Annotated in this window: 51 protein-coding genes, 5 tRNA genes and 1 other RNA gene (1 of these 57 only partly in view); 30 read left to right on the forward strand and 27 right to left on the reverse strand. The window is 42.6% G+C overall.

Annotated features, from left to right (window positions below; genetic code table 11):
* From rnt to BS636_RS00360, 12 genes are all read left to right on the forward strand, one after another.
* A protein-coding gene (gene rnt, locus BS636_RS00310; protein ID WP_099337003.1) for a ribonuclease T crosses the window boundary here: on the forward strand, positions 1-371 show its 3' portion. The gene continues 289 nt to the left of window position 1, outside the view; 371 of the gene's 660 nt are visible here — the last part of the coding sequence; the start codon falls outside the window, past its left edge; it ends in the stop codon at positions 369-371.
* 20 nt (positions 372-391) lie between these two features.
* Positions 392-467: transfer RNA gene (locus tag BS636_RS00315), tRNA-Glu, on the forward strand.
* Between the two features lie 174 nt (positions 468-641).
* Positions 642-800 carry a hypothetical protein gene (locus BS636_RS16235; RefSeq protein ID WP_171265971.1) on the forward strand — a complete coding sequence of 53 codons (159 nt, stop codon included), beginning with the start codon at positions 642-644 and terminating at the stop codon, positions 798-800.
* Between the two features lie 132 nt (positions 801-932).
* A complete protein-coding gene (locus tag BS636_RS00320) occupies positions 933-2363 on the forward strand; it encodes an amino acid permease (RefSeq protein WP_099337004.1) in 1431 nt (476 codons plus the stop codon).
* Between the two features lie 205 nt (positions 2364-2568).
* A tRNA-Glu gene (locus BS636_RS00325) sits at positions 2569-2644 on the forward strand.
* A 115-nt stretch (positions 2645-2759) separates the two neighbouring features.
* A complete protein-coding gene (locus BS636_RS00330; protein ID WP_099337005.1) occupies positions 2760-4172 on the forward strand; it encodes an amino acid permease in 1413 nt (470 codons plus the stop codon).
* 85 nt (positions 4173-4257) lie between these two features.
* Complete coding sequence (locus BS636_RS00335; RefSeq protein WP_099337006.1) at positions 4258-5151, forward strand: alpha/beta fold hydrolase; 894 nt, start codon at positions 4258-4260, stop codon at positions 5149-5151.
* 246 nt (positions 5152-5397) lie between these two features.
* A complete protein-coding gene (locus tag BS636_RS00340; protein ID WP_099337007.1) occupies positions 5398-6312 on the forward strand; it encodes an alpha/beta fold hydrolase in 915 nt (304 codons plus the stop codon).
* Positions 6313-6443: 131 nt separating this feature from the next.
* Positions 6444-6519, forward strand: a tRNA-Glu gene (locus BS636_RS00345).
* 24 nt (positions 6520-6543) lie between these two features.
* Positions 6544-6619, forward strand: a tRNA-Glu gene (locus BS636_RS00350).
* Positions 6620-6665: 46 nt separating this feature from the next.
* A tRNA-Glu gene (locus tag BS636_RS00355) sits at positions 6666-6741 on the forward strand.
* Between the two features lie 244 nt (positions 6742-6985).
* Entirely contained in the window at positions 6986-8398 is a 1413-nt protein-coding gene (locus tag BS636_RS00360) for an iron-containing redox enzyme family protein (protein ID WP_099337008.1), read from the forward strand.
* A gap of 50 nt (positions 8399-8448) precedes the next feature.
* Here the strand turns inward: BS636_RS00360 and BS636_RS00365 are convergent, their stop codons facing one another.
* From BS636_RS00365 to BS636_RS00390, 6 genes are all read right to left on the reverse strand, one after another.
* Positions 8449-9693, reverse strand: a complete 1245-nt coding sequence (locus BS636_RS00365; protein WP_099337009.1) for an NADH:flavin oxidoreductase/NADH oxidase family protein — start codon at positions 9691-9693, stop codon at positions 8449-8451.
* A 102-nt stretch (positions 9694-9795) separates the two neighbouring features.
* Complete coding sequence (locus tag BS636_RS00370) at positions 9796-11382, reverse strand: ABC transporter ATP-binding protein (protein WP_099337010.1); 1587 nt, start codon at positions 11380-11382, stop codon at positions 9796-9798.
* The gene (locus BS636_RS00375; RefSeq protein ID WP_099337011.1) at positions 11357-12370 is read right to left on the reverse strand and encodes an ABC transporter permease; all 1014 of its coding nucleotides are present in this window, start codon (positions 12368-12370) and stop codon (positions 11357-11359) included. The genes BS636_RS00370 and BS636_RS00375 overlap by 26 nt, the downstream gene beginning before the upstream one ends.
* On the reverse strand, positions 12370-13437 hold the full coding sequence (locus BS636_RS00380; RefSeq protein ID WP_099337012.1) for a microcin C ABC transporter permease YejB: 1068 nt from the start codon (positions 13435-13437) through the stop codon (positions 12370-12372). The genes BS636_RS00375 and BS636_RS00380 overlap by 1 nt, the downstream gene beginning before the upstream one ends.
* Before the next feature lie 18 nt (positions 13438-13455).
* A complete protein-coding gene (locus BS636_RS00385; protein ID WP_099337013.1) occupies positions 13456-15297 on the reverse strand; it encodes an extracellular solute-binding protein in 1842 nt (613 codons plus the stop codon).
* Between the two features lie 27 nt (positions 15298-15324).
* Positions 15325-18651, reverse strand: coding sequence for a LysM peptidoglycan-binding domain-containing protein (locus BS636_RS00390; protein ID WP_099337014.1), 3327 nt, complete (start codon positions 18649-18651; stop codon positions 15325-15327).
* Positions 18652-18857: 206 nt separating this feature from the next.
* Between BS636_RS00390 and dnaQ the strand changes: the two genes are divergently transcribed.
* The 3 genes from dnaQ to nudC all read left to right on the forward strand — a co-directional run bounded on the left by dnaQ (position 18858) and on the right by nudC (position 22808).
* A complete protein-coding gene (gene dnaQ / locus BS636_RS00395) occupies positions 18858-20261 on the forward strand; it encodes a DNA polymerase III subunit epsilon (RefSeq protein ID WP_099337015.1) in 1404 nt (467 codons plus the stop codon).
* 127 nt (positions 20262-20388) lie between these two features.
* On the forward strand, positions 20389-22032 hold the full coding sequence (locus BS636_RS00400) for a chemotaxis protein (RefSeq protein WP_099337016.1): 1644 nt from the start codon (positions 20389-20391) through the stop codon (positions 22030-22032).
* Positions 22032-22808, forward strand: coding sequence for an NAD(+) diphosphatase (gene nudC / locus BS636_RS00405; RefSeq protein WP_099337017.1), 777 nt, complete (start codon positions 22032-22034; stop codon positions 22806-22808). Before BS636_RS00400 ends, nudC begins: the two co-directional genes overlap by 1 nt.
* Positions 22809-22870: 62 nt before the next feature.
* Here nudC and BS636_RS00410 read toward each other — a convergent pair whose 3' ends face one another.
* The 4 genes from BS636_RS00410 to BS636_RS00425 form a co-directional block, all read right to left on the reverse strand.
* Entirely contained in the window at positions 22871-23752 is an 882-nt protein-coding gene (locus BS636_RS00410; protein ID WP_099337018.1) for an alpha/beta hydrolase, read from the reverse strand.
* A complete protein-coding gene (locus BS636_RS00415) occupies positions 23742-24425 on the reverse strand; it encodes a BON domain-containing protein (protein ID WP_099337019.1) in 684 nt (227 codons plus the stop codon). The genes BS636_RS00410 and BS636_RS00415 overlap by 11 nt, the downstream gene beginning before the upstream one ends.
* 136 nt (positions 24426-24561) lie before the next feature.
* On the reverse strand, positions 24562-24981 hold the full coding sequence (locus tag BS636_RS00420; protein WP_099337020.1) for a YraN family protein: 420 nt from the start codon (positions 24979-24981) through the stop codon (positions 24562-24564).
* 5 nt (positions 24982-24986) lie between these two features.
* Positions 24987-25946 (reverse strand): penicillin-binding protein activator, encoded by a 960-nt coding sequence (locus BS636_RS00425; RefSeq protein WP_099337021.1) that lies wholly within the window; start codon positions 25944-25946, stop codon positions 24987-24989.
* 10 nt (positions 25947-25956) lie between these two features.
* Between BS636_RS00425 and rsmI the strand changes: the two genes are divergently transcribed.
* On the forward strand, positions 25957-26799 hold the full coding sequence (rsmI, locus tag BS636_RS00430; protein WP_099337022.1) for a 16S rRNA (cytidine(1402)-2'-O)-methyltransferase: 843 nt from the start codon (positions 25957-25959) through the stop codon (positions 26797-26799).
* A 78-nt stretch (positions 26800-26877) separates the two neighbouring features.
* Here the strand turns inward: rsmI and BS636_RS00435 are convergent, their stop codons facing one another.
* The 3 genes from BS636_RS00435 to ubiH all read right to left on the reverse strand — a co-directional run bounded on the left by BS636_RS00435 (position 26878) and on the right by ubiH (position 29747).
* Positions 26878-27126: a hypothetical protein gene (locus tag BS636_RS00435; protein WP_099339558.1), complete on the reverse strand. Its 249-nt coding sequence runs from the start codon at positions 27124-27126 to the stop codon at positions 26878-26880.
* A gap of 174 nt (positions 27127-27300) precedes the next feature.
* On the reverse strand, positions 27301-28542 hold the full coding sequence (locus BS636_RS00440; protein ID WP_099337023.1) for an FAD-dependent monooxygenase: 1242 nt from the start codon (positions 28540-28542) through the stop codon (positions 27301-27303).
* Positions 28539-29747 carry a 2-octaprenyl-6-methoxyphenyl hydroxylase gene (gene ubiH, locus BS636_RS00445; RefSeq protein WP_099337024.1) on the reverse strand — a complete coding sequence of 403 codons (1209 nt, stop codon included), beginning with the start codon at positions 29745-29747 and terminating at the stop codon, positions 28539-28541. The genes BS636_RS00440 and ubiH overlap by 4 nt, the downstream gene beginning before the upstream one ends.
* A gap of 459 nt (positions 29748-30206) precedes the next feature.
* Here ubiH and BS636_RS00450 point away from each other — a divergent pair, with 459 nt between their 5' ends.
* The gene (locus tag BS636_RS00450; RefSeq protein WP_099337025.1) at positions 30207-31709 is read left to right on the forward strand and encodes a phosphoethanolamine transferase; all 1503 of its coding nucleotides are present in this window, start codon (positions 30207-30209) and stop codon (positions 31707-31709) included.
* A gap of 474 nt (positions 31710-32183) precedes the next feature.
* Positions 32184-33227, forward strand: coding sequence for an acyltransferase family protein (locus BS636_RS00455; RefSeq protein WP_099337026.1), 1044 nt, complete (start codon positions 32184-32186; stop codon positions 33225-33227).
* Positions 33228-33287: 60 nt separating this feature from the next.
* Here BS636_RS00455 and BS636_RS00460 read toward each other — a convergent pair whose 3' ends face one another.
* The 5 genes from BS636_RS00460 to BS636_RS00480 all read right to left on the reverse strand — a co-directional run bounded on the left by BS636_RS00460 (position 33288) and on the right by BS636_RS00480 (position 38314).
* The gene (locus BS636_RS00460) at positions 33288-33878 is read right to left on the reverse strand and encodes a DUF4142 domain-containing protein (RefSeq protein WP_099337027.1); all 591 of its coding nucleotides are present in this window, start codon (positions 33876-33878) and stop codon (positions 33288-33290) included.
* Between the two features lie 376 nt (positions 33879-34254).
* Positions 34255-34497 (reverse strand): DUF378 domain-containing protein, encoded by a 243-nt coding sequence (locus tag BS636_RS00465; RefSeq protein WP_099337028.1) that lies wholly within the window; start codon positions 34495-34497, stop codon positions 34255-34257.
* 571 nt (positions 34498-35068) lie between these two features.
* Positions 35069-36025: a sensor domain-containing diguanylate cyclase gene (locus tag BS636_RS00470; RefSeq protein WP_099337029.1), complete on the reverse strand. Its 957-nt coding sequence runs from the start codon at positions 36023-36025 to the stop codon at positions 35069-35071.
* A 208-nt stretch (positions 36026-36233) separates the two neighbouring features.
* Positions 36234-37568 (reverse strand): Xaa-Pro aminopeptidase, encoded by a 1335-nt coding sequence (pepP, locus tag BS636_RS00475; protein ID WP_099337030.1) that lies wholly within the window; start codon positions 37566-37568, stop codon positions 36234-36236.
* 110 nt (positions 37569-37678) lie between these two features.
* Positions 37679-38314, reverse strand: coding sequence for a UPF0149 family protein (locus tag BS636_RS00480; RefSeq protein WP_099337031.1), 636 nt, complete (start codon positions 38312-38314; stop codon positions 37679-37681).
* 64 nt (positions 38315-38378) lie between these two features.
* Here BS636_RS00480 and BS636_RS00485 point away from each other — a divergent pair, with 64 nt between their 5' ends.
* From BS636_RS00485 to ssrS, 3 genes are all read left to right on the forward strand, one after another.
* Entirely contained in the window at positions 38379-38936 is a 558-nt protein-coding gene (locus BS636_RS00485) for a hypothetical protein (RefSeq protein WP_099337032.1), read from the forward strand.
* A complete protein-coding gene (locus BS636_RS00490; protein ID WP_099337033.1) occupies positions 38933-39220 on the forward strand; it encodes a cell division protein ZapA in 288 nt (95 codons plus the stop codon). Before BS636_RS00485 ends, BS636_RS00490 begins: the two co-directional genes overlap by 4 nt.
* A gap of 97 nt (positions 39221-39317) precedes the next feature.
* A non-coding RNA gene (gene ssrS / locus BS636_RS00495) (6S RNA) lies at positions 39318-39501 on the forward strand.
* Between the two features lie 76 nt (positions 39502-39577).
* Here the strand turns inward: ssrS and BS636_RS00500 are convergent.
* The gene (locus BS636_RS00500) at positions 39578-39961 is read right to left on the reverse strand and encodes a hypothetical protein (RefSeq protein WP_228206915.1); all 384 of its coding nucleotides are present in this window, start codon (positions 39959-39961) and stop codon (positions 39578-39580) included.
* A gap of 147 nt (positions 39962-40108) precedes the next feature.
* Positions 40109-41359: a YncE family protein gene (locus tag BS636_RS00505; protein ID WP_099337035.1), complete on the reverse strand. Its 1251-nt coding sequence runs from the start codon at positions 41357-41359 to the stop codon at positions 40109-40111.
* 267 nt (positions 41360-41626) lie between these two features.
* On the opposite strand from BS636_RS00505, the gene BS636_RS00510 reads away from it, so the two are divergent.
* Both BS636_RS00510 and lon read left to right on the forward strand, forming a co-directional pair.
* Positions 41627-42217, forward strand: a complete 591-nt coding sequence (locus tag BS636_RS00510) for a 5-formyltetrahydrofolate cyclo-ligase (protein WP_099337036.1) — start codon at positions 41627-41629, stop codon at positions 42215-42217.
* A 142-nt stretch (positions 42218-42359) separates the two neighbouring features.
* Entirely contained in the window at positions 42360-44786 is a 2427-nt protein-coding gene (gene lon, locus BS636_RS00515) for an endopeptidase La (RefSeq protein ID WP_099337037.1), read from the forward strand.
* A 60-nt stretch (positions 44787-44846) separates the two neighbouring features.
* Here the strand turns inward: lon and BS636_RS00520 are convergent, their stop codons facing one another.
* A complete protein-coding gene (locus BS636_RS00520) occupies positions 44847-45794 on the reverse strand; it encodes a M28 family peptidase (RefSeq protein WP_099337038.1) in 948 nt (315 codons plus the stop codon).
* A gap of 155 nt (positions 45795-45949) precedes the next feature.
* Here BS636_RS00520 and rlmH point away from each other — a divergent pair, with 155 nt between their 5' ends.
* From rlmH to BS636_RS00535, 3 genes are all read left to right on the forward strand, one after another.
* The gene (gene rlmH / locus BS636_RS00525) at positions 45950-46432 is read left to right on the forward strand and encodes a 23S rRNA (pseudouridine(1915)-N(3))-methyltransferase RlmH (RefSeq protein WP_017401572.1); all 483 of its coding nucleotides are present in this window, start codon (positions 45950-45952) and stop codon (positions 46430-46432) included.
* Between the two features lie 113 nt (positions 46433-46545).
* Complete coding sequence (locus BS636_RS00530) at positions 46546-47322, forward strand: dioxygenase (RefSeq protein WP_099337039.1); 777 nt, start codon at positions 46546-46548, stop codon at positions 47320-47322.
* A 183-nt stretch (positions 47323-47505) separates the two neighbouring features.
* Positions 47506-48276 carry an META and DUF4377 domain-containing protein gene (locus tag BS636_RS00535; protein ID WP_213064229.1) on the forward strand — a complete coding sequence of 257 codons (771 nt, stop codon included), beginning with the start codon at positions 47506-47508 and terminating at the stop codon, positions 48274-48276.
* 72 nt (positions 48277-48348) lie between these two features.
* Here the strand turns inward: BS636_RS00535 and gdhA are convergent, their stop codons facing one another.
* The gene (gene gdhA, locus BS636_RS00540) at positions 48349-49692 is read right to left on the reverse strand and encodes an NADP-specific glutamate dehydrogenase (protein WP_099337041.1); all 1344 of its coding nucleotides are present in this window, start codon (positions 49690-49692) and stop codon (positions 48349-48351) included.
* Positions 49693-50039: 347 nt separating this feature from the next.
* Here gdhA and BS636_RS00545 point away from each other — a divergent pair, with 347 nt between their 5' ends.
* Positions 50040-50825 carry an RnfABCDGE type electron transport complex subunit B gene (locus BS636_RS00545; RefSeq protein WP_099337042.1) on the forward strand — a complete coding sequence of 262 codons (786 nt, stop codon included), beginning with the start codon at positions 50040-50042 and terminating at the stop codon, positions 50823-50825.
* Between the two features lie 10 nt (positions 50826-50835).
* A complete protein-coding gene (nth, locus tag BS636_RS00550; RefSeq protein WP_099337043.1) occupies positions 50836-51540 on the forward strand; it encodes an endonuclease III in 705 nt (234 codons plus the stop codon).
* Positions 51541-51603: 63 nt separating this feature from the next.
* Here nth and BS636_RS00555 read toward each other — a convergent pair whose 3' ends face one another.
* From BS636_RS00555 to BS636_RS00570, 4 genes are all read right to left on the reverse strand, one after another.
* Complete coding sequence (locus tag BS636_RS00555) at positions 51604-51813, reverse strand: hypothetical protein (protein ID WP_099337044.1); 210 nt, start codon at positions 51811-51813, stop codon at positions 51604-51606.
* Positions 51814-51899: 86 nt separating this feature from the next.
* Positions 51900-52559, reverse strand: coding sequence for an adenylate kinase (adk, locus tag BS636_RS00560; RefSeq protein WP_099337045.1), 660 nt, complete (start codon positions 52557-52559; stop codon positions 51900-51902).
* 85 nt (positions 52560-52644) lie between these two features.
* Complete coding sequence (locus BS636_RS00565) at positions 52645-53961, reverse strand: hypothetical protein (protein WP_099337046.1); 1317 nt, start codon at positions 53959-53961, stop codon at positions 52645-52647.
* A 65-nt stretch (positions 53962-54026) separates the two neighbouring features.
* Positions 54027-54548, reverse strand: a complete 522-nt coding sequence (locus BS636_RS00570) for a hypothetical protein (RefSeq protein WP_099337047.1) — start codon at positions 54546-54548, stop codon at positions 54027-54029.
* Positions 54549-54788: 240 nt separating this feature from the next.
* Between BS636_RS00570 and mrdA the strand changes: the two genes are divergently transcribed.
* Both mrdA and rsmD read left to right on the forward strand, forming a co-directional pair.
* On the forward strand, positions 54789-56822 hold the full coding sequence (gene mrdA, locus BS636_RS00575; protein WP_099337048.1) for a penicillin-binding protein 2: 2034 nt from the start codon (positions 54789-54791) through the stop codon (positions 56820-56822).
* A 2-nt stretch (positions 56823-56824) separates the two neighbouring features.
* Positions 56825-57376, forward strand: coding sequence for a 16S rRNA (guanine(966)-N(2))-methyltransferase RsmD (gene rsmD / locus BS636_RS00580; protein WP_099337049.1), 552 nt, complete (start codon positions 56825-56827; stop codon positions 57374-57376).
* 86 nt (positions 57377-57462) lie between these two features.
* On the opposite strand, the gene BS636_RS00585 is transcribed toward rsmD, so the two are convergent.
* Positions 57463-57669, reverse strand: coding sequence for a hypothetical protein (locus BS636_RS00585; protein ID WP_099339559.1), 207 nt, complete (start codon positions 57667-57669; stop codon positions 57463-57465).
* Between the last annotated feature and the right edge of the window lie 2 nt (positions 57670-57671).

Raw genomic sequence — 57671 nt, forward strand, 5'->3', positions numbered from 1 at the left:
AGAAAACTGCGCTGAAACGCATTTTCAAATCTGTGAATGAAGTACGTCGCCAGCAAAACTGTACTCATGCAGTTTTAGTCGGTCACAATGCTCATTTTGACCTAGGCTTTGTACAGGCAGCTATTGCACGTACCGGGACTAAAAACCAGAATCCGTTTCATAGTTTTTCTGTATTCGATACAGTGACTTTGAGCGCGGTGATGTTTGGTCAAACCGTACTGGCAAAATCCTGTATTCAGGCCGGAATTGAGTTTGATGGCAAAGAAGCCCACTCAGCGTTATATGACACACAAAAGACGGCTGAACTGTTTTGCTATATTTTAAACAAACTCACCCCACACCTGCTTGACACTTTGGTGGCGGATCAATAAGATACCGCCATCTTCTAAACGTCCCTATCGTCTAGAGGCCTAGGACATCGCCCTTTCACGGCGGTAACCGGGGTTCGAATCCCCGTAGGGACGCCATCTATTCTGCATTTCTCTTAGTTTTCTTCTCTTTATTCATCAAGAATATCTAGTCTCTAATTTCTAATTATTCATACTATTGCTCATTCCAGATTTGTGAATAAGTGACTTGAGTGCCCTTTATCATTTGCTTAGGCTATAATCAGATCAAGTTCCAAATTTGTCATTTTTCTTATGTTAAAGAAACTTCTGATTGTTTTACTCATTCTGACGCCTTCAGCCCTGTACCTTTATATTGTTAATCGTAGTGACAATAAGGCTGCTGAAACTGAGACAGTGACTACACCTGTAGAAAAAACCCAAACTGAGCAGTCTCGAACTCCAGATCACTAAGTGTAGTGATCTGTACTTGCATTTACTTTCCAAATAAAAAGTTATTTTTCATTTGAAAATTCCTATTAATTATAAATATTGATACAAATCAAACTTAAAATAGTTCCTTTATTTCTCTCCTGAAATCTTGTTATGCAATCTCCCTCCCCACCTTCACAGCAAAAGGCTGTTGAGGGTCATACTCCGTCGTTAAAACGTGCCATGGGCACACGTCACCTGATTATGCTCTCCCTTGGTGGCGCTATTGGTACCGGCCTGTTTATGGGTTCTGGTGAAGTGATTTCCCAAGCTGGCCCACTCGGTGCTGTACTGGCTTATATCATTGGCGGTCTGATCGCTTATATGGTGATGCTCTGCCTGGGTGAGCTTGCGGTACACCTGCCTGTATCCGGCTCATTTGGTGCTTTTGCTTCAAATTATATTGGTCCAGGCACAGGCTATATGGTGTCCTGGATGTACTGGCTTGGCTGGTCAGCAACCCTAGGGACTGAATTTACGGCTGCCGCGATTTTGATGCAGGAATGGTTCCCGCAAACTTCCATCTGGCTCTGGACGCTGATCTTTGCAGCAGGTGTACTGCTTTCTAACCTCAGTTCAACCCGAACTTTTGCTGAGTCAGAATTCTGGCTATCTTTGGTCAAAGTCGCCACTGTACTGATTTTCATCATTCTGGGCTTTGGCTGTATCTTTGGCTTTATTCCATTCACAGGCTATGAATCTGCACCGCTGTTTAGTAATTTGACTGAACATGGCTGGTTGCCAAATGGTTTGATCCCATTGTTCACTACCCTACTGATTGTAAACTTTGCCTTTAACGGTACTGAGATGATCGGGATCGCAGCCGGTGAAACCGAGAATCCTGAAAAGAATATACCAAAAGCAATTCATGCTGCGGTATGGCGTCTGATTATTTTCTTTGTCGGTACCATCATTGTCATCAGTTCATTGCTGACATATACCGATGCAGGTTTACAGGTCGGTGGTCATGGTGGCTTGAGCAGTAGTCCATTCGTATCAGTCTTTACCCAGATGGGTATTCCCTATGCGGAAGACTTTATCCGTTTCGTGATTATCACGGCGTTACTATCGACTGCTAACTCTGGTCTTTATGCCGCTTCACGGATGATGTGGGCATTGTCATCACAAAATCAGCTCCCACGACTATTTGCTAAAGTGAGCAAATCTGGTGTGCCTTATATTGCGGTTTGGGTGACCATGATTGGTGGCTTACCAGGCTTGCTGTCAGAGCAATTTGGTGCTGATGTGATCTTCAAGAACCTAATGGGTGTGGCTGCATTCACCATGGTCATTGTCTGGATGAGCATTTGCTGGAGTCAGTTTAATTTCCGTCGCCAATGGCTAAAACAAGGCCATAGTGTTTTGGAACTGAAATTCCGCACACCTTGGTTCCCACTGGTGCCAATTCTAGGCTTCGTGACTTGTACCGCAACCGGTTTGAGCATGGCAGCCGATCCAGAAATGCTATCTGGCTTTATTGGCTGTCTGCTATTTATGGCAGCTTGTTATGCCAGTTACTACTGGTTGTATCATAATAAATCTTAAGATTTGAATTAATCATCGAAAGTGAACCTACTGATAAGTTGGGTTCACTTTTTTTTATTTTTAATTCAATACTTTGCTGTAATAATAATCACCTAATAAAATAAAGTTTTTGTTTTGTTTAATGTTTAATCTGTTAATACATTTTTAGCAAAAAGCCTTTTGACAAAGCTCCGCTTAGTCCTTAATATAGCCATCACCTCAAAACGTCCCTATCGTCTAGAGGCCTAGGACATCGCCCTTTCACGGCGGTAACCGGGGTTCGAATCCCCGTAGGGACGCCATCTTATGATCATCTCCGATCAGCACTGATTGAAAATTACTATTATTCCATTGCAGATTTGTAGTTTTTCACTACAATAGCTCGCTTCATTCCTTTTGAAGTTTTTCTAATTTCCTATGCACTCATCTCCGAATGATGCTTCGCATCAGGGCAATTCTGCGCCTTTAAAACGCGCTATGAGTACTCGACATCTGGTCATGATTTCGCTTGGTGGCGCAATCGGGACTGGCCTATTTTTAGGGTCGGGTGAAGTCATTGCACAAACGGGGCCTGTAGGTGCCATTCTTGCTTATCTCCTTGGCGGTATCATCGCTTACATGGTTATGCTATGTCTGGGTGAACTTGCCGTACATATGCCTGAATCTGGTTCATTTGGTGCTTATGCCAAACGCTACATTGGACCAGGCACGGGTTATACCATTACCTGGTTATATTGGCTGACCTGGTCAGTGACATTGGGAACCGAATTTACCGCTGCCGCTTTGTTGATGCAGGAATGGTTCCCAGACAGTTCCATGTGGATGTGGACACTGGTCTTTGGTGCACTGGTCTTTACCCTAAATATGATTTCAACCCGCTGGTTTGCAGAATCCGAATTCTGGCTGGCGCTGGTTAAAGTCATCACAGTGGTTGCCTTTATTCTGCTGGGCTTATTGGCAATCTTTGGGGTACTGGGTTATGCAGGTCAGGAAACGGCTCCGCTGTTTACCAATCTGACTGCTCAGGGCTGGTTCCCTGAAGGCCTATTCCCGATCTTCACTACCATGCTGATCGTGAACTTTGCTTTCTCAGGCACGGAACTGATTGGTGTTGCTGCGGGTGAAACTAAAGATCCTGCCAAAAATGTACCGAAAGCAATTAATACTGCAATTTTCCGTCTATTGATTTTCTTTGTAGGTACGATTGTAGTAGTAACCTGTCTTTTACCACATCAAGAAGCAGGTCTTGCTGCTGAAGGGGTAAGTAGCAGTCCATTCGTGACTGTATTCCAGCACATTGGTATTCCATATGCTGAAGATGTCATTCGCTTTGTGATTATCACTGCGCTGCTATCTGCTGCCAACTCAGGTTTATTCGCTGCTTCTCGTATGATGTGGTCATTGTCTTATAGCAAACAATTGCCAGCCATGTTCTCAAGAGTGAATGCACGCGGTATTCCGTATATTGCAGTGATCGTGACCATGATCGGCGGTATGCCAGGCCTGTTATCTGAACAGTTTGCACCAGAAACCATTTTCACCAATCTGCTCGGTATTGCTGCCTTTACCATGGTAGTGGTGTGGATGAGTATCTGTCTGAGTATGTTCAACTTCCGCCGTGACTGGTACAAACAGGGCAAAACTGCGAAAGATCTTGAATTTGCTGCACCATTGTTCCCGATCGTGCCGATTCTGGGCTTCCTGTTCTGTCTGATCACTTGTATCAGCATGGTGTTTGATCCAACGATGCGTATCAGCTTCTTTGGCTGTCTGCTGTTTATTGCACTGTGCTATGTCAGCTACTACAAGTTCTATCACAATAAAGCTTAAATCTTAAAGGCAACAAAAGAGCAGCTCCGGCTGCTCTTTTTTTATCTATACTAAAAATGTTTCAGGCAACCAGCGTGGTGTGTCGATGAAAATTATTTATATTCATGGCATGAACAAGCAGAAATTCAGTTCTGCCTCACTGCGTCAACGTTGGCTAAGTCTGTTGAAACATGGCTTGCAAAAGTCACATCAACAGGCTCATTTTGCTTATATCAAACGACATATTCGTATCCCCTTTTATGGTGATTTACTGTCACGCCATCATTTACATAATGTCTTAAATGCTAGTACCTTGATGCCGCAAGACTGGCCACGTTTTCCCTTCCATCATCCACTCAAATCCGAGCCACCACCGCCACATCTCCAGCATTATTCACCTGAAACTTGCGAGATTCCCGAGTTGAAGGCTGAGGATGTGATGACCTTTAATCAAAAACTGAAGTTCATTAGCACTTTAAGCCGCAATACCGCCTTACGGGATTTCGTGATTCTCCTGAATCATTTTCCGCATCTGCACGATACGTTGATCAAAAAATTCCTGATTGAAACCTATTCCTATCTCGCCAATTCCACATTCATGCAGCAAGTTCATCAGCGTATTGGTCAACAACTGCATGATGATAAACCTTGTATCCTGATCGCACATTCCTTAGGGAGCGTGATTGCCTATCATTATTTGCTGTTACATGCGGAACTGAATGTGCAGCGTTTTATTAGTATGGGATCGCCGTTAGCCTTCCGGGTGATTCAGGAACACTTACCACAGCCCATTTGCCGTCCCAAAGCAATTACCGGTGACTGGATTAATTTCTATTGCAGCGACGACTTTCTGACGGCTTTTCCACTCTCAGAACCACCGTTCCAGTTCCAGCCAGCGATTATCAATCACCAGATTCGCACCTCTATCTACCATCCGCATGATATTGATGGCTATATCCAGCATCCAGAAGTCATCAAAGCACTGCTAGAATTACTCTAAAATTCACTCCAAATTCTTGATTTAACTTTTACCGTTCCATTCATATTATTTTTCTATTCAATAAAGTTTTAAATCTAGACCTATTAATCCTCTGTCTTTTCTACCACTTTTATAAAAATATACACCTGTCTGTTAATTATTGTTTTATCAAAGAAATTTACACATTAACACCACAAAAAGTGCAGCTCGATTTGTAGTAATTTTCTCTATACTGAAAATATATTAATCGACCTCCGTGAGGTATCGATGAAAGTTATTTTTATTCATGGAATGAACCAGCAACATCATAGCGCTGCATCAATCCGCCAGCGCTGGTTGCATATACTTCAAAAAAGCATTCGACAACATCAGCATGATGTCAGATTTAGTTATTTAAAACGTCACATTCGCATTCCATTTTATGGGGACCTGCTTTCACGTTATAACGTCCGTAATCTTCTAGAGGCTGGCACACTCATGCCAAAGCAATGGCCGAGTTTTCCTTTTCGTAAGCCTATTCAACCTCAGCTTCCTGCCCCTGTTCCACGTCCGGGCTGGCGCAAGCCCACAATTTCTTCTGATCTTTCCAAACCTAGCTCGAGTGAAAGCATGGATTTCAGACAGAAATTCAATTATTTCACTGCCATCAGCAAGAATGTTGCGCTGCGGGATTTTGCATTATTGCTCAATTATTTTCCCAACCTGCATCGTAATTTATTGCAGAAATTTTTGATTGAAACTTATCTTTATCTGGATAATCCTGATTTCATGAAGCAAGTGCATGAGCGGATTGCCCGGCAATTGAATGGTCGTCAACCCTGTATTGTGGTTGCCCATTCTCTGGGTAGTGTGATTGCTTATAATTACCTTATCCAGCATCCTGAACTGAATGTACAGCGTTTTATTACTTTAGGCGCGCCTTTAGCCTTCCAGGTGATTCAGTCACATTTACCGCAGCCGATTGTGCGACCTGAGGCGATTAAAGGTGATTGGATCAATTTCTATTCAACCGATGACTATCTCACCGCCATTCCTCTGACAGAACCGCCATTTAAGTTTGAACCAGAAATTATTAACCATGGTATTCGCACACATATTCACCGTCCGCATGATATTACTGGCTATTTACTGCATCCACAGGTGGTAGAAGCCATTTTGGAATTGCTTAAAAATCCGGCTTAAACCATGTATTTTTCAAGTATTTTCCTAAGATTGTTGTAATTTTACGCACTCAATTCAAAAAACCAGAAAAAGTGCAGAAATGCGTTTGACACCCCCCTATTTTCACCCTATTATACGCCCACCTCTGAAACGTCCCTATCGTCTAGAGGCCTAGGACATCGCCCTTTCACGGCGGTAACCGGGGTTCGAATCCCCGTAGGGACGCCAATTTTCAGAAAGTATTTTTATTAAGTCCCTATCGTCTAGAGGCCTAGGACATCGCCCTTTCACGGCGGTAACCGGGGTTCGAATCCCCGTAGGGACGCCATTACTTAAAGCTAAAAGTAACGGTTTTAAAATTATTTTTCTGTACTGTCCCTATCGTCTAGAGGCCTAGGACATCGCCCTTTCACGGCGGTAACCGGGGTTCGAATCCCCGTAGGGACGCCATATTCGAGTGTGATTATTTTAAAATAGTCCTCTCATAAAAAAGCTCAGGCATTGTGACCTGAGCTTTTTTATTGCCTGCGATTTAAGTTATTTTTACCATGTATTCAAAATAATAAACCTCTAAAAATTTACGCACTTTTGCAAAGTCCTTGTATTTCCCGCCATAAAATCGAACAAAAACCAAACATCTGATCTTTCACATAAGGCTAAGGTAAGTTAGGAGCCAATATGCAAGGATAAGATTATGTTCACGAGTACGGAGTTTTGTTTAGCTGCACCCCCATTTGAAAATCTTGTTCAACAATCAACAAAAAGCTTCAAAGATTGGGTGGATTTTTTTCTGGATGAGCAGATCTCTAAAACAACAAAAACAGATTCGGCAGAACAATACCTCAGTCAGTTAATTCAGCACATCGATCTCAGTTCCATGAGCTGGCTCGACCAACCTGAAGATGCCGCTACGCACTTTTTAGAAGAACATCATAAGATTTGTGGCGTATTTCAGGACTATCTCAGCCGTCGTAAACAGGGCGGGCAACGTGAATACTTTGCTACTGTATCGCATGCATTTGAATTTCTATACCGTGTTGCACCGACCAAAATGGTCGATGGCTCATGGTTATACTCTACCCTTGAGCATGCTGATCAACCTGCACTTAAAGATCTGATCCATATTTATTTGGAAGAGCTGGGCTTGGGTCATCCGCAAGCCAATCATGTCACCATGTATCAGGACTTGCTAAACACCTATGAGCTAACAGCCTATAGTGAACAACTTGATGATCGTTATTATGAACAGGCAGCCGTCCAGCTGGCCCTGGCTTATGCGCCAGCTGAATATTTACCGCTGGTGATTGGCTTTAATCTAGGTTATGAGCAGCTTCCGCTGCATTTGCTGATTACCAATTATGAACTGGCAGAACTGGGCATCAATCCACATTATTTCAATGTACATATTACCATTGATAATGCGCATAATGGGCATGCACAGAAATCCCTGCAGGCTTTCCTAGATTTATATCAATCCGCAGAACATCCAGAAGGTTATCTGAAAATGGTGAAACAGGGTTACTTGCTCAATGATATTGGCAAAAGCTCAACTCAAATCGTGCGTGAACTGGATCTCGATGCTCAGGTATTGAAACTGTTCCAGCAAAAAGCGTTAATTGGTCAGTATATTCATAACCAAAAATGCCAGTTTAGTGGCAAGACCATTAATGAATGGCTATCCCAGCCTGAACAGATTCAGGAATTCTTGCAAGTAATGATGGATAAGGGCTGGATTCAACGCGGACAACCTGTAGAGCAGAGCCGTTTCTGGAAACTGATTGATGATCCAGATGGCAAGATGTTTGGTGTTTTTAATGCCACAGAGAAACAGATGATTCGTGACTGGATTCAAGGTCCGGAACTGGCTCGACGGCTTTCATCCCATCAGCTACGGACGCAAACGCCTGTGATCAGCCGGCAACAGCAACATAAGCTAGAAGAACTGCGCTTGCATCTGAAACGCTGTGACAATAACGAAGATAAACTGGAAATCCTTACACCTTATGTAGCCCCACATTGTCATTACCAGCAACCGGGATTATGGGCAACTCAACAGGTCTCTAAAATCCTGTTCCCTTTCCAGACCCAAGCCGTGCAGTTTAGCTAAATTATTAACAATAAAAAGGCACCTTATGGTGCCTTTTTATTTAGATGACGTTATGCCGATTTACGAGAATTGACCTGTCCCTTAATCACGGCAGTGACATTCCCTTTTAAATATTTCAGGAAAACTTTCAACGGTGACAGTTTCGGATTCGGCTGTTTACCTTGGGCAATCTGTTTAAACTGCGCCGCATACCAGATAATTTCCATGATTGCCATTTTATCAATCATCGGAATACCGGTTTTAATTTTCTCGACGGCGTAACGCACGTCCTGACCTGCAACAAGTTTATGGCCCAGATCGGTTTCTACTGCAAATGGACGTGCAATGCCGACAAAGTCACAGGCACCACTTTCAAGTGCAGCATTCATGCCAGCTGCTGTTCTAAATCCACCTGTGACCATAATATGGCAGTTGACTTGCTGACGGATTTTTTCGGCGAAGTCCAGGAAATAAGCTTCACGCGCTATGGTCGATGCTTTACGTTTATCTGCTTTAGCGCCTGCCATTGCTGGCGCTTCATAAGTACCACCTGAAACTTCAATCAGGTCAATGCCGGCAGCATCAATCGCTTTAAAAACATAGATCACATCGTCTTCAGTAATTCCGCCACGCTGGAAGTCAGCCGAATTCAATTTGACAGAAATAATGAAATTCTCAGAAGTTGCAGCACGCACCGCCTTATAAATTTCTAGCAGGAAACGGGTACGGTTTTCAATACTGCCACCCCACTGATCCTGACGTTTATTGGTCAATGGTGATAAGAATTGGCTGATCAAATAACCATGTGCTCCATGCAACTGCACCCCTTCAAAGCCTGCTTTTTCACAAATAGCAGCTGAAGTTGCAAAACGCAGAATAATATCCAGAATTTCATCTTCACGAAGTTCACGTGGTGTACCAAAGCTAACCGCCAGTGCTGGACTAAAAGGTACTGCCGATGGTGCTACAGTTTCTCGATTTAACCCCTTTGGACATTGACGCCCTGGATGGGATAACTGTACCAACTGCACCATACCATGGTGTTTGCCAACTTCTGCCCAAGCTTTGAGCTGATCCAGATCGCGCTCCGTTTCTGCGACCACCACACCCGGTTCATTCTTGGCACGGAAATCCACCATAACATTACCGGTAATCGCACAGCCTAGCCCGCCTTTGGCCCAAGCTTCATAGAGTTTTAAATGTGATTCATTGGGCTGACCTGTATCATTGGCTAACGCTTCGCTCATGGCGCCTTTGATAATGCGATTTTTAAATGTGGTATTACGAATCTGAATTGAATCTGCCAGTTGTGTCATGCTTCTTCCTAAAGATTATGCTTTTATTCTGTGGGTGTTATAACCTGTTAGCAAGAAATTGACAATGACTCATGTCAATTTCATCTGCAGAGATTTGTAGTTTTAATATTGGCTGGCTGCAATCAATTGGCGCGTATATTCAGTTTGCGGATTCAGGAACAATTGTTCGGTTCCCTGAAATTCCATGACTTGCGCATGATGCAGCACCAGTACCTGCTGACAGAGTGCACGTACGACCTGCAAGTCATGGCTAATAAACAGATAGCTAATGCCTTCTTCCTGCTGGATACGGCGTAACAGCTTTACAATCGCACGTTGTGTGGTTCGATCTAGCGCCGAGGTTGGCTCATCCAGAATTAACAGTTTTGGACGTAAAATCAATGCTCGCGCCAGTGATACTCGCTGACGCTGCCCACCCGAAAGTTCATGTGGATAGCGGTCTTTAAACGATACAGGCAGTTCTACCCGAGCTAAAGCTTCCTCGACACGACTACGGATTTGCTCCTTGGTCATTGCTTTTAAGCCCAGCCCTTCGCCGATGATCTGCTCAATGGTCATACGCGGATTCAGGCTGCTAAACGGATCCTGAAACACAATCTGAAAATCACTACGTAATGGTCGTAAGGCTTTTTCTGAGAGCTGATTCAGATCCTGCCCTTGCAGTAAAATTTGTCCATCACTTTCAATCAGTCGGGCAATTGCTAAAGCCAGTGAGCTTTTACCAGAACCACTTTCTCCCACTACACCAATCGACTGTCCCAGCATCATAGTCAAGTCGAGTGGTTCGACAGCCGTCACATAGTCTTTAACCCTATTCAGCAAGCCCTGTTTGATTGGGAACTTGACTTCTACCTGCTTGAGTTCAAGCAAGGTTTCGGTCTGTCCTAAAGGCAACGCCTGACCAAAATCATGATTAAGTAATTCTTGAGTATACGTTGATTGTGGTGAATTAAAGATTTGTTCGACTTCACCCTGTTCTTCAATAAGCCCCTTATTCATTACAATCACTTGGTCAGCATAACGCTTCACCAGATTCAGGTCATGGCTGATCAAGATCATTGCCATTTGACGGCTATCTTGCAAAGATTTAAGTAGATGTAAAATCTGGGCTTGTAAGGTCACATCGAGCGCGGTGGTCGGCTCATCGGCAATCAGGATATCCGGATCCTGCGCCAGTGCCATGGCAATCATCACCCGTTGGCGCTGACCACCCGACAGTTCATGTGGATAACGCTTGAGTTTGTCTTCGGGTTCAGGAATGCCAACATCCTTCAGCAATTCCAGCACCCGTTCCCGTGCCTTGGATTTGGACCAGCCTTGCAGCAGCAAGGTTTCGCCAATGATCTTTTCTACCCGATGCAGTGGATTCAGTGCGGTCATCGGCTCCTGAAAGATCATGGCAATTTTTTTGCCACGAATCTGACGTAATTGAGGTTGAGAAAGCGTCAGTAAATTCTGACCACCTAATACCGCTTGGCCTTGTACCTTTAAGTTTCTTGGCAACAAACCCAAAATTGCCAGACTACTAATCGATTTACCTGAACCGCTTTCCCCAACAATGGCTAAAGTCTGTCCAGCATGCAGTTCAAAACTCAGCTGCTGCACCAGTACCTGATCAGAACTGCGGATCTGCAGGTTCTCTACCTGTAGGAGTGGCGCTGCGTTATTGACGTCTTGGATCGAATGCATCACGCGTCGCCTCCCCAATATAAATCAGTAAAGATAGAACAATCGCCAGAGTAAAGAAGCCAGACAAAGCCAACCACGGCGCATTCAGATTATTCTTGCCTTGTAACAGCAATTCACCCAGTGAAGCCGCATCGGGTGGCAGACCATAGCCGAGGAAATCTAATGCGGTTAAAGCAGTAATATTAGCCGTCAGCATAAATGGCAACTGGGACAGGCTCGAACTCATGGCATTCGGTAAAATATGCCTGAAAATAATGGCTCGGTCAGAAACACCCAGACTTCGAGCAGCACGCACATAATCAAAATTACGCGCCCGTAAGAATTCAGCCCGTACCAGCCCGACCAGCGTGGTCCAGCCAAATAACAGCATGATCAGAAATAGCCAATACACATTCGGGGTAAACATGCTGACCAGAATCATCACCATGAACAGCATCGGTAAACCGCCCCAGACTTCCAGAATGCGCTGTCCTGCCAGATCAATCCAGCCACCATAATAACCTTGAATCGCACCGATAATAATCCCAATCACAGCCGATGCGATGGTTAGCGCAAAGCCAAACAGCAGCGATACACGTAGGCCATAGAGAATCCGTGCCAATACATCACGGCCTTGGTCATCCGTCCCCAGCCAGTTTTGTGAGGTTGGTGCTGATGGCACTGGTACTGCCAGTTCCAGATTTGGGGTCTGGTAAGAATATTCAATCAGTGGCCACAATGCCCAACCCTTGGCATTAATTAACTGCTGCACGACTGGATCTTTATAGTCCGCTTCAGTTTCAAACACGCCACCAAAAGTGGTTTCCGGATAAGTCTTGAAAGCCGGGACATACAATGAACTGTCGTATCTCACCAGTAACGGTTTATCGCTCGCAATCAGTTCTGAGCCAAGCGATAAAATAAAAATAATGATAAAGACAATAAAGCAGCTGAAACCGAGTTTATTTTCCTTAAAACGCTGCAAGCGTGCTCGCATGATCGGTGACATTATTTGGCACCTCGCGATTCAAAGTTAATCCGCGGATCAATCATCTGATACATCACATCACTGATCAAACGTAAAATCAGCCCGAGCAAAGTAAAGATAAATAAGGTACCAAAAATCACCGGATAATCACGCTGCACAATCGCTTCAAAGCCAAGCAAGCCCAGTCCATCCAGATTAAAGATAATTTCAATAAACAGGTTACCGACAAAGAAGATCCCGACCAATGCTTCCGGCAGACCTGCGATGACAATCAGCATGGCATTACGGAATACATGACCGTACAGCACACGTGATTCATTCAAGCCTTTAGCACGTGCTGCCAGCACATACTGTTTGCTCAGCTCTTCCATAAACGAGTATTTGGTCAGATAAGTCAGTCCGGCAAAACCGCCAATCACCATCGCCAGCAACGGCAAGGTCATATGCCAGAAGTAATCTTTAATTTTTCCGAGCCAGGACAGCTCAGCAAAGTTTTCCGTTACCAGCCCCTGTAATGGGAACCATTGAAAATAGGAACCACCAGCAAAGAAAACAATGAGCAAAATAGCAAAGACAAAGGCTGGAATGGCATAGCCCACAGCGAGCAGCATAGAAGTGGATTTATCAAACAGGCTGCCATGCTGGCGTGCTTTGCGAATCCCAAGTGGAATCGAGACCAGATAAATTAGCAAGGTGCTCCACAGCCCTAAAGACAATGAAACAGGTAATTTTTCCACAAGCAAGTTGGTCACCGGTTTATCTTTAAAAAAGCTAATCCCAAAATCTAGCCGTACATAACTTTTCAGCATTTCCCAAAACCGGATATGCGCAGGTTGATCGAAACCATATTGTGCCTTGATCTTTTCTACCATTTCGTCACTCAGACCTTTAGCACCCTGATAGCTACTTTTCGCCTGTGCAGTTTCAGCACCTGTAGTTCCACCCATACCCTGGAAAGTTTCCGCCTGTTGAATCGCCTGTTCTACCGGCCCACCAGGGGCAATTTGAATGACGATGAAATTAATCAGCAGGATCAAAAATAAAGTCGGAATAATCAGCAAGAGTCGCTTGAGTATGTAGGTTCCCATTGTCAGTGCTATTCCTTATTATTTTTGACGGCGTAAATATTGGGTCACTTGTGCAGCTTTTTGTGGATTACTCCACCAGAAGTCAAACCCAACCGCAAGCTTCGGTTTGATCTTGGGCTGTTCATACATATTCCAGTAAGCATACCAGTTGCTGCCTTTGCCATAAGTCGGAATCTGATAATAGCCAGCACGTAGCAAACGATCTAAAACTTTGGTACGAATTACTAACTGCTGACGATCCGGTGCCTGAATCACCTTAGTAATGACATCGTCAATCGCAGCATTTTTAATACCGGCATAGTTATAGTTCCCCGGCTGATCTGCTGAGGCACTACTCCAGAACTGTGCCTGTTCATTACCCGGATTCAGCGATTGCGGCAAGACATTGGTGGTCAGATCAAAATCTTTACTGCGCATGCGCTCAATATATTGCGGCACATCGACATGGCGTATATTGACCGTAATCCCGAGTCGTTTCAGGTTACGGATAAAAGGCATCAGGGTACGTTGCAAACCATCCTGATGAATCAAAAACTCGAGGCGAATCGGTTTACCTTTTGGATCAAGCAATTGCGAATTTTGATAGCGATAACCCGCTTTGAGCAATAATTCCCGCGCGATCAGTAAATTCTTGCGATTAAAACCTGAAGCATCAGAGACTGAATATTGCCAGTCTTTCAGCACACCAGCACGTTGAATCGGATCCAGTTTAGCCAGATAAGGTTTTAAAATCGCCAGTTCTTCGGCTGATGGTACGCCCTTCGCTTCCAGCTCACTATTGGCAAAAAAACTTTGTAGACGGCGATACTGGCCATAGAACAAAGTCTTGTTCTGCCACTCAAAGTCATAAGCATAGGTTAAGGCTTGACGGAAGCGGATATCATGCATCGGCGCACGACGGGTATTAAATACAAAGCTTTGCGTTGGAATCGGATTTTCATGGTTGAAATTGTATTTCACCACCATCTTGTCCTTGATGGCAGAAAAATTATATTCAGTCATCCATTTACGTGCAGTGTATTCCTGATGGACGGTATATTGACCAGACTTAAAGCCCTCAAAGCCCACATCCATATTTCGGTAGTAGACAAACTTGAGACGGTCGAAATTATATTTACCCCGGTTAACGGGTAAATCCTTAGCCCAGTAATTTGGATTACGTTTATAAGTAATGCTACGTCCGGCATCAATGCTTTCAATCAGATAAGGCCCTGAACCTAAAATTGGCTGTATGGTGATACGGCTAAAGTCTTTGCCCTGCCAGCTCTTTTTCGAGTAGATCGGCATCTGCGCCAGGATCAGCGGCATTTCAGAATTATTATTAGATTTAAAGCTCATCTTGACTTGATGCTTGGACAGCACCTCGGTTTTATCCAGATCCGACAGATACATCTGCAAGCCGGGATTGCCCTTAGTGGTATAAGTATCAAAACTGAATTTCACATCTTCGGCAGTGACGGGAGACCCATCACTAAAACGCGCTTTGGGATTCAGATGATAGATCACATAAGCCGTTTTTTTCGGATCATAAGTGACTTTTTCAGCCAGCAAGGGATACATCACGCCCGGCTCATCCAATGAGCTGGTCATGAGATTATCAAACAGATATTCTACCCCGTCTGCGGCTGTACCCTTGCCGTTCATGGCATTCAAATTATCAAAGGTGCCGTTGGCAGACTGGCTGAGATAACCACCCTTTGGGGCAGCGGGATTGGCATAAGGTAAATGCGCCAGCCCGGCATATTTGGGCTGACTATGAATGGCGATATAGGGCGTGGTCTGCAATGCAGCCCCCGCCCCCTGAGTGATGACCGAAATTCCACAGATATAAATCAGGCGTTTTGCAACAGCAAACGGCATTCGGATACTCCCTGTATCGTTTCGGTCTTAGAGATTTGGAACCTTGATCACATCCCCGATACGCAATTGAGTATTCGGTTTCAGGTCATTCATTTCTGCCAGTGTACTACTGTCCATGCCATAACGTGAGGCCAAACCGATCAATGTATCGCCACGTTTAATTTTATAATCTGTAATCCGTTTAGGCACTTGCAGGTTTTGACCGACACGCAGCCCTGCTTTGGCAGACAAATTATTCATGTCAGCCAATTCTGCTGTGCTTAAGCCATAACGACTAGCAATAGCAGTGAGTGATTCCCCAGATTTTACTATATAACTTTCGGTACCTTTCGTAGAAGTAGCAGATACCTTGGTGGCTACCGGTGCTGCAACTACAGGACGAATACTATTAGCACGTGCTTCAATCTCTGGCGGTAAACTAATTTTCAGCTGTTGGCCAACACGCACTTTGCTGGTAGTTGTTAAATCATTCAAATCTGCCAAATACTGCAGTTGTAGATAATGCTGACGCGCAATCGAGCTTAAAGTTTCTCCCGATTTCACCACATGTACAGTTGACTTCACACCCTTCACAGCATGTTCAATCACAGTTTCGCGAGCTGGTTCAGCCTCTCCAGTCAATTTCAAACGTTGCCCAACTCGTACACCTGCATTACGGGATAAGCCATTCAGGTTCGCGAGATGATCCATGGTCAGATTATATTTGGCTGCGATCCCAGTCAGGGTATCACCCGACTGAACCGTATAACTCTCTGGTACGGTACTGCCCGCAGGAATCTTGATGGTTTGACCAACACGTAAGCCGCTATTGGCTGCAAAACCATTTAACGCTGCCAGTTCAGTCACGCTGAGTTTGGACTGATGAGCAATGCTATACAGAGTCTCACCACGTTTTACCTGATAATTTTCAGTTGCAGTCTGATCTACTTTGACATTTTCAAACTTCTGCTCGACTTTTTTGTTTGCGCTTGCAGATTCAACTTCATGCACAGGCACATTGATTTTTTGTCCTACCATCAGGTTGCTGCCCGAAGTCAAACCTGGTGTCAACGCAGCCAGTTCAGCATTAGACAATGCATACCGGTCTGCAATCAGTTTCAGATATTCACCGCGCTGAACGGTATAAGTCTTGGTCTGAACTTTTGTGCTTTCTGCTTTTTTCGTTTCTTCAACTTTTGCTTTAGAAGCAGCAGTTTCTTTTAGAGACAGCTTTTGACCTACGAATAGACCGCTGGTGGTGCTCAAACCGTTATAGTCTGCCAATTGTTTCACCGTTAAACCAAACTGGCTGGCAACACCGGTGAGCGAATCGTTGGCTTGAACCACATAGCTTTCTGGCTTGGCAGGAGACTTCGCTGCTTCCTGAACAGGTTTGGCGTCATATAGATAGATTGTAGTCCCAACATATAAAGTCGCATTTGGATCAATCTGGTTCCATTTCGCCACATCACGCCAGTTCACGCCATTTTTAGCAGCGATCAAGGCTAAGTTGTCACCTGGTAAAACCGTATAGGTACTACGCTTGCCTTTTGGTGCAACCACCACCACTTCTGAATCGGTCTTAAGGTAATTTTTGCCCTGGTTTAGCTTGGCTTCAACCGAATCTGCTTTGGTATTTTCCGCCACGGCTTTTGGATAAGAGAAACCTCTGGTCAGCTCTTTACCCTGCTGTTCTGCGACAGACAGACTGGTCTGAATCGCAGTCAGCTTGATCTTGCCATCATACGGGTCGACAATTTCGGTACCCGCAGGTGCCAGTGCTTTCAATTCTTCAACCACTTCGGCCTGTTCTGCCGCTGTCGCCACCGGTTTCAGGATTTCATCTACAGACTTCGGAATTTCCTCTGCCACAACCGCGGCCTGAATCTGTTCACGTTCCGTTGCAGAAATTGGCGGTTCAACCTGAATCGGTTTTACTGGTGTTACCGGCGTCACTGCAACTGGAATACGAGGAGCACTTGGAATTGGTAATTCACTCTTCGCAGCAAAGTCAGCCAAGGCTGAAGAACCTTGTGGTGTAGCCACTTTCTTGGTGTTTTGTGCTGTCAGATTTGGCGTTGCTACAGGTGTTGCAACTGTAGTAGCCGTCTTACTTGCTGCCGTTGTCGCCTTAGTTGCAGTAGCGGCTACAGTGGTTGCAGGTTTAACTGTTGTGGTAGTTGAAGCAGTAATTGGTGGTGGAGTCGTTTTTACTGGCGTAATTGTTTTGGTATTCAGTTCAGGAGGCGTGGTTTTTACTGGCGTAATGGTCTGATTATTCTTCGGCAAATTGCTGCTAGAACTTGCCCATAAACCTGAAGATGAAGATTGAAGTTTCTTCAGCTTCTCATCGATTGATGGACTCAAGTCTGCTGGAATCAGAATCCGGCGCGGACTATCCGGATCAATCCGGTCACCACGATGACCTGGGTTCAGCTGATACAGTTCAGCACGGCTTAGACCGGTAATCGCAGCGATTTCATTCAGGCTGGCTGCCCCAACACTGACTTCACGGAAATGGGGACGGTTAGCGATTGGTGGCAGGCTCACGCCATATTTAGCAGGGCTTTTCACAATCTGTGCTACCGCCATGAAACGCGGAACATAGTTCATGGTTTCTTGCGGCAGTTTCAGCGACCAGTAATCGGTTGGCAGACCTGCTGCCTTATTGCGGTTAATTGCCTGCTGAATACGACCTGGACCGGCATTATAGGATGCTAATGCCAATTCCCATGAACCAAACTGATTATAAAGCGCACCTAAAAATTCATAGGCAGCACGAGTCGATTCCACTACATCACGACGACCGTCATACATCGATGTTTGTTTCAGGCCATAAATACGACCGGTACTTGGAATAAACTGCCACAGACCCGCAGCAGCAGCACTACTGGTCGCTGCCGGATCATATGAACTTTCAATCACCGGAAGTAGTGCCAACTCTGTTGGCATACCACGGCGTTCAGCTTCTTTTACAGTGTAATACAAATAACGTGAAGCACGCGCACTTAAACGCTCTAAATACGGTTGACGTGATGCAAACCAGCCACGTTGGGCGTCGATACGTGGATTCCAGACATCCAGATTCATTTTGAATCCAACAGTCATACGTTTCCACACGTCACCGTGTTTCAGTACCAGCAGTCGATCGCCTTCCACCGCACGCATATCCGTCGCGGATAACAGGTCTTCCAGACTATCCAGACTGTCAGCACTTAAGTAATTAGAACTTGATTGTTTATGTTTGGATCCTCCCGCACTTTGTGTCGTCGAACAACCCGTTAAACCTAAGGATGCAAGCGCAGTGCCGAGAACTGAGACTTTTAGAAATGAAGGTAACGATGGCTGCCACATGAATGCGGTGTGTTTATACATAAAGAAATCCAAACAACTTGTATAAAATTTATTTTTTAGATATGCCATTTTAATTAAGCATGTCGACGACACAAGCGAATAATTTACCGCGATTTGACGTTAAATGTTACAAGAAATTAAAAAATCGTAGGGATATGGATTATTCAAACGTATTTGCGTTATACAATATCCCTTTCAGCTTGTTCTTTTTTGATCGGATTTGGTTTATGTCTCAAACAATCACACTGTATGTGGATGGCGCATGCCGCGGCAATGGTAAGGAAATCGCTGTAGGTGGTTGGGGTGCCTACATTCAGAACGGTGCAGATGAGCATAAAATTTATGGCGGTGAACTTCAGACCACCAATAACCGGATGGAACTGATGGCTGCCATTGAAGGCATTTCTGTTTGCCCGAAAGATGCCAAGCTGGTGATCTGGACCGATTCCAACTATGTCAAAAAAGGCATCACCGAATGGATTGAAGGCTGGAAACGCAAAAACTGGAAAGATGTCAAAAATCCAGATCTATGGAAGCAGCTAGATGCCGTATGCCAAGGCCGCGATATTGACTGGCATTGGATCAAGGGACATGCCGGCCATACTGGCAATGAAATGGCGGATCAACTGGCGAATCTGGGTGCAGATCTGGCCCTGAAAAATGGCGAGAAATCCCGCCATGTTCCAGCAATTCATTTTGCAGCAAGCTCTGAGACACAAGCACAAGATATAAAAAAGCCTGAAAAGGACTGGTTACTGGATGACCCTTTTGGCCTAGAACTGGCTGAAGCTGAAGAAATGGATGAAGTTATGGAAGATGAATCTGAACTGGTAATGGAATCTAATTTGGATGATGAGTCTAATGCTGCTGAAGAAGCGCCGACAAATACTCAACTACACCCACAGATTGTCATTACTCCTGCTACACTGGATCTACACGGCCCTCGTCAGCTGATTCTCGATACTGAAACCACCGGTTTCTATTATCAGGACGGTGACCGGATTATCGAGGTCGGCGCGATTGAAATGGTCAATCGTAAACTGACTGGCAGTTCGATTCATATTTATATCAACCCGAAAAAACCGGTTGGTGAATCAGTCACTGTCCACGGCATTACCGATGAGTTCCTGCAAGACAAACCTTTATTTGAAGATATTTCTCAGGTTCTGTTTGACTACCTGAAAGGTGCAGAAATCATCGCGCATAACGCGACCTTCGATATGAACTTCCTGGATATGGAGTTCAAGCGTGCCGGTTTTCAGACCTTATCAGAAGTATGTGAAGTGACCGATACCCTGGCGATGGCCAAGTCACGTCACCCAGGCCAGAAAAACTCTCTGGATGCTTTGGTGCGTCGTTATGAGATTCCACAACGTGACCGTACTTTCCACGGCGCCTTGCTCGATGCGGAAATCTTATCGGATGTTTACCTGGCGATGACCGGTGGTCAGGTTTCCTTCGATATGGATGCCCTGTCGCACAGTGAAGAACAAAATTCCAGTTCAGGTAGTATAAAAATTGAAATTGACCTGCCGGTGATTTTACCGTCTGACGAAGAATTGGCTGAACACGAGAACTGGGTCAAACAATATGAAGAAAAACATGGGGCACCTTGCCTTTTCGCAAAATAAAATCCATTATTCAGTTAACAATTTATGTTAAAAAAAATAACAGTTCAGTTATAGTAAATACAAAGATGTCCCGTTAATTGCAGCGGGACTCAACTATTAGATAAAACTTCAGGAAAGGTGCAGATCAATGTCTTACCAAACCTCTATACATTTTGACCCTACGGCTTTATTGATAATAAAAAATGAGGTTGATAATTCGATCAAATTGGTTGAATCAGCAGTCAGCACACTGGTAGAAGATCAGACCTTGCCTTTTGGGATTGATGATGCGCTCAACCAGTTCGAGCAGTGCGCGCAAGTTCTTGCACTGATCGATATGCCAAGCCTGGCCAAAGTCGCTCAATACTCTGCTGAGCTGATGCGCAAGATCATGGGGAATCCTGCCAACTTGAACACAGCAGAAGTGATCGCCCTGAGTGAAGGGACGACCATGCTGAAGCGCTATATCGAATTCATTTGCTTACGTGAAGTCAAAATTCCACAATTTTTGCTGGATACTTTAAACCGTCTGGAACTTGCCTTAGGCAAGTCACTGACCACTGAAGGCCATCAGATTGAGCCCCTACTCGACCTGATCACGCCTGATTTTGATCTGCCACAAGCACCGGGTCTGGAAAAGTCTGCTTATGTGCATCGTCTGTACAAGCTGTCGCTGAATAAACTGCTTAAGCAGGAAGAAAGCGACTTGGATCTGCAAGCGATTAAACTGGTCGGTACTTATCTGGCCGGGCTTTCTGAGCAGCATCCAAGTAAACAGTACTGGAATTTAGTTTATGTGGCGTTCAACCATATTGATGAGATCCTGATTAATGAGCCACGTTTACGTACCCTGATCAGTGTTGAACGGAATATGGCACAGTATTTCAATGCACCAGAGCGTTTCAAGGCGAACATTGCGGATCTGGCAAACATCCTGAGCTTATGTATTAGTCAGGAAGATGATGTTGCCCATCATATCCGTAGCAAACTGAATATCGGTGAAGATTCCTTAACCGATACTCAGTTACAGGTATTCAGCCGTCATCTGTATGGTCCTGATTTTGAAACCATGCATACCATCAGTGATCTGGTGACTGCGGAAATGGCGCAGATCCGTAATGACATCGAATACAACTATCAGAACATGACGCCTGAAAAGACTCAGGAGCTCCAGGCTCAGTTGAATAGCATGGCGAATATCTTCAAGGTCTTGAACCTGAATGAAGCCTACAATGACTTAACCCGTCAGGCAGCTTCACTCAGCCAGGCCGAAATTCTGAAAGATGAAGGGTTTGCTCAGCAGCTGATGAATGTGATTCTTTCTGCGATGAACTCAATTGGTGTACTGGAACGTCATCATACCTCTAGCCGTTTGCAGCTACGTGTCAATAACATGAATATTTCGCTGGATCGTCTGGATGAAGCACATGCTGCTTTACTCAGTGAGACCAAAGCACTAATCGACTTGGTAAGTCAAACTCTGATAAATTACTTGCAGGATCATAACTTGCAAGCATTAGAGAGCTTGCCAAACCAGATCCGTGAAATTGCGGGTGCGATGCTGTTCTTGAATGCTGAAAATGGTCAGGTAGCGCTAAGCACTACTGCTGCCTTTGTGCAAAGCCGTATTGAATCATCTACTGCACTCAGTGCCGACGATGTCAATCGTGTACTTGATCCATTGGCGAGTGCAGATATGCTCATTGACAATTTAAAGAGCAAACAGCCTGTATTACAGTCGATGTTTAAGGTAGCATTAGACAGTAGTCAAAAACTGAAAACTGTAGCCTAATGTCCGAATTGTCACTTGCGTATATCTTTCAACAACAGCAACTTTTAGTCGATGAAAATCTCCAGCTTCCCCAAGTGGAAGCGCTAGCAAGTGACATTCAACTCGGTACGGGTGATCAGGTGATTGCCCGTGACCTCCTCCCGGAAGAACCGATTCCTCAAGGTCTGCAACTCGTTCCGATCCGTCAATTACTGCAATACTGGAATGTTCGCCAATTTGAACAGGCCAGCCGTGCTGTACAGTTGCTGGAATGGCGTCGCAACCATCGTTTCTGTAGCCACTGTGGTACGCCAACCGAAGCACATGCTGTGGAATATGCCATGGTCTGCCCGGCTTGCCACTATCGTCAATACCCTCGCGTACAACCGTGTGTAATTACCGTGATTACCCGTGGTGAAGATGAAATCTTGCTGGCTAAAAATGCCCGTAATAAAACCAGTCAGATGTATGGCCTGATTGCCGGTTTTGTTGAAGTTGGGGAAACCCTGGAAGAAGCGGTACGCCGTGAGACGGAAGAAGAAGTCGGGATTCAGGTTAAAAATATTCAGTATCTTGCCAGCCAGCCTTGGCCCTTCCCGAGCAATCTGATGATTGCCTTTAAAGCAGAATATGCTGCTGGTGAAATCAAACTCCAGGAAGAAGAAATCAGTGATGCACAGTTCTTTAAACTGGATGCACTACCAGAGATTCCATTTAAAGGCAGCATTGCCCATTCTATGATTATGCATATCACGCAAGGCACGCCTGTGGCTGATGATACTCAAGCCTGGCTTTAAGACAATTTGTAAATAAAAATCCCGGTATTCATACCGGGCTTTTTTGTCTTTAAGAGGATAGATTATTTAAACGCATCTTCCAGTGCCCAGAGCACCTTGGATTTGGTTTTAAAGAATCGGCTAAACAGGCTGGAGAGCGATCCAACAATGGTAATGTGACCCAGCTTCGGAATGCTAATCACATGGCTGTGATTGCCATGCTGTTTCAATACTCGATCCAGATCATGGCTATTGAAATGCCCAACGATATCGTCCTTTTCAGCAATAAACAGATAATGTTTTAAAGGCTGAGGCTGGACAAAGTACAACGGCATCACCTGTTGATAAGGCACAGTTTGATCAAAAGCATCAGCACAGATCGGATCATCCTTATAGTCAAAATGATAGGGTCCTGCCAGACCGATAATGGCGCGGATATTGGCCAGTCGTTCTGCTTTATGCTGTTGTGGATAGTACACCGCTGACATGACGTTAAACGCACCCGCAGAATGTCCCATCAAAACAATATTTTTTGAAGATATCTGCAGTTTTGCTGCTGCCATTTGCAGATGATCTAAAAGCAGATGTAAGTCATTCACCGACTGCGGAAAGATATGTTCTGGCGCCAGATGGTAGTTTGGAACCACCACATCATAGCCTTCGCGAGCAAACGCTTCACCAATAAACTGATATTCTTTCTTGTCACCATGCAGCCAAGCACCACCATGCACAAACATAATCAATGGACGATGCGGCAAAGGCAGAGCACTACGGTATAGGTCAAAACGCTGCCGGGCTTTTAAGCCATAAGCCAGATGGTATTCGGAGGTATACCCCACTTTTGGGGTGAAACGATTTAGCGCATAGCTGCCGAGATCATATAAACGAAAATCTTTATAGATTTGTCTTGCAACGTTTAGATGACTCGACAGCCTGGCTTTGAATGAATGCACCTTATTGGGCATAGGTTGGTTCAACTGTATCAGGATCAATCGCAACTGGAGTTTGCACCAAAGCACTGGATGAACTCGCAGCTGCATAGTTTTGACTCGTTGAATTGCTTAACGATTCAACATTATCAATCAAGGTCACAATCTTGGTGACATTACCGACCTGGGCTAGCACCTGATTGAGGTCTGCAATTTCAGCGCTGTTTAGACGTCCCATCACATATAACACACCATCTTCGGTATGCACATGCACCTTGCTGTCTGCAACTACAGGCGCCTTCATGATCAGGCCACGGGTATTTGCCGTCGCTGCAGTATCTTGCATGATGGTGCCATAACTGATCTGATTACCGATAGTAATAAAGTTATGCACGGCTTTCACATCGCTCATGGCTTTAACATTGTCTTCAGCCAACTGCTTCAGATGTGCATCCGGCACCTGACCTGTCAGCAGCACATGACCATGGAAACTTTCAATATTGACTCGTGATTGTTTGAATCGTGAATCGAGTTTATAAAGATTAATTTTTGCGGTACGAACAATCGAAGAATCGATAAAAACCTGTCCAAGGGTACGAGCCCCTGGCTCCGTACCGACAGGAGCCGTGCCTGTACCACCTGAAATGAAGCTGGCACAGCCAGATAAACTTGCGACACATAACATTGTTATTGCAATACGCTTAACCACTCAGCAAGACTCCTTATTTTAATGCGTCTTTGTTCAATCTAATAAATTCTGTCGCGCAATTTTGATCAACTTTTATTATCCTTGAACATTACCATAATCTCTGTACAGAAAACCGTACAAAGAAAGCCTGTGTTGTTCAAAGATTAATAAACTCTTGATCAAAAGTAAAAGCATTTTCAATCCATTGCGAATCATAAGGGTAATTGCAAAAGTCATGCTGTATGGTTTTTGAAAAATGTTGATTGAAATCAAAACAAATCACATCAAAACGACAGAAAAAATGCTGAAATTCTTCATGATTTTGCAGGAAATATAGGGCGGTTTTCATCATTTTTCGCTGCTTGTTAAGGGAAATAGACTCCAGTGCATTGGCATAATCTGTACTTGCCCGTGCTTTTACCTCGACAAAAACCAGCTCCTGATCGCGTTGCACGATCAGATCAATTTCACCATAACGGCTATGGTAATTGGCTTGGACCAGTTGAAAACCATGACGCTGCACCACAGCAAGCGCCTGCTGTTCTGCCCATTTTCCCAGTTGCTGACTAATACGCATGACCGTTAAATCAGCTTGACGCCCTTAGTGGTATATTCAAAACAGGCGGGCATACGCTGCAAACCTTGCGCATTGACCTGAATGTGTCCAGTACGCCCCTGAAATTCTAATTGTTCAGCTTTCTGATTATTTAAATACAACTGACTGATCTGCCATGCATCACCACCAAAGGCAATTAGCCGCTGGTAGGACATCTGCACTGGTGCCTGTTGGTAAGTATTTAATACGTCAGGCCAGGCATGGGTATACAGGGCTGGCACATCACAGAATTTAATGCCTTTAGGCAAGGTCACATGCTGATCAATCGCATTAGATACGGTATAGAGCCGTTTCTTCGGCAAATTTTGCATCCCCGCCAGCCATTCTGCATTGCCCATCAGTAATAAGCCCTGCTTTGAGGATAATGATTTCGGTGCATTGTCGATAATCTCTACGTGTAGATCCGCGACACTGAGTAAAGACATCAACATCAATTCGTGTTCGGTTTCACTCCCCGGCTGACGCAAAACTTGCAAATGCTGAATTCGGTCCTTAGCCAATACATTTTGCAGAGCTACAGCATCTTCGCGTTTTGACAGGCTAAACTGCCAGACTTGCGGTGAACTGCTAATGATGTCATTCAGGCTCAGGGTTTTCACTTTCGGTTTGGCCTGTACCAGTGCTTCAATATCCTGGCGGGCCAGTGGTCCGACGATGAGTTGGGTCTTTTTATTGACATGCTGTTTCAACAATTGCGACATTTTCTTCTGATCAGAATTCACCCATTTAATTGGCACTTTTTGCCCTGAAGCTTGATAGGCACTCATGAATCCCTGTTTGATATTCGATGCAGCTCGCGCCAGAGGACCAGATTCGGGTAGAATGACCAGAATTTCTGCTTGAACGCTGCTGATGCAGCCCAGTAAGCTCAAACCCAATATTTTTTTAATTATCTTCCGTTTTTTATAATTCTGTTTATTCCACATGGAGAAACCTATGAGTGCTCAGTTATTTGTTGTTGCGACTCCAATCGGGCACTTAGATGATATTAGTTATCGTGCAATTGAGGTGTTGAAGTCGGTGAGTCTTATTGCTGCTGAGGATACACGAACTTCTATGCAATTGCTCAAGCATTTTAATATTTCCACCCCACTGACCGCCTGCCACGACCATAATGAAAGCAACAAGATAGACCAACTTATTCAACGTTTATTAAATGGTGAAAACATGGCGCTGATCAGTGACGCGGGTACACCATTGATTAGTGATCCAGGCTTTAAATTTGTGCGTGCTGCGCAGGAACACAATATTCGTGTGATTCCTGTACCGGGTGCATGTGCTGCGATTGCGGCACTCAGTGCCGTGGGTTTACCGAGTGACCGTTTCAGCTTTGAAGGTTTCCTGCCATCGAAACAAAGTCAGCGTCTGCTGAATCTGGAAAAACTCAAAGACGAAACCCAGACTATGATTTTCTATGAAGCGCCGCACCGTATTCTGGAGTCTGTCAAGGATATGGCGAATGTATTTGGTGCTGATCGCCCAGTTGGTTTCGCCCGTGAGATTACCAAAACGTTTGAAACCATCCGCAAGATGACACTGGGTGAATTGATTGATTTTATAGCCAATGATTCAAACCAGCAAAAAGGTGAAATCGTACTGGTCATTGGTGGCGCTACTATCGAAAAAGATATGGATCAGGAAAAACTGGATAAGCTATTACTTCGTTTATTACAGGACTTGTCTGTGAAGGCAGCTTCTCAGCTGGCAGCTGACCTGACTGGTATCAAAAAGAAAGTGGCTTACCAACGTGCACTAGAGTTGACGGGTGCCAATGACTAAATAGATTTATCGAAAGATGGGCATAAAAAAACACCACAGGAAGCTGTGGTGTTTTTTTATATTCAGGAGATCGATGACTTATTCGCGTACTGAGTCGTCTGCCGGTACTTCAGTAATTCGACCACCACGAGCCAAGAACGCAGCCACTTCATCTTCAAGTGCCTGACGTTTTTTTAGTTTCGCTGTCACAGTCAGTGTTTCCGCTTCTAGAACATCTGTATCGCTAACAACTTCTTCACCTTCGGCAGCGCCTTTCTCTGCTGCTTTCGCTTCATCATCATCAACTACAGCATCTTCTGCTTCATCATATTCATTCATATCTGTCATTTTCATCTCCCCCACAAATGACCATCACATGTGCATTTAAACTAGGTTGTAAATTACCTGAAATTTAGCAATCTCTTTATGTTTCGCCTAGTACCAAATATCAAAAAATCGTATCTTTTTTAAACAAATTCGTTTCTTTTTACGAATACCTGTTTAAAAAATAACAATTCTGGGTCATACGGCGTAGCGGGTATTTTTGAGCAGGCTTAGACCATTGGCCTGCGCCATAAAGACATCTTTCAATATAGGTAGCTGTTCAACCTGTTTTAAGCCAAAATTGCGCGCCCAAACCACCGGGAAAAGCTGGGTGGTTTCCATCCAGCCAATCGCAGACATGCTATGCATCATGGCATCGTTTTGACCTTTACGCAGATGTTCATAACGCTGCAAGGTTTGCTCATGTGCCCAGACACCGCGGACTTTATCATGTAGTAATACATCACACAGTACTGCCGCATCCAGACAACCAATATTCACACCTTGTCCAGCCAGTGGATGAATCACATGGGCAGCATCACCGATCAATGCTAAACCATCCTGCACATATTGCTGAGCTGCACGTGCCTTGAGGGGGAAAGTTGCACGCGGGGTCGCTTCCAGCACTTCACCGAGCATGTGATGACTTTCTCGGGTAAGTAATTGGGTAAATTCCTGATCTGAGAGCGCTGCGTACTCTTCAGCATAATCATCCGGTAAGGTCCAGACGATGGATTGCCAGTGGCCTTGTTCTTCAGACTTCAGACTTGCCATTGGTAAATAAGCCAATGGACCAGTTTCCAAGAATATCTGACGAGCGACATGCTGATGTGGTTGTGCTGTTTTAATCGCACAGCTAATGCCTGCCTGCTTATAGTCCAGCACATCGATATCGATAAAAGCCTGCTCACGAACAAAGGAATTCGCACCATCTGCACCAATCAATAGTTTGGTTTTGAGTTGAATACCATCTGCCAAATGTACAATCCAAATACCGACGCCACGTTCGACGCGGCTAACTTTGACCTGAGTACGATAATCTTTTAGCTCTTGCAGCATTTTCTGCTGGATTGCCAAATTCAAAATGCTTGGCTCGACCATAGAACCAAGTGCCTGCTCAACTTTCGGTGTTTTCTCAGATGGCTGACCAAAATTGATTTCACCATAGCCATTTTTATTCCAGACCTGCATGCCGGTATAGGGCTGCTGACGTGCTAGTTTTTCCCAGACACCTACGGTTTTCAGCAAATGAATCGTTGCCTGACTCAGTGCCAATACACGTGGATTGGCAATACTTAAGGTCTTTTCAGCATCTAGAATTGGAGCAGCATCCAATACGGTTGCCTGAACACCGCCTTGTGCTAACAATAATGCTGTTAAACCGCCAACTAAACCACCACCGACAATGACCGCATCTAATACCTGAGTTTGTTCTGTCATGCTTTAAGCCCCATTGCATAGTTGGCAACCAATGGCTTGATGCCTGGAATATTTTCGAACGCTACCAGTCCAGTATTACGGATCAGTTTCAGGAATGGATTCTGGTTACTAAAGCCACGTACCACCGAATCACAGAATTTAATTACACGCTGCTGATCTTTCAGGCGTGATTTTTCATAATCCTGCAGCATTTGTGCATCGCCCAGATCGGCACCCTGCTCCAGCTGTTCTGTCAGATAACGATTCAGTACATAAGCATCGCGCATACACAGGTTAAAACCTTGACCTGCAACTGGGTGAATCGTGTGAGCAGCATTACCCATAAGGACTACACGACCCACTGCCTGTTTCTCTGCCAAGACTTGTGACAAAGGGAAACTGAAACGCTTACCAGTTTTCTGGAATTTTCCAGCACGGTCACCATAGGTTTGCTGCAATGCATCCAGGAAATGCTGATCATTTTCCTCACCGAGCCATTCATGTTCAGTCCCTTTAGGTACTGGCCACACCACAGAACGGCGATATTCACCTGGAAGTGGCAATAACGCTAATGGACCCAGTGGACTAAAGCGCTCAAAACCAACATGGTTATGCGGTTTAGAGGTTTGTACTGTAGTCACAATTGCAACCTGATCATAGTCATGTACTGATGCACCAATACCGAGGGCTTTACGACAGAATGAATCACGGCCATCGGCAGCAATCACAAGCTTGGATTGCAGTTTTAAAGTGGTTTCACCACGCTGTGCTTCGATATAAGCAAAGTCGACCTCTTGAGAGAGTGAAGTTACCTGTACCCCATCAATCAGTTCAATCAATGTTTCTTTTTTGACTTGAGTCAGCAATACACGCCCAAGCCAGGCATTTTCTATTACCTGACCAAAGCTTTCGACTTTTTCCTGTTCAGCGATTAGACGTGCCTTACCAAAGCTGCCCTGCTCGGTAATATTCACTTCCAGAATCGGCGTTGCATATTCCTGCAAGGCATCCCATAAGCCTAGCTCCTGATAAATCTGTACGCTACGGCGTGACAAGGCGCTGTTACGGGCATCAAAACTGGAATGATAAGGGGCAAGATTGACGTCATCATAATCTGGGTATTGAATTGCTTCTAACAGTTTGACCGCAATCCCGTTTTTCGCCAGCATCAGTGCGAGGCTTAAACCCACCATCCCACCACCGACAATGATGACTTCTTGTTGCATGCTTTGATCCTTATCTGGGGTATCTATAAAGTGTAGATACATCTAATCATATTGGATTTAATCTTACCTTAAAGCTTTTAATTTTTATAATGAATTAGTGGTTTAGCTGTAAGTGAGATTGATGTTTGAAAAAAATTAATTTTATAGATTACTAATTTTTGACATCAAAAATTGTTTCTATGAAACTTAAAAAGATTATTTAGCTAAATTATAAAAATCGAACGACTTAGACAAAATTTATTTTATATTTTGATCAACTAAAACAAAGCATAAGAATTTTTTTAGTATAAATTTAAAAATAGATAAACTTAGAATAAATACAACCAAAATTTAATGATATTTCATTTTAAAATTACAATATATTAGAAATTATAAAAAACGGTGTATAATCATTAGCAATGAAATAAAAACAACTAATAAAAATTATAATCTTCATTACTTTTGTAGGTACATACACTTATGGGTTTAAAAAAAATATTCTTAACAACATTTGCCATCCTAATACTTTATCTTGCATGTAAAATTATGATGATGGGGGTTGGTATACTTTCACCATGGAAACAAGCATTACTATTAATGATTTTAATCATTATATGTAGCTCTTCTAGAAAAGCTTTTTATTTTTTCATTATTCCATTAGTTTCTATTTATGCATTATATACTCCTGTTGGTCTAGTTTATGGGGAAATGACATATCAATATTTCGCCTCCATAGTTGCAACTGATTTAAGCGAGTCTTCTGAATTTTTAAAAAGCATTCCACTAAAAAATTATCTCTTAGCTTTAGTAATTGTACCTTGTGTAATAATTTATTATAAAATAATAAAAAATCAAAATATTCAATTATATAGAAACAAAACAGTTCTTATAATTTTTATTGTAATTGCTATGCTAAAACAATCCCCATTTCAATTCTTTATGGATACTAGAGCCTCAATAAATGAAACAAGTCAAGAAATTGCTTTATTTAATGCCTTAAAAGATAAGAACAGTTGGAATAAATCAAAACTAGTAGATTCTAACTATGATACTTATGTTCTTGTAATAGGCGAAAGTGCAAGAAAAGATTATTTAAATGCCTATCATTACCCAATAGAAAATACTCCTTTTATGAGTAAGGCCAATGGCATTCTTGTTGATGGTTTAACTTCTCCTGGTAATAATACTATTGCTTCTTTAAGATTGATGCTTACTCAACCTTATGATTATCAAACACCACAATATGATAGGAATTTTATAGATTTAGCTAATTCTGCTCAGATAGAAACATATTGGCTATCAAATCAAGGCTATTTGGGAAAGTATGATACTCCGGTAACAGCTATCGCACAAAAAAGTAAAAATAAATTTTTCCTTAGGACTGGTGATTCTTTATATAACGTAACAAATACCAATGATTATTTACTTTTACCTACCTTTAAAAAAGCTATTAAAAATAAAAATAAAAAGTTAATAGTTTTACATATTTATGGATCACATCCGAATCCATGTGATAGAGTTCAAGAATATCCAAAAATGTTTAAAAATATTGATCATAAGTATGAAGAAATTAACTGCTATATATCATCTATACAAAAAACAGATACTTTCTTAAAGGATGTGTACAATATTTTAAAAAATGAAGAAAAAGTAAGCAAATCAAAATTTTCAATGTTGTATTTTTCAGATCATGGATTATCAACAATAGTTAATAACAAAGTTATAAGTCTCAATGAAGGAATTAAAAAACCTTCATATCAAATTCCTTTATTTATGATTAATTCTGATTCATCTACTAGAAAAGAGTGTAAATCTTTTAAATCAGGACTAAATTTCACAAATGGTATTGCTAATTGGATAGGGATATCAAATCCTAAAGTCCCATCGTATTCTTTATTTGATTGTAAAGACGATATCAATCAGGATGAACATAAGATCTTTGTAGAAAATACTGAGGATGATCCAGCTATTATTATTTCTTAATTTCACCACTCACATAGATTAAGAAAATATTAAAAACGGAGTAAAACTCCATTTTTAATATATTTATAAAAAATTATATTTTAAATTACGATATTTTATAAATTTATTTAGATTATTTAAATAACAACCATTCCACTTTCAACCTTATCTTAATAATAATTATATAAAGAAAATATTAAAAAATATCAGACTTTAGACTTAACTCATGATATTTTATTCAACTTTATATTTCTTAATATTAAAAATTATTTATAAAGTGTGAAATATTTATAAAATATTAATATGAATTATTCAATCCCAGCAATACAAGTAATTGAAATACATAAAATAATTAAATATTTAGCACAAAATTACCCCCGATATCTTTAAGATAAAATATTAATAATATTCATGATATTTAATTGAGTTAATTTTTAAAAAAACATTTATTATGATACCTTATAAATAAAATACTCAAAGAAAATAATAACTACTATGATTTATTCAGTGCAATTTTTAAGGGGAATTGCTGCCTTAATGGTAGTAATAAGCCATGTAGCATTTAAAGGACAACAATATAATGTTGATACTCTACAATGGTATCACATAGGCGGTTCTGGGGTTGATTTGTTCTTTATCATATCCGGCTTTATTATGTGTCATACAACATATAATAAAGAGGTTAATTTTTTAAACTTTATGAAAAACAGATTCATCAGAATCATTCCTCTCTATTGGATACTAAGTTTTTTTGCATTAATCGTTTTCCTTATTTCCCCTAACCTTATAAATTCATCTGGTGGAAAAACAGGAATTATAGAATCATTCCTATTAATCCCAAATGGTAGTAAATTTTTAATTAATAACGGTTGGACCTTAAGTTTCGAGCTTTACTATTATTTTATATTTGCATTCTTTTTAATTCTCTTATTAAAAGACATCTATAGATATATTTTTATAATAATATATTTTTCAGCTGCAGTGCTTTTAGGCATAATTTTACAACCAGAATCTGATTTTCTGATTTTTATAATGAATGACCTCCTGCTTGAGTTCGCCTTAGGCGTACTAGCCTTTATTATTTTTAAAAATGTCAATCTTTCAAAATTTATTTCCCTATCTTTAATATTTATAGGAATTTTTCTATTAACTTATCAAAACTTTTATAAATTACCTGATTTCATCACTTTGAGATCATTAAAGATCGGAATCCCGATGTTTTTCATTTTTGTTGGATGTGTATCTTTAGAAAATCTCCTGATAGCAACAAAATCACTATTATTTAACTTTTTTAATCATCTTGGGGATTCCTCTTACTCTTTGTACTTGGTTCATCCTTTTGTTTTGAGTCCAGTAGCAATGGTTTTAAATAAACTACATTTGGTCAATCCCTATTTATTTAGCTTTATATTGATTACTTTCTCTATCCTTGCAGGCTCTGCTACCTATTTCATTTTAGAAAAGCGATTAATTAAATTAGGTAAAAAACAATATAATTTCCTTAAATATTTTCTCCCTATCAATAGGAAAAATTTATAAGAATTAGAAAAGCCTGACACATCACTGTCAGGCTTTTCTCATATCTTTTATTAAATCAGATTATTTCATCTTGGCAACGATATCTTCAGCCATTTGCAAATGTTTAGCCACGGCAGCACGCGTTTGTGTCAGCATTGTTTTCAGATCAGCATTTTTTGCATTTGGGATCAATTGCTTTTCAATCGTATCCAGCACTTTACGATGTACGTCAACCTGACTGGTCATATAGTCTTTATCCGGTGCTGAAGATTGGCTTAACTTTTTGACGACATTATCACTGTCTTTTTGCAGGGATGTACTAATGCTATTTGCTTGTGGTGTTAACTTCAGACTGCTTGCCAGTGTTTGAGCTTTTTTCTCATTTGCTGAATGTTCTGTAATCATCATCTGAGCATACTTACGCGCATCCTCTGTTTTCAGCTTGGGTAAAGCCGTTCTTGCCTGTTTAATCTCACCATTATTAGCGGTGCTTAAGACCTTTATCACTTGACTCTCAGTTAAATTCTGATGAGCACTATGGGCTGCTTTAGACTGAGTTTTGCTATCGTTAGTAGATTGCTGATCCATTGCCATAGTTTGAGATGCAGCAAAACCTAATACTCCACTTACTGCAACACATTTGATCATCTTTTTCATTGTCATCGCTTTCATATAGGCATCCTTCAGATTTTGTTATTTAGATAAGCCTTAATAAAGTAAGTGAGTTAGATTAATTACAGTGTAATATTTCATTAGATTTATGAGATGAATATATAAAGTGGCTATTAAGTTAAGTAAAATCTATTGAATATTGTTTTTCTATTTTAATTCCCTTTTAATAATGCCTAATCTAAGTATAGAAAATTAATATAATAAATTAAAATTAAATAAATTTCCTTTACTTTCAATCGTATTAAAAAATAAGCTGTAAATTCAAATACAATAATTCTTTCTACACAATAAAAACGGAGCATAGGCTCCGTTTTTATTTAGCAGCTAACTCACCTAGATAATGAATAAATCAATAGTGAGTTTTTATGTAGCAACTTTAGTGCATTGTTCGTGTATGAGCTTCCTGATGTACATCATGACGGCCTAATTTAGTTGCAGTATAAATTAGATAAATCGCCGACAGACCGACTAGAACATAAATAATTCGTGAAAGTGCGCTCTGCTCACCGAAGATTGCTGCGACTAAGTTAAAGTCAAATGCACCAACTAAGCCCCAATTCAAGCCACCAATAATGGCTAATGCGTAGGCGATCCAGTCTAAAGTTCCAAGTCTTCTCATGATTTTTCTCCAAGCTAATATTTGATTAATTCTCATCCAAAATTATGCGAGCTTTAGTGGAGCAAATATGTAGTCTTGATGCTAAAAATCCCTCTTCTGTGTTGATCTATGTTGAATAAATGTCATGTTATAAGCATTAAATTTTAACTAAGTTGGTTTTCTTTGAATTGTTCGCACTATACGTAAACTAAATCACATTTAAGCTTTGAATTTTGCTATTTATCTTATACAATCGATTAATTTCTAGAATTATTTATCTATTTAAAAATAATAACAGATTTGATGCGTTTCCCAATTTTACTATTCGGCTATAATTTTCTAATATTGCTTATTTAAAAGTATTTTCAGTAACTTTCATCAGTTTAATCTTTGCCTCGTCTCTTAAAACATTGCCATGAGCAGCGATCAGATTTTGTATATTTAACTCAATAAAAATACAGATAAAAAGAAGACCAAACTTTATTACAGCTTGGTCTTCATCTTTATCTTTCAAATGCTATAGCGACAGTAAAAATCAGAAGGATATATGATTCTTTTGATTTAAATCCTGGAGGTTAGGCTTTAACCACTTTTAGTTTATAAAATAGTCTGCTTCCAGCTTCGCTTTTTTCTTATGCTGATACATCTTCTTATCTGCCTCGATAAAGACTTCATGTAGATCAGTGGTTAGCTGGCGGGCTGCATAGCCAATGGCGACATGAATATGAGCAGCTGCAAATATATCAGTGAGACGACGATATAATACCGCCGCATCTTCAGCTTTGGTTTCAGGACATAAAATTGTAAATTCATCACCACCAATACGCGCAATCACATCATTGATACGCATATGTTCTACCAGAAAGTCTGCAGTACGCTGAATTAATTGATCCCCTGCATCATGTCCAAACTGGTCATTTACTAGCTTTAAATCATTCAGATCGATGCTAAAGATTGCAGCTGGTAGGCCGTAACGCTGGCAACGCCCTTCTTCAGCTTCTAACAGCTGATCCCATGCCCGACGGTTATACAGTCCAGTTAAACTGTCGGTGAGCGCTTCTACCTCATAACGTTCACGTAAACGTCTCTGCTTATTTTCCCGTAATTCACTTTGCAAAATTGAACTTAATAGACTGCCTAAAAGCGAAATTAGGCCTGCATCTTTTATAATGTCTTCTGAATGGGGCACATCATCAATAGCGCAAATGGTTCCAAACACCGAACCATCTTCATTAAACAGCGGCTCACCAATATAAGATTTAATCGATAATTTTTTATTGATTGGTGCTTTGGCATATAGCTCAATGTCACTAGAACATGGTGCTATTTTAGGAGTTTTGCCCTGTACCATGTGATAGCAGAATGAATCTGCCCAACGAAAAACCTCCCCTGGCTTAATATCATATTTTTCATTTTCAGCCTGAAGAATAATCCAATCCTCATTTTCTAAACGAGTGATCATCCATAGGCCAAAACCAAAGTGCTGATGAAGATATTGAAGTACTAATTTGCCCGCTTCTTCAAAATTGTGAAACTTTATCGTGTGCATGAACAACACTCAACAACATGAGTATTCTTGAATACTACTTAGGGAGATTTAATAGATAAATTATATAAGAGTTGGAACAAAAATATGCCGATTATTTTGAATTAAGCCAATCGGTAAAAAAGATTTATGAACCTTTAATTGATCTCTTTCGCACTCTTCTTAAAAATTAAAAAACTGGTCAGTTGACCAGTTTTTTAATTATCTGGATTTAAACAGCACGGGTTTTCGCCATCAGCACTTCAATATCTTCCACAGTTTTGACCACTTTGGCAGTTAATACCAATGGGCCATTTTTAGTTGCAACCACATCATCCTCAATACGGATGCCGATGCCACGCCATTTTGGCTCAACTGTTTCATCATCAGGTGCGATATACAAGCCCGGCTCTACAGTCACGACCATACCATCTTCATAAGGACGCCATTCGCTATCCGCCTTATAAGCACCGACATCATGCACATCCATACCTAACCAGTGGCCAGTGCCATGCATATAGAACTGACGGAAACTTTCGGTCTCGATAATTTCCTCAATATTGCCTTGCATGATGCCTAGGTCTAGCAGACCTTGAACCAGAATTCGCACTGCGACATTGTGGGGTTCTTTATATGAGTTGCCGATTTGCACTGCATTAATCGCAGCAATCTGCGCATCTAGAACGATGTTATAAAGCGCTTTCTGTTCAGGGCTGAATTTACCATTCACCGGGAAAGTACGAGTAATGTCAGATGCATAGAACTGATATTCACATGCAGCATCAATCAGCACCAGATCACCATCTTTCAGTTCTTTGTCATTTTCCACATAGTGCAGGATGCAGGCATTTTCACCACCACCAACAATACTGTTATAAGAAGGTACGCAGCCATTTTTGCCAAAGACATAATTCAGCTCTGCTTCCAGTGCATATTCCATCATACCCGGACGCACAGTCTGCATTGCACGTGTATGCGCTTCAGCAGAAATATCAGAAGCAATCTGCATCAGTTCAATTTCATTGGCATCTTTATGCAGACGCATTTCATCAACAATACGATCTAACTGAATAATCTGAGCGGGTGCAGATTTTCCTTTACGGCTTTCGCCACTGGCTTGTGTAATCCATTTCGCTACACGCGCATCAAACTCTGCACTATGACCGACACGGTAGAACAGCTTGTCCTTGTTTTGCAATTTTTCCAGAATTTCTTCATCCAGCAGATCAATGGCATAAGCTTCATCCGCTTCATAGTCATCCACAGCACCATCAACACCAGCACGGTAACCGTTCCAGATTTCCATCTCGCGGTCGCGCTCACGACAGAATAGACTATAAGTATAGCCTTCTTCTTCAGTGTCAAAAGTTTCAATGACTGCCACAGCTTCGGGTTCAGCAAAGCCTGTTAAATAGAAGAAACTACTATCAGCACGATATTTATAATCAGCATCACGGTTACGCAGTGCCACTGGACTGGTGGCGATAATTGCAATACTGCGTAGTCCCATTTCCCCGGCGAGGATGTCACGACGTTCCTGAAATTCTGCTTGTGTCAGTTTCTTCATTGGCCCTTACTTCTTATCTGAATGCTATTCTTGAATAGGATTTGATGGATCGGTATAAATCAGGTGATTACCCAATTTATACCGGATTTTAAAAGCTAAATGATCATGCTTCAGCTTGGACGGTTCGGTGAGAAAATCTCAACCACCGATTGTGGCTGAGTTGGATCTTTAGCTTCAGCTTTCACTTTATTTGTAAAACGTTTCAAAAGAGGTGTTTCCTCTACTTCAACTTTTTTACGACCGACTGACAAGCTCACCGGAATCAGACGTACAAATTCGTACAATTCCAGATAGCTTTCCTCACCTTCGGCATCATCATCAGAATCTTCAAATTCAACTGCTGCAACATCTTGTAAATGTTCAATCAGTTCCATTTCATCATCACGGATATGACCCGTTGCCAGACCAAAACCGAGCACTACGCCGGCACACCAGTCTGCCAGTGCTTGTACACGTTCTGCCAGACTATGTTCATCATCTGGAAGTAATGGAAGGTAGTCCAGCTCATCTTCAGAAAGTGAGTGGAACACGTCTTCCGCTTCACCCGTCAACAGTTCCAGCGCTTCAGCATCCAGTTCTGGTACATCTAAAGTTTCCAGGATCTGTAGCCATTCTTCGCTACTTGGCGCCTGAGTCACACAAACAATACCGGTGAGCAAACCATGTAGTTCGCTTGGGCTGGAAATTTCCTCAATTGAAGAAAAATTGCGGTGCCAATCTGACCAACCTGAAATATCGTCTTGCATTCGTTTATCCAATCTCTATACTGCTTATATATTACCTTTGTTTGCAATACTGTGCGACCTCGATATGTTAGAAGAATTACAGCGTCTACAAGTGCATATTGGCGTTTTGAAAACGCGCCTTGCACATCTGGAGAGCGAAAACTCCAGCCTGCGTGAAGAGCAGGACTCCTCAGTGAGTCAACATCAAGCCGAAATCAGTCAAAAAAACAGCATTATTAGCCAAAAACAACAAGAAAATGACAGCTTAACTGAACAGTTAGCTGAATCTCGTTCACAATATCAACAGCTTAATAATGATGCAGCTGCACTCGCAGACCGTTATGGCCGCCTGGAAAAAAGCTGCACTGATCTGAAAAATCGTTTTCAGGAAATTCTGGCTGAGCGTAATGAATTGCGTGCTTTGAAAGAAAAACTGCTAAATGAACAGCAACAGGCACATCAGGAAATTCAGCGTCTGCATCAGGAAACTGAGCGGCTGACTCAGAAGAATGAACATGCCAAAGCTAAAGTTGAAGCGATTATTCAGCGTCTGGCAATTCTAGGCACAGCTCAGGATCATCATGCACAGGAAATTCAACAATTGGCCCATCCGACTGAAACCACTGAGGAGGCGTCAACATGAGCGAACAGATTGCCATTGATTTAAGAGTGATTGGGCATAGTTTCCGTCTAGCCTCCACAGCGGATCAGCGTGAGGAACTTGAACGTGCAGCGCAATTACTGAATGACAAATACGAGGAATTCCGTCGTAAAGCACCACGTATGGAGCCAAGTAAGTTGATCATTATGGTGGCATTAGAGCTGATGCAGGAAGTATTGAGCATGAATAAATCTCTGCAACAGTACGCTCACTGCGAACGTTTGTTACAAACTATTTTAGAGGAAGTTGAGGAACTGACTGAATAAACAGATTTTTTGTTTAAACTTCATCCGATCAATGGTGAAGTTTACAGTTCCAACACAGCATAGAGTTGCCACGTAAACATTATCGTTTATACTAAGTCTAACTCTGGGATGTTCGCCAGCGGGTCTATTCCCCTGCCGATACTAACACCTATGGGTGTGGTCTGTATATTTAGAGTGTATGCCCATCTTCGTATGGGAAACCCAGCAAGTATACGTCGCATCCTCCTTGAACTCATCGGGTTCAGGGTAACGACACATGCAGCGGCATCTTCGGAGTGTTTTATTTTTTTAGAATATGAGCATCTCTATTCTTCGCAATATTATAAAAATAATCTCCTTTTTAAAGTTTAGCCTTATTTATTCAATTCTATCTATCAGCTTGATTTCACGTGCCAATTCCATCTCCATTTCAGGCAATACTTTTTGCAAGAATTCAATTGTCGCGCTTGCCTCTTGTACTGAAATTACTTTTACCTTTACTAGTTGTCGCAGGGTTTCTAGCATTTTACTGACTTCTCTTAGGTCTGGCTGTTTGCCTTGACTAAGATGATTCGAGATTTCTGCCAACTGCATATAGAGAGCATCACGTTTCTGTATGAACTGCTGATTTTGTTGTGCAAATTTTTGCTCATTTTCAAGAATAGAAGCTGGACTCTGCAGCTGTGATTCTGTTTGAATTAATACAGCATGATCATTCGAACTATAGTGTTCTGTTGTTGAAATATCATTTTCATCATTCATGAGCAGAAACATCAGCGCTAGCCCACTGAATAAGATCATCACAATCCCGATTATTATATTTTTATTGTGATTAAGCATTTCGCATTTGTCCTAGAATTCATCTTAAAACAGTAGAGCCCCCCCCTACTGTTTTAGACTTTTTTATTTTTATGGGGTAGACCAGTCTTTAGGTGCATAACCAATACGAACCCGTTGCGGGTGATTACCTACTGGTACACTCATCACTTTATTGCCTGTGGCAAAATCAATCACTGTCACCACATCGGTTTCGCTTTCAGATATCACGCAATTTTTTCCATCTGGACTTACGGTAGCCCAATATGGTTTACCAGCTGAGATTAGAGGGCCTTCTTTTAAAGTTTTAATATCGACAATGGTGGCATAATCGTCCATTGTGCCCGCAACACAGAGTTTTTGACCATCGCCACTCATCGAAAGTCCGTGATGACGTGAATCATTTACCCATTTAGTACGATCACTTGGAATAGTTTTGCTGCCTGGCAGCTGGCCAATACGGGTAATTTTGTCCTGATTCAAATCATATTCAATCAGGCCATTAAAGAATGAGACTTGCGCGTAGATTTTACTTTCATCCTTGCTCAAAACCATGGGACGTACTGAATTGGATAAATCCTTGCGTCCAAATTTATCCAAAGCTGGTCGGAAATCAATTTTCTTTAGAACCTTAAAGGTATTTGCATCAGCAATGGTGATCAAACGTTTACCTTTGGTGAAGTCCTGCCATTGAGCATCCATGGAGGTTTCGACATTACCGATCGCAGAATTCAGAATTTTATTGCCGCTATTGAAGAAAATATTTTCATGGGGTTTATCCCCTGTCGCGAACTGTCCCAATTCTTTGCCAGTATTAATATCCAAAACATGCACCACATTACCCGAAGATGCAGAAACAGCCAGGCGCTGCCCATCTGGTGAAACTGCCATATGATCTGCCCGGAAGCCTTCAACTGGTGTACGCCAATTGATTTTGCCGGTTTTGATATTAATCGATACCACATCGGCAAAACTTGGACGTGAAGCCACCACAGACTGCCCATCTGGGGTGGAATACATATCATCTACCAGCTGATCATTGCCCTCACCCGCTGTGGCCTGAATATAGGTATAGGCAATCAGTTTGATTGGATTCAGATGGATTTCGAGTAGGCGTTCTTTACGATCTGGAATCATATTAATTACACCTATTTTGCCAAAGTCACCAGATGGGCGAATTACTGTGACTGTACCATCCCAGTTATTACCGACGAAAAAGACTTGTTGGGTGTTTGGAGGTGCAGGTTGATTTGCTGTAGCAGCATAACCTGATGCTGAAGCCAGTACAGCACAACCACAAACGAGTTGTATAAACCGTGTCAAAGGTTTGATTTTTTTATTCATACCATTCAATCCTGAATTATTTTTTATTTATTCTTAGTTGAGAGTTTGCTCTATTCAGCTATGGGCAAACTTCAAGGTATTCCAATATACAAAGGTATTTGAGATGGTGGGAAAGTTTCCGATGAGGACCTATTAGATTCACCTCATCATAAAAATGGTCTATGAAAATTTATCTGATCTCCTCTTAAATATTTATTCGACATTTTTTACTTTTCCCTCTTCCTGCCTTAGACTTAGGTTCAGCACCATCTAACGTTTAGATAATTTATGCATACGACTGTTCAGGAACTTCGAAAACATATCCGCCAAGCCCGTCGTCGTATTTCCCGATTTGAACAAAAAAAGTCCGCTCAGCAAGTATTGAATCTTCTCAGGACGAATCCACAATTTATCCATTCACAGCATATCGGCCTCTATTTAGATGCTTTTGGTGAGATTCAAACGCAAAAAATCATTGAGTATTGCTTTTCAGTCGGTAAAAAAGTCTATTTGCCGGTGATCTGTAACATGAACCAGCAACTAGAATGGGTTCGCATTAATCAACATCAGTACCGTAACAAGCTTTTTTTTCATCATCGTTTAGGCATGCGTGAGCCAATGCAAGCTCGTGGTTTACATGTTTCAAAACTTGATTTGTTAATCATGCCCCTACTGGTTTGTGACTATCAGGGAACCCGGATTGGCATGGGCGGTGGTTACTATGACCGCACCTTAGCTACGGCGTATAAAAAACCCTATCGTCTTGGTTTGGCACATGATTTGCAACTTGTAGAAACACCATTATATCGGGAGAAATGGGATCAGCCTTTGGACGCACTTTTAACCCCTACTCGCTTGCTGCGTTTTAAACGTTTGTAAATTGAATAGCTAACTAAGTTACTTTTAAATCAAATAATTAGTCAATAATTATACAATTTCATCTGAACGGCCCTTGTAATTTTAAAAATACCCATCACTATAAAATACATGGCAACATCGTTGTCACTCATTAGGAGTGCCCATGTCTGAAATTATTATGAATGAAGAAAGCTTTGAGCCTCAGGTTCCAAGTGTATTACCACTTTTAGCGCTACGTGATGTGGTCGTATATCCACACATGCAAATCGCGTTATTTGTCGGTCGTGAAAAATCGATCAATGCAGTTGATGTGGCTCGTAACAGTGACAATCTAGTATTTGTAGTTGCGCAAAAAGATTCGCTTACAGAAGAAATTGATCACGATAACTTATATCAATACGGTACTGTCGCGAAGATTGTGCAAGTTGTGAATCATGAAAATGATGAAAACTGTATTAAGGTTCTCATCGAAGGCCTATATCGTGCCAAATTAACTAAAATCATTGATGATACTGAATATCTGACTGCTGAACATGAGCTGAGTCCGATCACAGTCAAGATGGACCAAGACACACAGGATACTCGTGTTGAAGAACTGCGTGCGCTATTTGCTCAATATGCAGAAGCAAAATTACGTAATGCGCGTGAGTTGATTGCCGCTGCCAATAAAATTGAAGACTTGCTTCAATTATTGTTCTTTGTTGCAACTCGTGTGCCGCTGAACATTGAAATCAAGCAAAAATTCCTTGAGCACGATGAGTTTGAAGCTCATCTGACTGAACTCATGACGTATTTACTGCAACAGTCTGAAGAACAACAGATTGAGCAAACCCTGCATGATTCAGTAAAACGCCAGATGGAAAAAAATCAGCGTGAATATTTCCTGAATGAAAAAATGAAGGTAATTCAACGCGAACTTTCTGACCTGAACGGTGGTGCAGAAGATGACGTGGCTGAAATTGAAAAACGTCTGGCTGAAGCAGACCTGCCTGAACATGTACGTAAGAAAGCAGAAGCAGAGTTCCGTAAGCTAAAAGCAATGCAGCCTGCTTCAAGTGAAGCTGCTGTTGTTCGCAACTATCTTGAAGTGATTCTGGATACACCTTGGAACAAGGCGAGCAAAGTCAGCATTAACCTGAACAAGGCGCAGGAAATTCTGGATGCGGATCACTACGGTCTGGACGATGTTAAAGATCGTATTGTGGAATATCTGGCAGTTCAGTCACGTGTGAAAAAACTGCGTGGCCCGATCCTGTGTCTGGTAGGTCCTCCAGGTGTAGGTAAAACCTCACTCGGTGAATCTGTTGCTAAAGCCACTGGCCGTGAGTTCGTGCGTATGGCCCTCGGGGGTGTACGTGATGAAGCTGAAATCCGTGGTCACCGTCGTACTTATATCGGTGCGATGCCAGGTAAAATCGTGCAGTCTTTGACAAAAGTTGGCGTGAAAAATCCACTGTTCTTGCTCGACGAAATCGACAAGATGGCTCAGGACTACCGTGGTGATCCTGCTTCTGCCCTGCTTGAAGTACTCGATCCATCACAGAACAGCAAGTTCAATGATCACTACTTAGATCTTGATCTGGACCTTTCTGAAGTGATGTTCATCTGTACTGCCAACAGCATGAATATTCCAGAGGCCCTATTGGACCGTATGGAAGTGATTCGTCTACCGGGTTATACCGAAGATGAAAAAGTGAATATTGCTGAACGTTACCTTGTTCCGAAAGCAATCAAAAACAATGGTCTGCGTAGCAAAGAATTGACGATTCATGAAGAAGCGATTCGCGACATCGTACAGCGTTATACCCGTGAAGCTGGTGTGCGTAATCTAGAACGTGAAGTTTCTAAAATTGCCCGTAAAGTAGTGAAAGAAGCGGTTAGCAAGAAAGCGAAAAATCTTCAGCTTGAAGTGAATTCAGCTAACCTGCCTGAGTACTTGGGTCCTCACAAATTTGACTTTGGCATGGCTGAAGAAGAAGCTGAAGTGGGTCGCGTGAATGGTCTGGCTTGGACTTCGGTGGGTGGTGAGTTACTGACCATTGAAGTTGCAGCTGTTCCAGGTAAAGGTAAATTCATTACTACCGGTTCTCTCGGTGATGTAATGAAGGAATCGATTACTGCTGCAATGACTGTGGTTCGTACCCGTGCAGCTGAACTGGGTATCGAAGCTTCACGCTTTGAAGAAACCGATGTTCACGTACATTTACCTGAAGGTGCAACACCGAAAGATGGTCCATCTGCTGGTCTGGCACTGACGACTGCTCTGGTATCTGCATTCACAGGTATTGCGATTCGTCCTGATATCGCGATGACAGGTGAAACCAGCCTACGTGGTCGTGCAATGCGTATCGGTGGCCTAAAGGAAAAACTGCTTGCTGCTCACCGCGGTGGAATCAAGCTGGTATTTATCCCCCAAGACAACGTACGTGACCTGTCTGAAATTCCTGAAAATGTGAAGGAAGGACTAGAAATCAAAGCTGTAAAATCGATTGATGAAGTTTTACCGTTGGCATTGACTTCTATGCCAAAAGCATTGGTCAAAACGCCGATTGTAAAAGCAACTGATGAAGGTAAAGCAGCACGTCACTAAGTGACCTGCTTTAAAAAACCCTGCTCTGGCAGGGTTTTTTATTGTCTCTATATTTAGGCGTTATGGACTTAGTACGGTTTGTACCAAGCCATCTATTACATAGGTCATTTTTTTCAGATCCAGTTTATCCAAGGTGTCCTGCTCAGTATTGTAATAAGGATAACGATAATGTGCCGTATCACTGATCAGTACAGTGGGAAAGTTCTGTTTGGCATAACTCAGATAACCTGAATAATCCAGTCCCTGCATAAAGGTAGGAATAATAAAGCGCTCGCATTCCAGACGTTGATGCATCTGCATAGCATCACAGAATCGTCCTGTCAGTCCAACTGAACCCAAATGCCCAATACTGGCAATATAATTGGCATGTCGAGGATAGAGCCATTTTAAAGTTGCCGGATAGCTCTGCACCAGATTTTCATCATAGTAACCAATCGAATCCAGCACGAAGACACCATACACTTTTTGTTTTTGCTTTCTTAATGACTTTGCATGAATCGCACTGCCCATATGTTCAGTATTGAGATACGGTGGTTCTTCCAGTCCATAGAAAACAAACTCGATATTATTTTTCAGTTTGGATTTTTGTATCGCCAACAGTCGCGCTGTTTCCAGCACGCCGACTACGCCCGAAGCATTATTATTTGCCCCGAGATGATTGGCAAAAACATCATAGTGCGCACCGATGACGATTTTATCTTTTGCTCTGACATTCAGCTGGCACACTAGATTGCGATAGCCCTGACTATTTACAATATAGCTCTGAAACTGACATGGAATGCCAAAGCGGCGCATCTGCTCTTTCAACCAGGCGGATACCCGATTCAGCTCAGCCGTATTCTTGTGATTTCTAAACTCATCCACATTCAAGATCTGACTAAAATAAAGCTCGAGATTCTTGACTTGAGCGTTACCGGCTGGATTGGCCCAAGCCCAGTTAGGGAAGATCAGGGAAAGGCTGATCAGTAAACCCACACAACTTTTTCTTAAAATAGCTACAATCCGCATTTGTTATTATTTCCATGATATTTTCAAGCGGAAACTTGAACTCTGAATATTTATGCAGCAGCACTTTTTCTAATTCAATTTCAATTTGTTTCTATACTCAACTTCGTGTTGTTTCATCGTTATAATGAGCCTATCCTGAACAACATGATGTCTGTATGAAAATCCGTATTCTGACCATTGGTCAAAAAATGCCAGCCTGGGTACTCACTGGTTTTGAAGATTACTTCAAGCGCATACAGCCATTTGTTCAAACGCAAATTATTGAACTGCCGATGGCGAAACGTGGTAAGAATGATTCAGAAGCCGACATCCTGAAATATCGTAATATCGAAGGTGACAGCATCCTGAATGCACTCAAGCCCAATGAAACCCTGATTGCACTTGAAGTCGGTGGCCGTGAATTCAGTACCGAAAAACTGGCTGAAACCATGAAAGGCTGGATGCTGGAAGGTAATGATGTGGCTTTAGCCATTGGCGGACCGGATGGTCACTCTGAAGCAGTACGTAAGGCAGCGGCTTGGCACTGGTCACTTTCCAAACTAACCTTGCCGCATCCTCTGGTCCGTGTCATGCTGATTGAACAGTTGTACCGTGCTATGAGCATTAATCACAATCATCCGTATCACCGTGCGGGTTAAGGCAGGAATTGATGATTGTTCTATTTCCGCAACGAATTGTTGAACAATCTCCCCTCCTTACTTCATATCCTTTCGTGCATTATTGAAGACATCTTCCAGATGTGGTTTGAACTATGAATTTACAAACGCTTCCCGGCCTGTTTATCTCCCATGGCTCCCCAATGCTGGCCCTTAACCCTGAACAGGTGGGTCCAGCACTGGAGCGTTTGAGTGTCAATCTGCCACGTCCAGAAGCCATCATTGTGATGTCTGCTCACTGGGAAAGTAATGCCCTGGAAGTAAATACAGGCATTCGTCCAGAAACCTGGCATGATTTCCGTGGCTTCCCACCTCAGTTATACCAGCTACGCTACCCAGCACCGGGAAGACCGGAACTGGCTGAGCAGATTCTTGGCTTACTGTCTGAAGCAGGCTTTAGTGCCTATGCCAATAATTCACGCCCACGTGATCACGGCGTATGGATGCCATTGCTGCACATGTATCCAGATGCAGATATACCGGTGGTGGAAATTTCCCTGCCGATGAACATGACTGCGCATGATATTTATAAAATTGGTCAGACGCTGGCCCCCCTACGTGAGCAGCAAGTTCTACTGATTGGTTCAGGCAGTATTACCCATAACCTGCGTGAACTAGATCGTACTGGGCAATCCAATGTTGTGCCAGAATGGGCATCGACCTTCCGTAATCATGTGGTGAGCAAACTGACTCATAGCGACTATGAAGCAGTCCTGGATTGGCCAAGCATTCCTTACTTAGAACGTAACCATCCAACACTGGAACACTTTGCGCCGATCTTCTTTTCAATGGGAACCGGCACCCGTTTCAGTCTAGTGCATAGCAGCTTTAGCATGGGTTCACTTGGTATGGATATCTACCGTTTTGACTAAAACTAAAGGTTCTAATTGAGCCTTTGTTATTTAACTTTTAGAAAATCCTCTATTTTCCTGCACACATCATTCAAAATCCATGGATACATTTTGCTACTTAAAGCTTCAGAATGTATTCATATTTTTTAAAAATGAATAGTTTAAGCTTAAGTCTGCTTTACTTGCTTCATGACTATTCCATCAATGAAATTAAAATATTTAATTCTTGCTTTACTTCCTTTGAGCCTTGCAGCTTGTCAGTCGAATGATGTCCAAAAAGTAGGAGATCTTGCCGTGTCCGTATTACAGCAACAAAATGCCGCCAATACCTTGAGTGCTTATGAATGGCACATTGATACCGGCGCACAAGAACATATGGTGCTGAGCTTCCATGATGAGAATCGTTTTAGCGTTATCACCAGTTGCAATAGTCTGGGTGGCAGCTGGAAGATTAATGCCGGTCAGCTAGAAACTGGCACCTTAATCTCTACCATGAAGGCTTGCGATACCAATGCCATGCAACAGGAAAAGCTGGCAGGTGAGATTTTTGATGATGCCCGTATTCCGTTCAGCTTAGATACCAGTGATGCTCAGACTCCAGTCTTAACCTTGACAGTAAACGGAAAGGCTTATGTATTCACAGGCAAGATGACGCCAGAAAATAAATATAAGAGCGAAGCTGAAATCATTTTCCTGGAAATTTCTCCAGAAACTAAAGCTTGTACCGGTGTTGCTCAGCAAACCTGCTTACAGGTAAGAGAAATTAAATACAATGAACAAGGTTTAAAAACTCAGGTAGATCAAGACTGGACCTTGTTTTATGACCAGATTGAAGGTTTCCAGCATAGCCCGAATGAACGTCAGGTGATTCGTGTGAAACGCTTCGAAATCAAGAATCCGGCAGCCGATCAATCTAAATATGCGTATATCTTTGATATGGCAGTCGAGCGTGAAGCAGTAAAAGGTTCACTATAATTTATTTTCAATAGATATAAAAAAACCGGAGCTATCACTCCGGTTTTTTTCAAGCTTCAACTAAGTCAGAACTTAGAATACGCCTTGAGAAAGCATTGCATCAGCAACTTTTACGAAGCCAGCAATGTTTGCACCGTCTACGTAGTTTACAGTACCGTCTTCTTTAGTACCGTATTTTACGCAGTTGCGGTGAATTTCTTTCATGATCGCGTGAAGACGTTCGTCAACTTCTTCGAAAGTCCAGCCAAGACGCAATGCATTTTGAGACATTTCAAGACCAGAAGTTGCTACACCACCCGCGTTAGATGCTTTACCTGGAGCGTAAAGGATTTTCGCTTCAACGAATTTCTCAACAGCACCTAGAGTAGATGGCATGTTTGCACCTTCAGCAACACAGATTGCACCGTTTGCAAGAAGTTTGTCAGCATCATCTGCATCTAATTCGTTTTGAGTTGCACATGGAAGCGCGATATCACACTTAATGCCCCAAGGACGTTGGCCTTCAAGGTATTCAAAACCGTGTTTAGACGCGAATTCAGAGATACGACCACGTTTAACGTTTTTCAATTCCATCACTTCAGCAAGAAGTTCTTCTGTCAGACCGTCTTTAATATAAACAGTACCAGCAGAGTCAGAAAGAGAAACAACTTTAGCACCTAGGAACATTGCTTTTTCAGCAGCATATTGCGCAACGTTACCAGAACCAGAGATAGTCACAACTTTATCTTTGAAGCTGTCGCCACGAGTTTTCAGCATTTCCTCAGCGAAATACACAGTACCGTAACCAGTTGCTTCAGGACGAGCCAATGAACCACCGAAAGTCAAACCTTTACCAGTGAATACACATGAAGTGTCATTGCTCAATTTTTTCATCATGCCGGCCATGTAGCCAACTTCACGACCACCTACACCGATGTCGCCTGCAGGGATATCAGTATTAGAACCAAGGTGACGGTAAAGCTCGATGATTAACGCTTGGCAGAAACGCATGATTTCGCCTTCTGACTTGCCTTTAGGGTCAAAGTCAGAACCACCTTTACCACCGCCCATAGGCAATGTAGTCAAAGCATTTTTGAAAGTTTGTTCAAAGCCCAAGAATTTCAGGATTGAAAGGTTCACAGATGGGTGGAAACGCATACCACCTTTAAATGGACCAATCGCTGAGTTGTACTGTACGCGGAACGCACGGTTTACTTGTGTTTGACCTTGGTCATCTACCCAAGCTACACGGAACTGAATCGCACGCTCTGGTTCAACTAGACGTTCTAGTAAACCGTGAGCTGCATATTGTGGGTTCTTTTCAATGAACGGCCACAAGCTTGTCATCACTTCTTCTACAGCTTGAAGAAATTCTGGTTGATGTGCATCACGTGTTTTAACGTAATCTAGGAACTCATTAAGTGTGTTGTATTTCAACGCTTAATCCTCAGCAGAAAATGGATCAAAATTGGTCAAATTTACAATCAATGTTAAATTTTGGCGCAAAATATTAAATATCTTTTGTAACTAATCCACAATAGTTTTTTTGAAAAAAAATGAAAAATAATTTTATAACAGTTATTTATATTTATTATGAATTAAATTTGTAGATATTAAAACGGTAGTGTAATCAAAGCCTAAATTCTTATTTATGCATGATTATAATGCATATTTGTTACCTTAATTGTGCACAAACAAGCTGCCTAAAATATGCTAAAATTTGTAACTCTGACATATTTTGTTTCACCTCCTGAAATGCTCACTATGAGCGGCTTTGAAATATCATGAATTCGCAGATTTCCCTGATCCAATCTATTGATGCATTATTGCCACAAACCCAATGTGGTTTGTGTGGTCATCGTGATGGCTGCCTACCCTATGCCCAGTCCATTGCCGAGGGAGAAGAGGCCAACAAATGTGTGCCCGGTGGACAGCCTGTGGCAGATGCTCTTGCCCGATTGTTAAATCGTCCTAAACTAATTGCCGAGCCAAGTGTCTGGCCCATTCAGCCTGATGGTCGCCCGCAGCGCATGAAAGCTGTAATCCGCGAAGATGAGTGTATTGGCTGTACCAAATGCATTAGTGCCTGCCCGGTGGATGCGATTATCGGTTCTGGCAAATTAATGCATACCGTACTCACCGATTTGTGTACCGGCTGTGAACTGTGCATTCCGCCCTGCCCGGTAGACTGTATTGATCTGGTGGAAGATATCCATCCACTAATGACCGATGAACAGCATGTTCAGGAACAGAATGATCTGCGCCAACGCTACTATGCACATATCCAGCGTGAGGAAAAACGCCGTATAGATCGCAAAGGTCCTGTAGTCCGCGCTGAAATCAATACCGAGCTGTTTGCCGAGTTCTCTGCACAGAGCCAGAATGTGCCTGTGATTGAAGTGGTAGAAAAGCCCAATGAAGATGTACTGATTCAAGATGCCAAAACTACGATTGAACTAGCCAAGCTGCGTACCCAGATCAAAAAGCTCGAGAAACAGCTATCTGTCCGTGAGGATGCACGCAAACGTACTCAGCTTGAAGAACTGACTCAGCAACTTCAGAATTTATAGGGATAAGACCATGACAAGTATGAGCGGCAAGCCTGTAAAAAACATGACCAAGAAACAGATTCAGACCTTTTTTGAACGCCTACGCGAACAGCGTCCGAATCCAAAAACTGAACTGAACTATTCAAGTCCTTTTGAATTACTGGTCGCTGTAACACTTTCCGCGCAAGCCACCGATGTCAGTGTTAACAAAGCCACAGATAAACTCTTTCCAGTAGCCAATACACCAGAAGCAATTTATGCATTAGGTGTGGATGGACTCAAGGCCTATATCAAAACCATCGGTCTGTATAACTCCAAGGCAGAGAATGTCATCAAAGCCTGCGAGATGCTGATTAAAAAGCACAACGGCGTGGTGCCGAACAATCGTGCTGATTTGGAGGCCTTACCCGGTGTGGGACGTAAAACGGCGAATGTGGTACTCAATACTGCCTTTGGTCAACCGACCATGGCGGTGGATACGCATATTTTCCGTCTCGGCAATCGTACCGGACTGGCAGTGGGCAAAAACGTGCTGGAAGTCGAACATCGACTGGTCAAAGTGATTCCAAAAGAATTTATGATTGATTCGCATCACTGGCTGATTTTGCATGGTCGTTACTGCTGTATCGCACGTAAACCGAAATGCTATGAATGCGTGGTATCCGATGTCTGTAACTGGCCGGACCGTTTTGATTTTGGTGCCTTAAAACCGATTGCAGTTAAAAATATCGACTAATCCAAAATTAAAAAGCTGAACTAAGGTTCAGCTTTTTTGTATCTACATTAGCAGATTTGAAGCTTATTTTTGCTTTTCTTCAGCCTGTTGCGCCTTTCTGCGCTGTTCCAATTCCGCCTGCAATTTCGGGTGTAATTGACGTTGTGGCGCTTTACCCCTATTTTCAATTTTTTCCTGTTTCTGCACTTTGCTCAGCATTCGGTAGCTCACAATCACTAAGCCGACGAGAACAAGTAAGATCACCACCATGAGCAACAACAAACCAATTTTCACAGTCGCAATTCCTTTAAAGACGCAGAAATAAAAAGAGCCCTAATATGACTTAGGGCTCCCTGAATGTCAAAATTATCGTAGAACGATTATTTTGCTTGATCCAGAATCGCGAATAGATCCGTTTGAACTTGTTCAATTGGACGTAGACCGTTCAGTTTGTCATAAGTCGGTGCATTTTCGCCTGATGCTGCACGGCCTTGATAGAAGCCAACCAGCTGTTCAGTTTCAGTATGGTAAGAACCCAAACGTTTGCGAATCGTTTCTTCCTGGTCATCTGGACGTTGAACCAGGTCTTCACCAGTTTCATCATCTTTACCTTCCACTTTTGGCGGGTTGTAAACGATGTGGTAAACACGACCAGAAGCCGGGTGCTGACGGCGGCCAGAAAGACGCTGAACGATTTCTTCGTCCGGTACATCAATTTCAATCACGTGATCGATGTTGATGCCTTCATTTTCAAGCGCTTCAGCTTGTGGAATAGTACGCGGGAAGCCATCGAAGATGCAACCATTGATACAGTCAGGCTGTGCAATACGTTCTTTAACCAGACCGATGATCAACTCATCAGAAACCAAACCGCCATTGTCCATGACGCTTTTAGCTTGTAAACCTAATTCAGTTCCTTCACGAATTGCAGCACGGAGCATATCACCGGTTGAAATTTGTGGGATATTGTAGCGCTTACAGATCAACTGAGCTTGTGTACCTTTACCTGCTCCAGGTGGTCCGAGTAAGATAATGCGCATATATAAACATCCTCATTTTTTTAACAATGTATAGGACACCAAATGTCTGGACATCCCCAAAGGTATCCAGCATTTCAGCGTCTCGTTATAAGAAAGCCACAAACAAATGGATTAAACCCGCAAAAAAACCGGTTACTCCACCCAATAAAATCAGAATCCACTCATCTTCCTGAAACGCAGGTCGTAACAGATTCTGAAACTCTTTCGGTGTCAACTCGCGTATGCGGTCTCTAAACATTTGATAGATTTTCTGTGCACGGCTCGCATTAAACGCAGGGTCGCATACAGGCACCATCGTAATTTCAATTGAGCGATCGATCAAGTCCGTCTTGAGTTTTGCATACTCTCTTGGCCCCAAAGAGAGCTGTAAAGAGGTACGAACCAGCGGTGTTTCCATAATTTCGTTAATGTGACGCTTGACGATCCGGCGGGTTTTTTCTTTCTTCCCCCCATACATCATTTCTGTCATGATCGATTTTAACGTAATCAGATCTTCTGTCACTACGCTAGCGAAGACGTCAGAGACTTCTTCCTGACGTTTCATAAAAGCACCTTGTATGTTATAGGTGCCAATACGTGGGATGACCGGTTTAATCCATGGAAACTTATGGTCCTTTGTACGAGCAAAGAACTGCGGGTATTTCACATAGTGTGGTTCAATCGGGTTAAACACCATCCAGATCGCAATCCAGTTGGTCAGGAAACCCCAAATTGCTGCCCAGAACGGTACGGTCCAGTGCCAAGGCACCACAAACCACACCACCATCTGGAACAGACCGAAGAACATACCAATTAAAGCACTGATATGCCAGATAAAGTTAATTTCTTTCTGTCCGACTTTCAGGAACATGCGCACCATCAAACGGCGGTCACCTTCCATTTGGCTGACCACCATGTCACGCATATCCACCAGTGACTCGACGTTCATAGTCAGCTCAGTCACTAATTCACGTAACACATTTGGCAACTGCTTATGTGCCTGGGAATAAATACGGCGTTTGATCGAGTACGGCAAGTTTTCCCATAAAACTGCATTGCGATCGATCATGACCTCATCTATCAGATGTTCAAGCTCGAAACCGACCTGCTCACCGATGATACGTGCCATATCATCCGGATCCATCGCTTGCAGAAATTCCTGGATCGATCCCAGTTTGGACAAGGTGTTATCGGTAATAATGCCTGAAATTCGTCCTGCTTTACGCGGCACAATGCCCTGCCAACCGACAGGCAATGGACCGATATGGAATCCCCAGAACGTAATTGGATAGAACACCATTTTCAGTGCCATCCAGACGTGTGCCCAGGTAACGAATGCAGTGACAGGAATGATACTGAGTACGGCCCAGAAATCTGGTCGCATCAGAAAGGCTTGCCACAACTCGTTAACGTACTCAAGCATGTATAACTTCCATATTTAATTCTTTGTTCACAGAATACAATTTCTTTTAAAGTCGAATATTTTCTCTATAAACCGATACTTAAAGTATAGGAGAATTGTAGTAATGGTTCAGTCTCAGCCACAACATCGCCATTTCGGTTTGTCAGTTTCTCACCAGCACCGATACCGATACTAAAGGTACTGATTCGTTCTGAACTCAGCATGACATAGGCAAGATCTATTCCGCCGCCCAGCTGTGCTTCATATTCACCATCTATACTCTTAGTCTGAAGATGTCCGGCATAAACCCCGACATAATACCCATTTTTATCCTTTCCTGTGAGATGTGCAGGGTAACGAAAGCCAGCTTGTGCACCAAATGTCTTATCATCGTCCAGAAAAACACCAGCTTTGACATAGCCAATCCCGTAAGGGTTTACCCATTCAGGATTGACGTGAATCATTTTTTTAGTGAATCCTGCCCCAATATTCCAGGTACTGGCTTGCGCGTCACTGAGCTTTGGCTCAGGCGTCGAAAATATCTGGTCCTGTGCATAAGCTGCATTTGTCATTAAAGCAAATGCCAGCAAAGGGTATAATTTATTCATTCCTTTTCACCAATATCCTTGATTCATTATAGTTTTAAGGTATCGTCCTTTTTTTATTCAATTTGGACTTTAGCAGAATTATCAACGTAGTTGTATACAACTGCAGACAATTTTAATGTCTACAAAGTCAACGTTGAGTAGATGGGCAACCCGCTCGTATTTCAATATCCAAACCAGGTCAGTTGGGTTAGAATAACGCACTTTCATTCCTATCCGTGTTCAGGTCTAAGTCGATCTCGTATGAAGCAGCATTTTCCATTAAAAAATGTACAGCAAGAAAAACGCATTTATCGCAATCGTGTGTTTTTCTCGATTGGCTTGGTCACCATCTGTATGCTGCTACTGGTCAGCCGCTATGCGTATCTGCAGATTGTCAGTTTTAATGAATTCAATACAGCTTCTGACCAGAACCGTATCCGCTTGCAACCGCTTGCCCCGGCGCGCGGCTATATCTATGACCGCAATGGGGTATTGTTAGCAGATAACTATCCGGTGTTTACAGCAACCTTGAGTCGTGCCGATGTCGCGGATATTGATGATACGATTAAACGCCTGACCCCAATTCTGGAACTGACTGAAGAAGATATTGAGCGTTTTAACAGCCGGATTAAAACCGCAAAAAAAACCGAACGTGTTTCCATCAAGCTGAATCTGACCGAAACCGATATAGCCCGTTTCAGTGAAATCAAGCACCTGTTCCCAGGTGTGAAGATTGATACCCAGATGACCCGTTACTATCCACATGGTGAATTATTTGCCCATGTGATTGGTTATGTCGGTCGTATCAATGACAAAGAACTAAAAAGTATTGATAAGGATCTTTATGCCGGCACCAACCTGATCGGGAAAATTGGGGTTGAAAAATCCTATGAAGATCTGCTCCATGGTGTTCCAGGGAATGAATCGGTCGAAGCAGATGCGCATGGTAATGTACTGCGTCATCTTGGCCGTAAAGACCCGGTCCGCGGCAATGACCTATATTTATCTCTGGATTATGGTCTGCAAGTGGTGGCTTCAGAACAACTGGCTGGACGTCGTGGTGCGATTATTGCCATGGATCCAAGTACAGGGGAAATTCTAGCGCTAGTTTCCAGTCCCAGCTTTAACCCAAATCTGTTTGTAACAGGGATCAGCACCAAAGATTATTCTTATTTACGCGACAACCTCGATCAGCCGCTCTATAACCGTGCGGTGCAAGGTTCTTATCCTCCTGGTTCAACCATCAAACCGATGTTTGGTCTTGGCGGTTTGCATTATGGTTTGGTTGATTGGAACACTGCCATTTCAGATCCAGGTTATTTCACCCTACCGGGCGATAGTCACCGTTTCCGTGACCATAAAAAAACCGGTCATGGTGCTGTGAACCTGCATAAAGCCCAAGTGGTTTCCTGCGATACTTATTTCTATGTCATGTCCTATCGCATGGGCATTGAAAAGATGAATAGCTGGATGCGTCAGTTTGGTTTCGGTGAAAAAACTGGTGTCGATCTGCCAAGTGAAAGCTCAGGTCTATATCCAAGTCCTGAGTGGAAAATGCGTACCCGTAATTCCAAATGGTTACGTGGTGAAACTATTTCAGTGAGTATTGGTCAGGGGGCATTTACAGCAACACCATTACAACTCGCGATGGCCACTGCCATTACTGCAAATCAGGGTTCACATGTCACACCACACGTACTACGTGACACCAAAGGTTCCAAAGCCTATAAGCCACATAATGCACCTGATGGCGTGATCCAGTTTAACGGTAAACCTGAAGACTGGATCAAAATGCGTGATGCCATGGTCGATGTGGTCGAGTCTGGTACAGGTCGAGGTATTCGTACTCCAATGTTCTCGATTGCAGGTAAAACCGGTACTGCTCAGGTCAAAAGTATTGCCCAAGGTAAAAGATATAATGAAGCCCTGCTCACTGAACGCCAGCTCGACCATGGCCTGTTTGTCGGCTTTGCGCCTGCGGATAAACCGGAAATTGCCATTGCTGTGATTTGGGAAAATGGCCGTCATGGTGGTTCAGCTGCCCAGCTGGCTAAACCTGTATTTGATTACTGGTTACTGACCCGCAAGAAAAATCCGATTCTGCCGTCTAGTCACCAGATCAGTGGCGGCCTGATGACAGCAGGGATTAAACCGGGCGAACTACCAAGTGGCTCAGGCATACTGAATCCTGATAGTGCGGCAATACCAGCCAATGCTGCCGAGCAGCAAAACAGTAACAATGTATCAAATACAGCACGCCCAGCAACGCCAGCACAACCTGTAGAAAGAGATTAATCATGAAAAATCAGCTTCGTATTATTGGCGGGGACTGGAAACGCCGTCAGTTGGCTTTTGCCAGTATTGAAGGTTTGCGTCCTACGCCTGATCGTGTTCGTGAAACGCTGTTTAACTGGCTGATGTGGGATGTGCAGAATGCCAAGGTATTAGATCTCTGCACGGGTTCTGGGGCGCTTTCATTTGAAGCCTTATCCCGCGGTGCCACCAGTGTTGTAATGATTGAACCGGATCGTACCCAGGCACAATTCCTGACTCAAAATCTAGAACTGCTCAAAGTGACCAAAGCACGTGCACAACTGAAAGTGACCACGGCGCAGCAAGCTTTACCAACCTTAAAAGATCAATTTGATCTGGTCTTTTTAGACCCGCCCTATAGCTTGGACTTATGGACTTCTCTGGCTGAACTGGCTGATCCACTGATCAAGGCAGAAGGTCTGATTTATATAGAAGCAGATCGGGATTTAAATACTTTGCAACTCCCGACTTCTTGGCAACTGATTAAAAATACCAAGGCCGGTACAGTACGTGCAGGACTCTATCAAAAAAAGTAGATGAATATCGATGTAAAGAGCATTAAAAAAGGATTCCTCGATGGAATCCTTTTTTGTTGAAATGCAATTTATGAATTAAAGATCTGTTAACGGTTACGGCGCCAGTCACGATTGTCTCGGTCACGTTTCCAGTCCCGATGATCCTTATTTTTCTTCCAGTTTCGGTCACCATGGTCTCGGTCATAATGTCCATTACGGTCTCGATGACCACGATAATCATCATCCCAAGGATCGACCATACAACCTGTTAAGGCCACTGCCAACACTGATGACAATAATATCATTTTTTTCATTT

The sequence above is a fragment of the Acinetobacter sp. LoGeW2-3 genome (assembly GCF_002688565.1).
GTDB lineage: Bacteria > Pseudomonadota > Gammaproteobacteria > Pseudomonadales > Moraxellaceae > Acinetobacter.

Excerpts from the sequence above, each read along its gene's own strand:
- BS636_RS00490 (WP_099337033.1), top strand. The coding sequence starts at position 38,933 with ATGAGCGAACAGATTGCCATTGATTTAAGAGTGATTGGGCATAGTTTC.
- BS636_RS00390 (WP_099337014.1), bottom strand. The coding sequence starts at position 18,651 with ATGTATAAACACACCGCATTCATGTGGCAGCCATCGTTACCTTCATTT.
- BS636_RS00360 (WP_099337008.1), top strand. The coding sequence starts at position 6,986 with ATGTTCACGAGTACGGAGTTTTGTTTAGCTGCACCCCCATTTGAAAAT.
- BS636_RS00530 (WP_099337039.1), top strand. The coding sequence starts at position 46,546 with ATGAATTTACAAACGCTTCCCGGCCTGTTTATCTCCCATGGCTCCCCA.
- rsmD (WP_099337049.1), top strand. The coding sequence starts at position 56,825 with ATGAAAAATCAGCTTCGTATTATTGGCGGGGACTGGAAACGCCGTCAG.
- BS636_RS00320 (WP_099337004.1), top strand. The coding sequence starts at position 933 with ATGCAATCTCCCTCCCCACCTTCACAGCAAAAGGCTGTTGAGGGTCAT.
- rlmH (WP_017401572.1), top strand. The coding sequence starts at position 45,950 with ATGAAAATCCGTATTCTGACCATTGGTCAAAAAATGCCAGCCTGGGTA.
- lon (WP_099337037.1), top strand. The coding sequence starts at position 42,360 with ATGTCTGAAATTATTATGAATGAAGAAAGCTTTGAGCCTCAGGTTCCA.
- adk (WP_099337045.1), bottom strand. The coding sequence starts at position 52,559 with ATGCGCATTATCTTACTCGGACCACCTGGAGCAGGTAAAGGTACACAA.
- BS636_RS00450 (WP_099337025.1), top strand. The coding sequence starts at position 30,207 with ATGGGTTTAAAAAAAATATTCTTAACAACATTTGCCATCCTAATACTT.
- BS636_RS00485 (WP_099337032.1), top strand. The coding sequence starts at position 38,379 with ATGTTAGAAGAATTACAGCGTCTACAAGTGCATATTGGCGTTTTGAAA.
- BS636_RS00380 (WP_099337012.1), bottom strand. The coding sequence starts at position 13,437 with ATGGGAACCTACATACTCAAGCGACTCTTGCTGATTATTCCGACTTTA.
- BS636_RS00570 (WP_099337047.1), bottom strand. The coding sequence starts at position 54,548 with ATGAATAAATTATACCCTTTGCTGGCATTTGCTTTAATGACAAATGCA.
- BS636_RS00400 (WP_099337016.1), top strand. The coding sequence starts at position 20,389 with ATGTCTTACCAAACCTCTATACATTTTGACCCTACGGCTTTATTGATA.
- BS636_RS00460 (WP_099337027.1), bottom strand. The coding sequence starts at position 33,878 with ATGAAAGCGATGACAATGAAAAAGATGATCAAATGTGTTGCAGTAAGT.
- mrdA (WP_099337048.1), top strand. The coding sequence starts at position 54,789 with ATGAAGCAGCATTTTCCATTAAAAAATGTACAGCAAGAAAAACGCATT.
- BS636_RS00335 (WP_099337006.1), top strand. The coding sequence starts at position 4,258 with ATGAAAATTATTTATATTCATGGCATGAACAAGCAGAAATTCAGTTCT.
- BS636_RS00435 (WP_099339558.1), bottom strand. The coding sequence starts at position 27,126 with ATGACAGATATGAATGAATATGATGAAGCAGAAGATGCTGTAGTTGAT.
- nth (WP_099337043.1), top strand. The coding sequence starts at position 50,836 with ATGACAAGTATGAGCGGCAAGCCTGTAAAAAACATGACCAAGAAACAG.
- BS636_RS00425 (WP_099337021.1), bottom strand. The coding sequence starts at position 25,946 with ATGTGGAATAAACAGAATTATAAAAAACGGAAGATAATTAAAAAAATA.
- BS636_RS00565 (WP_099337046.1), bottom strand. The coding sequence starts at position 53,961 with ATGCTTGAGTACGTTAACGAGTTGTGGCAAGCCTTTCTGATGCGACCA.
- BS636_RS00500 (WP_228206915.1), bottom strand. The coding sequence starts at position 39,961 with ATGAATGATGAAAATGATATTTCAACAACAGAACACTATAGTTCGAAT.
- BS636_RS00505 (WP_099337035.1), bottom strand. The coding sequence starts at position 41,359 with ATGAATAAAAAAATCAAACCTTTGACACGGTTTATACAACTCGTTTGT.
- BS636_RS00535 (WP_213064229.1), top strand. The coding sequence starts at position 47,506 with ATGAAATTAAAATATTTAATTCTTGCTTTACTTCCTTTGAGCCTTGCA.
- BS636_RS00470 (WP_099337029.1), bottom strand. The coding sequence starts at position 36,025 with ATGCACACGATAAAGTTTCACAATTTTGAAGAAGCGGGCAAATTAGTA.
- BS636_RS00375 (WP_099337011.1), bottom strand. The coding sequence starts at position 12,370 with ATGTCACCGATCATGCGAGCACGCTTGCAGCGTTTTAAGGAAAATAAA.
- BS636_RS00585 (WP_099339559.1), bottom strand. The coding sequence starts at position 57,669 with ATGAAAAAAATGATATTATTGTCATCAGTGTTGGCAGTGGCCTTAACA.
- dnaQ (WP_099337015.1), top strand. The coding sequence starts at position 18,858 with ATGTCTCAAACAATCACACTGTATGTGGATGGCGCATGCCGCGGCAAT.
- BS636_RS00410 (WP_099337018.1), bottom strand. The coding sequence starts at position 23,752 with ATGCCCAATAAGGTGCATTCATTCAAAGCCAGGCTGTCGAGTCATCTA.
- BS636_RS00385 (WP_099337013.1), bottom strand. The coding sequence starts at position 15,297 with ATGCCGTTTGCTGTTGCAAAACGCCTGATTTATATCTGTGGAATTTCG.
- BS636_RS16235 (WP_171265971.1), top strand. The coding sequence starts at position 642 with ATGTTAAAGAAACTTCTGATTGTTTTACTCATTCTGACGCCTTCAGCC.
- BS636_RS00520 (WP_099337038.1), bottom strand. The coding sequence starts at position 45,794 with ATGCGGATTGTAGCTATTTTAAGAAAAAGTTGTGTGGGTTTACTGATC.
- BS636_RS00465 (WP_099337028.1), bottom strand. The coding sequence starts at position 34,497 with ATGAGAAGACTTGGAACTTTAGACTGGATCGCCTACGCATTAGCCATT.
- BS636_RS00455 (WP_099337026.1), top strand. The coding sequence starts at position 32,184 with ATGATTTATTCAGTGCAATTTTTAAGGGGAATTGCTGCCTTAATGGTA.
- BS636_RS00510 (WP_099337036.1), top strand. The coding sequence starts at position 41,627 with ATGCATACGACTGTTCAGGAACTTCGAAAACATATCCGCCAAGCCCGT.
- BS636_RS00440 (WP_099337023.1), bottom strand. The coding sequence starts at position 28,542 with ATGACAGAACAAACTCAGGTATTAGATGCGGTCATTGTCGGTGGTGGT.
- BS636_RS00420 (WP_099337020.1), bottom strand. The coding sequence starts at position 24,981 with ATGCGTATTAGTCAGCAACTGGGAAAATGGGCAGAACAGCAGGCGCTT.
- pepP (WP_099337030.1), bottom strand. The coding sequence starts at position 37,568 with ATGAAGAAACTGACACAAGCAGAATTTCAGGAACGTCGTGACATCCTC.
- BS636_RS00370 (WP_099337010.1), bottom strand. The coding sequence starts at position 11,382 with ATGCATTCGATCCAAGACGTCAATAACGCAGCGCCACTCCTACAGGTA.
- BS636_RS00545 (WP_099337042.1), top strand. The coding sequence starts at position 50,040 with ATGAATTCGCAGATTTCCCTGATCCAATCTATTGATGCATTATTGCCA.
- rsmI (WP_099337022.1), top strand. The coding sequence starts at position 25,957 with ATGAGTGCTCAGTTATTTGTTGTTGCGACTCCAATCGGGCACTTAGAT.
- nudC (WP_099337017.1), top strand. The coding sequence starts at position 22,032 with ATGTCCGAATTGTCACTTGCGTATATCTTTCAACAACAGCAACTTTTA.
- ubiH (WP_099337024.1), bottom strand. The coding sequence starts at position 29,747 with ATGCAACAAGAAGTCATCATTGTCGGTGGTGGGATGGTGGGTTTAAGC.
- BS636_RS00340 (WP_099337007.1), top strand. The coding sequence starts at position 5,398 with ATGAAAGTTATTTTTATTCATGGAATGAACCAGCAACATCATAGCGCT.
- BS636_RS00330 (WP_099337005.1), top strand. The coding sequence starts at position 2,760 with ATGCACTCATCTCCGAATGATGCTTCGCATCAGGGCAATTCTGCGCCT.
- BS636_RS00480 (WP_099337031.1), bottom strand. The coding sequence starts at position 38,314 with ATGCAAGACGATATTTCAGGTTGGTCAGATTGGCACCGCAATTTTTCT.
- BS636_RS00365 (WP_099337009.1), bottom strand. The coding sequence starts at position 9,693 with ATGACACAACTGGCAGATTCAATTCAGATTCGTAATACCACATTTAAA.